General features: G+C 58.6%; 55 protein-coding genes (1 of these 55 running past the window's edge). 30 read left to right on the top strand and 25 right to left on the bottom strand.

The genetic code is table 11. From position 1 onward, the window contains the following. Positions 1 to 429 carry the 5' portion of an energy-dependent translational throttle protein EttA gene (gene ettA / locus AS89_RS0106845; RefSeq protein ID WP_010131735.1) on the bottom strand. It extends 1236 nt beyond the left edge of the window, so the window shows 429 of its 1665 coding nt (coding positions 1-429); it begins with the start codon at positions 427 to 429; its stop codon lies beyond the left edge, outside the window. Between the two features lie 537 nt (positions 430 to 966). On the opposite strand from ettA, the gene AS89_RS0106840 reads away from it, so the two are divergent. The 4 genes from AS89_RS0106840 to fnr all read left to right on the top strand — a co-directional run bounded on the left by AS89_RS0106840 (position 967) and on the right by fnr (position 5443). Then, positions 967 to 2070, top strand: a complete 1104-nt coding sequence (locus AS89_RS0106840; RefSeq protein ID WP_010131734.1) for an enoyl-CoA hydratase/isomerase family protein — start codon at positions 967 to 969, stop codon at positions 2068 to 2070. Positions 2071 to 2198: 128 nt separating this feature from the next. Continuing rightward, positions 2199 to 3098: a 3-hydroxyisobutyrate dehydrogenase gene (mmsB, locus tag AS89_RS0106835; protein WP_033230127.1), complete on the top strand. Its 900-nt coding sequence runs from the start codon at positions 2199 to 2201 to the stop codon at positions 3096 to 3098. Between the two features lie 105 nt (positions 3099 to 3203). Beyond that, entirely contained in the window at positions 3204 to 4649 is a 1446-nt protein-coding gene (hemN, locus tag AS89_RS0106830; RefSeq protein WP_010131732.1) for an oxygen-independent coproporphyrinogen III oxidase, read from the top strand. Positions 4650 to 4717: 68 nt separating this feature from the next. Further along, the gene (gene fnr / locus AS89_RS0106825; RefSeq protein ID WP_029249854.1) at positions 4718 to 5443 is read left to right on the top strand and encodes a fumarate/nitrate reduction transcriptional regulator Fnr; all 726 of its coding nucleotides are present in this window, start codon (positions 4718 to 4720) and stop codon (positions 5441 to 5443) included. A 16-nt stretch (positions 5444 to 5459) separates the two neighbouring features. On the opposite strand, the gene AS89_RS0106820 is transcribed toward fnr, so the two are convergent. The 4 genes from AS89_RS0106820 to AS89_RS0106805 all read right to left on the bottom strand — a co-directional run bounded on the left by AS89_RS0106820 (position 5460) and on the right by AS89_RS0106805 (position 9663). Further along, the gene (locus tag AS89_RS0106820) at positions 5460 to 6029 is read right to left on the bottom strand and encodes a hemerythrin domain-containing protein (protein ID WP_010131729.1); all 570 of its coding nucleotides are present in this window, start codon (positions 6027 to 6029) and stop codon (positions 5460 to 5462) included. A 190-nt stretch (positions 6030 to 6219) separates the two neighbouring features. Next, the gene (locus AS89_RS0106815) at positions 6220 to 6765 is read right to left on the bottom strand and encodes a pyridoxamine 5'-phosphate oxidase family protein (RefSeq protein ID WP_010131728.1); all 546 of its coding nucleotides are present in this window, start codon (positions 6763 to 6765) and stop codon (positions 6220 to 6222) included. Between the two features lie 22 nt (positions 6766 to 6787). Further along, the gene (gene hutX, locus AS89_RS0106810; RefSeq protein WP_033230126.1) at positions 6788 to 7288 is read right to left on the bottom strand and encodes a heme utilization cystosolic carrier protein HutX; all 501 of its coding nucleotides are present in this window, start codon (positions 7286 to 7288) and stop codon (positions 6788 to 6790) included. A 281-nt stretch (positions 7289 to 7569) separates the two neighbouring features. Then, on the bottom strand, positions 7570 to 9663 hold the full coding sequence (locus AS89_RS0106805) for a TonB-dependent hemoglobin/transferrin/lactoferrin family receptor (RefSeq protein ID WP_033230125.1): 2094 nt from the start codon (positions 9661 to 9663) through the stop codon (positions 7570 to 7572). Between the two features lie 252 nt (positions 9664 to 9915). On the opposite strand from AS89_RS0106805, the gene AS89_RS19045 reads away from it, so the two are divergent. From AS89_RS19045 to rsgA, 21 genes are all read left to right on the top strand, one after another. Then, entirely contained in the window at positions 9916 to 10638 is a 723-nt protein-coding gene (locus tag AS89_RS19045) for an energy transducer TonB (protein WP_010131724.1), read from the top strand. A gap of 104 nt (positions 10639 to 10742) precedes the next feature. After that, the gene (locus AS89_RS0106795; protein ID WP_010131723.1) at positions 10743 to 11432 is read left to right on the top strand and encodes a MotA/TolQ/ExbB proton channel family protein; all 690 of its coding nucleotides are present in this window, start codon (positions 10743 to 10745) and stop codon (positions 11430 to 11432) included. Beyond that, positions 11429 to 11869, top strand: coding sequence for an ExbD/TolR family protein (locus tag AS89_RS0106790; RefSeq protein WP_010131722.1), 441 nt, complete (start codon positions 11429 to 11431; stop codon positions 11867 to 11869). The genes AS89_RS0106795 and AS89_RS0106790 overlap by 4 nt, the downstream gene beginning before the upstream one ends. A 131-nt stretch (positions 11870 to 12000) precedes the next feature. Beyond that, a complete protein-coding gene (locus AS89_RS0106785) occupies positions 12001 to 12804 on the top strand; it encodes a heme/hemin ABC transporter substrate-binding protein (protein WP_010131721.1) in 804 nt (267 codons plus the stop codon). A 115-nt stretch (positions 12805 to 12919) separates the two neighbouring features. Next, entirely contained in the window at positions 12920 to 14005 is a 1086-nt protein-coding gene (locus AS89_RS0106780; protein WP_010131720.1) for a FecCD family ABC transporter permease, read from the top strand. A 14-nt stretch (positions 14006 to 14019) separates the two neighbouring features. Then, positions 14020 to 14802, top strand: a complete 783-nt coding sequence (locus AS89_RS0106775) for a heme ABC transporter ATP-binding protein (RefSeq protein WP_010131719.1) — start codon at positions 14020 to 14022, stop codon at positions 14800 to 14802. An 89-nt stretch (positions 14803 to 14891) separates the two neighbouring features. After that, positions 14892 to 15386, top strand: coding sequence for an outer membrane beta-barrel protein (locus AS89_RS17110; RefSeq protein ID WP_010131717.1), 495 nt, complete (start codon positions 14892 to 14894; stop codon positions 15384 to 15386). Positions 15387 to 15729: 343 nt separating this feature from the next. Beyond that, positions 15730 to 16995 carry a serine hydroxymethyltransferase gene (gene glyA / locus AS89_RS0106765; protein WP_010131716.1) on the top strand — a complete coding sequence of 422 codons (1266 nt, stop codon included), beginning with the start codon at positions 15730 to 15732 and terminating at the stop codon, positions 16993 to 16995. A 339-nt stretch (positions 16996 to 17334) separates the two neighbouring features. Beyond that, positions 17335 to 18432 carry an extracellular solute-binding protein gene (locus AS89_RS0106760; RefSeq protein WP_010131715.1) on the top strand — a complete coding sequence of 366 codons (1098 nt, stop codon included), beginning with the start codon at positions 17335 to 17337 and terminating at the stop codon, positions 18430 to 18432. A 112-nt stretch (positions 18433 to 18544) separates the two neighbouring features. Then, positions 18545 to 19003, top strand: coding sequence for a Fur family transcriptional regulator (locus AS89_RS0106755; RefSeq protein WP_010131714.1), 459 nt, complete (start codon positions 18545 to 18547; stop codon positions 19001 to 19003). Positions 19004 to 19159: 156 nt separating this feature from the next. After that, positions 19160 to 19639 carry a transcriptional regulator NrdR gene (gene nrdR / locus AS89_RS0106750; protein WP_010131713.1) on the top strand — a complete coding sequence of 160 codons (480 nt, stop codon included), beginning with the start codon at positions 19160 to 19162 and terminating at the stop codon, positions 19637 to 19639. After that, the gene (gene ribD / locus AS89_RS0106745) at positions 19639 to 20772 is read left to right on the top strand and encodes a bifunctional diaminohydroxyphosphoribosylaminopyrimidine deaminase/5-amino-6-(5-phosphoribosylamino)uracil reductase RibD (RefSeq protein WP_010131712.1); all 1134 of its coding nucleotides are present in this window, start codon (positions 19639 to 19641) and stop codon (positions 20770 to 20772) included. Before nrdR ends, ribD begins: the two co-directional genes overlap by 1 nt. Before the next feature lie 43 nt (positions 20773 to 20815). Next, a complete protein-coding gene (locus AS89_RS0106740) occupies positions 20816 to 21478 on the top strand; it encodes a riboflavin synthase (protein WP_010131711.1) in 663 nt (220 codons plus the stop codon). Positions 21479 to 21536: 58 nt separating this feature from the next. Further along, positions 21537 to 22652, top strand: coding sequence for a bifunctional 3,4-dihydroxy-2-butanone-4-phosphate synthase/GTP cyclohydrolase II (gene ribBA / locus AS89_RS0106735; RefSeq protein WP_010131709.1), 1116 nt, complete (start codon positions 21537 to 21539; stop codon positions 22650 to 22652). Between the two features lie 215 nt (positions 22653 to 22867). After that, the gene (ribH, locus tag AS89_RS0106730) at positions 22868 to 23338 is read left to right on the top strand and encodes a 6,7-dimethyl-8-ribityllumazine synthase (protein ID WP_010131707.1); all 471 of its coding nucleotides are present in this window, start codon (positions 22868 to 22870) and stop codon (positions 23336 to 23338) included. Between the two features lie 16 nt (positions 23339 to 23354). Then, entirely contained in the window at positions 23355 to 23795 is a 441-nt protein-coding gene (gene nusB / locus AS89_RS0106725) for a transcription antitermination factor NusB (RefSeq protein WP_010131706.1), read from the top strand. A gap of 7 nt (positions 23796 to 23802) precedes the next feature. Then, complete coding sequence (gene thiL / locus AS89_RS0106720; protein WP_010131705.1) at positions 23803 to 24783, top strand: thiamine-phosphate kinase; 981 nt, start codon at positions 23803 to 23805, stop codon at positions 24781 to 24783. Positions 24784 to 24804: 21 nt separating this feature from the next. After that, a complete protein-coding gene (locus AS89_RS0106715) occupies positions 24805 to 25329 on the top strand; it encodes a phosphatidylglycerophosphatase A family protein (protein WP_010131704.1) in 525 nt (174 codons plus the stop codon). 6 nt (positions 25330 to 25335) lie between these two features. Next, positions 25336 to 25983: a retropepsin-like aspartic protease family protein gene (locus AS89_RS0106710; RefSeq protein WP_237709644.1), complete on the top strand. Its 648-nt coding sequence runs from the start codon at positions 25336 to 25338 to the stop codon at positions 25981 to 25983. 31 nt (positions 25984 to 26014) lie between these two features. Further along, positions 26015 to 26623 (top strand): GTP cyclohydrolase II, encoded by a 609-nt coding sequence (gene ribA / locus AS89_RS0106705; RefSeq protein WP_010131702.1) that lies wholly within the window; start codon positions 26015 to 26017, stop codon positions 26621 to 26623. Positions 26624 to 27251: 628 nt separating this feature from the next. Then, complete coding sequence (gene rsgA / locus AS89_RS0106695) at positions 27252 to 28379, top strand: ribosome small subunit-dependent GTPase A (RefSeq protein WP_010131699.1); 1128 nt, start codon at positions 27252 to 27254, stop codon at positions 28377 to 28379. Positions 28380 to 28449: 70 nt separating this feature from the next. Here the strand turns inward: rsgA and AS89_RS17105 are convergent, their stop codons facing one another. From AS89_RS17105 to xseB, 14 genes are all read right to left on the bottom strand, one after another. Then, on the bottom strand, positions 28450 to 30240 hold the full coding sequence (locus tag AS89_RS17105; protein ID WP_010131698.1) for a DUF885 domain-containing protein: 1791 nt from the start codon (positions 30238 to 30240) through the stop codon (positions 28450 to 28452). Positions 30241 to 30567: 327 nt separating this feature from the next. Then, positions 30568 to 32499, bottom strand: a complete 1932-nt coding sequence (gene dxs / locus AS89_RS0106685; protein WP_010131697.1) for a 1-deoxy-D-xylulose-5-phosphate synthase — start codon at positions 32497 to 32499, stop codon at positions 30568 to 30570. 198 nt (positions 32500 to 32697) lie between these two features. After that, positions 32698 to 34401: a Na(+)/H(+) antiporter subunit D gene (locus AS89_RS0106680; protein WP_010131696.1), complete on the bottom strand. Its 1704-nt coding sequence runs from the start codon at positions 34399 to 34401 to the stop codon at positions 32698 to 32700. Beyond that, positions 34394 to 34732 (bottom strand): hypothetical protein, encoded by a 339-nt coding sequence (locus tag AS89_RS0106675; protein ID WP_010131695.1) that lies wholly within the window; start codon positions 34730 to 34732, stop codon positions 34394 to 34396. The genes AS89_RS0106680 and AS89_RS0106675 overlap by 8 nt, the downstream gene beginning before the upstream one ends. A gap of 1 nt (position 34733) precedes the next feature. Continuing rightward, on the bottom strand, positions 34734 to 36218 hold the full coding sequence (locus AS89_RS0106670) for a proton-conducting transporter transmembrane domain-containing protein (protein WP_010131694.1): 1485 nt from the start codon (positions 36216 to 36218) through the stop codon (positions 34734 to 34736). Then, positions 36215 to 37702, bottom strand: coding sequence for a monovalent cation/H+ antiporter subunit D family protein (locus tag AS89_RS0106665; RefSeq protein ID WP_010131693.1), 1488 nt, complete (start codon positions 37700 to 37702; stop codon positions 36215 to 36217). The genes AS89_RS0106670 and AS89_RS0106665 overlap by 4 nt, the downstream gene beginning before the upstream one ends. A gap of 3 nt (positions 37703 to 37705) precedes the next feature. Next, on the bottom strand, positions 37706 to 38116 hold the full coding sequence (locus AS89_RS0106660; RefSeq protein ID WP_010131692.1) for a cation:proton antiporter subunit C: 411 nt from the start codon (positions 38114 to 38116) through the stop codon (positions 37706 to 37708). A 1-nt stretch (position 38117) separates the two neighbouring features. Next, complete coding sequence (locus tag AS89_RS0106655) at positions 38118 to 39209, bottom strand: DUF4040 domain-containing protein (protein WP_010131691.1); 1092 nt, start codon at positions 39207 to 39209, stop codon at positions 38118 to 38120. A 43-nt stretch (positions 39210 to 39252) separates the two neighbouring features. After that, entirely contained in the window at positions 39253 to 39645 is a 393-nt protein-coding gene (gene mnhG / locus AS89_RS18160; protein WP_010131689.1) for a monovalent cation/H(+) antiporter subunit G, read from the bottom strand. Further along, complete coding sequence (locus AS89_RS0106645; protein ID WP_010131688.1) at positions 39638 to 39934, bottom strand: monovalent cation/H+ antiporter complex subunit F; 297 nt, start codon at positions 39932 to 39934, stop codon at positions 39638 to 39640. The genes mnhG and AS89_RS0106645 overlap by 8 nt, the downstream gene beginning before the upstream one ends. Further along, positions 39928 to 40452, bottom strand: a complete 525-nt coding sequence (locus tag AS89_RS0106640; protein WP_010131687.1) for a Na+/H+ antiporter subunit E — start codon at positions 40450 to 40452, stop codon at positions 39928 to 39930. The genes AS89_RS0106645 and AS89_RS0106640 overlap by 7 nt, the downstream gene beginning before the upstream one ends. Before the next feature lie 75 nt (positions 40453 to 40527). Continuing rightward, positions 40528 to 40980, bottom strand: coding sequence for a Rap1a/Tai family immunity protein (locus AS89_RS0106635; protein ID WP_010131686.1), 453 nt, complete (start codon positions 40978 to 40980; stop codon positions 40528 to 40530). Positions 40981 to 41597: 617 nt separating this feature from the next. Beyond that, positions 41598 to 42500, bottom strand: coding sequence for a polyprenyl synthetase family protein (locus AS89_RS0106630; RefSeq protein ID WP_010131685.1), 903 nt, complete (start codon positions 42498 to 42500; stop codon positions 41598 to 41600). 48 nt (positions 42501 to 42548) lie between these two features. Continuing rightward, the gene (gene xseB, locus AS89_RS0106625) at positions 42549 to 42806 is read right to left on the bottom strand and encodes an exodeoxyribonuclease VII small subunit (protein ID WP_010131684.1); all 258 of its coding nucleotides are present in this window, start codon (positions 42804 to 42806) and stop codon (positions 42549 to 42551) included. Between the two features lie 270 nt (positions 42807 to 43076). On the opposite strand from xseB, the gene AS89_RS0106620 reads away from it, so the two are divergent. The 4 genes from AS89_RS0106620 (at position 43077) to AS89_RS0106605 (ending at position 48663) form a co-directional block, all read left to right on the top strand. Further along, positions 43077 to 45110, top strand: a complete 2034-nt coding sequence (locus AS89_RS0106620) for a TonB-dependent receptor (RefSeq protein WP_158217347.1) — start codon at positions 43077 to 43079, stop codon at positions 45108 to 45110. An 84-nt stretch (positions 45111 to 45194) separates the two neighbouring features. After that, entirely contained in the window at positions 45195 to 46733 is a 1539-nt protein-coding gene (locus AS89_RS0106615; protein WP_010131682.1) for a PepSY-associated TM helix domain-containing protein, read from the top strand. A gap of 29 nt (positions 46734 to 46762) precedes the next feature. Next, positions 46763 to 48112 carry a sensor histidine kinase gene (locus tag AS89_RS0106610; protein ID WP_138976370.1) on the top strand — a complete coding sequence of 450 codons (1350 nt, stop codon included), beginning with the start codon at positions 46763 to 46765 and terminating at the stop codon, positions 48110 to 48112. Beyond that, the gene (locus AS89_RS0106605) at positions 48109 to 48663 is read left to right on the top strand and encodes a response regulator transcription factor (protein ID WP_010131678.1); all 555 of its coding nucleotides are present in this window, start codon (positions 48109 to 48111) and stop codon (positions 48661 to 48663) included. Before AS89_RS0106610 ends, AS89_RS0106605 begins: the two co-directional genes overlap by 4 nt. A gap of 19 nt (positions 48664 to 48682) precedes the next feature. Here the strand turns inward: AS89_RS0106605 and AS89_RS17095 are convergent, their stop codons facing one another. After that, positions 48683 to 50182, bottom strand: a complete 1500-nt coding sequence (locus tag AS89_RS17095; RefSeq protein WP_237709642.1) for a PQQ-dependent sugar dehydrogenase — start codon at positions 50180 to 50182, stop codon at positions 48683 to 48685. Between the two features lie 722 nt (positions 50183 to 50904). Here AS89_RS17095 and AS89_RS0106595 point away from each other — a divergent pair. Beyond that, the gene (locus AS89_RS0106595) at positions 50905 to 51492 is read left to right on the top strand and encodes an HNH endonuclease (protein ID WP_010131676.1); all 588 of its coding nucleotides are present in this window, start codon (positions 50905 to 50907) and stop codon (positions 51490 to 51492) included. Positions 51493 to 51513: 21 nt separating this feature from the next. On the opposite strand, the gene AS89_RS0106590 is transcribed toward AS89_RS0106595, so the two are convergent. From AS89_RS0106590 to AS89_RS17090, 5 genes are all read right to left on the bottom strand, one after another. After that, positions 51514 to 52530 (bottom strand): D-alanine--D-alanine ligase, encoded by a 1017-nt coding sequence (locus AS89_RS0106590; protein WP_010131675.1) that lies wholly within the window; start codon positions 52528 to 52530, stop codon positions 51514 to 51516. A gap of 28 nt (positions 52531 to 52558) precedes the next feature. Beyond that, positions 52559 to 53350 (bottom strand): penicillin-insensitive murein endopeptidase, encoded by a 792-nt coding sequence (gene mepA / locus AS89_RS0106585; RefSeq protein ID WP_237709641.1) that lies wholly within the window; start codon positions 53348 to 53350, stop codon positions 52559 to 52561. A 250-nt stretch (positions 53351 to 53600) separates the two neighbouring features. Continuing rightward, positions 53601 to 54689 (bottom strand): histidinol-phosphate transaminase, encoded by a 1089-nt coding sequence (hisC, locus tag AS89_RS0106580; RefSeq protein WP_010131673.1) that lies wholly within the window; start codon positions 54687 to 54689, stop codon positions 53601 to 53603. Positions 54690 to 54804: 115 nt separating this feature from the next. Then, positions 54805 to 55842 (bottom strand): FHA domain-containing protein, encoded by a 1038-nt coding sequence (locus tag AS89_RS0106575; protein WP_010131672.1) that lies wholly within the window; start codon positions 55840 to 55842, stop codon positions 54805 to 54807. Beyond that, positions 55833 to 57260, bottom strand: coding sequence for a S1C family serine protease (locus AS89_RS17090; protein WP_010131670.1), 1428 nt, complete (start codon positions 57258 to 57260; stop codon positions 55833 to 55835). The genes AS89_RS0106575 and AS89_RS17090 overlap by 10 nt, the downstream gene beginning before the upstream one ends. Positions 57261 to 57671 lie beyond the last annotated feature (411 nt).

Here is a 57671-nt window from a genome sequence, read left to right as displayed (position 1 = left end):
ACGGTGCTCCAGGTTGTGTGCGTCCCAAGCCTGGATTACGTCTTCAAATTGCTGCTGCTTCTTGGCCAGCGCGTCGAAGTCGGCGTCCGGCTCGGCGTAGTCGGCGTAGACCTGCTCGAGGCCGGCGAGGGCGTCGATGGCTTCACGCACACCGTCTTCGACGTTGCCGCGTACGTTCTTCTCCGGGTCCAGCTGCGGCTCCTGCGGCAGGTAACCCACCTTGATGCCGGGCATGGCGCGGGCTTCACCGTTATAGTCCTGATCGACACCCGCCATGATGCGCAGCAGGGTGGACTTACCGGCGCCGTTCAGACCCAGTACGCCGATTTTGGCGCCGGGGAAGAAGGACAGGGAAATATCTTTCAGAATCTCGCGCTTGGGCGGAACAACCTTGCCCACGCGGTTCATTGTGTATACGTATTCAGCCATTAGCGCTCTAATCCAGTCGGTCAGAATTTGCGCGCAAGTTATCAGTTTGTTGGAAAACTTCAACCTGCTCGTTGTCTGTGTGGGGCTTTGGAAGCCCTGCGGTGTTTGTCTGATGGCGCTGTGGCGGCCCTGCTAACGGTAAACCCCTCGCAAGACGCGCCGTGAACCCATCCATGGGGGCTCGGACGCGGCCGTCCTGGCCGCGTACGGTCTTGCGAGGGGTTTCCCGATATCAGCGCCTTCGCATCGAGAGTCGCAGTTTCGATGCACCCCGGAATTGTCAGGCTACGTAGTGTCGTATTTGATATGAAGGCGTAGTGGCGGGTAGGGGTTCTCAAAAGCGTCGGCGACAGGGACGTCGCCGACGCAGCTTACATGGATGTACTTGCAGCGATTTTGAAAACCCCTACCCGGTGCTTCGCCGCCTCCAGCCTTGCAATAGAACGTACCACCAATCTCCGACACAAGAAGGAGGTAATGCCACCAACACCTCTTCTATGTTTAACTTTGCCCCAAATAACACAACCGGGAACCAGTATGACCCAGGAATCACCCGTAATCGTTGAGCGTCAGGGCGCGCTCGGCAAATTGACGCTGAATCTGCCCAAAGCACTCAATGCTCTGAACCTCGACATGATCGATATTCTGGCCGCCCAGCTCGATGCATGGGAACAGGACGACACCCTGGCCTGCATCTGGATCGAGGGAGCAGGGGATAAGGCGCTTTGCGCCGGCGGGGATGTGGTGGCACTGCATCGAGAGTCGGGCAGTTACGGGGAGCAAAGCGCGGGCCAGTTCGTACAGGACTTCTTCACCCGTGAATACCGCCTGGACTACCGCATCCACACCTATCCCAAACCTATTGTTGTGTGGGGCAGCGGCATCGTGATGGGCGGCGGTATCGGCATTATGAGTGGCGCCAGTCATCGAATCGTCACCGAAACCACGCGCATGGCGATGCCGGAAATCACCATTGGTTTGTTCCCGGACGTGGGTGGCAGCTGGTTTCTCAATCGCATGCCGGGGCGCACCGGCCTGTTCCTCGGCCTGACCGGAGCCCAGTTTAATGGCGCTGATGCGATCTACTGTGGCATGGCCGATCGCCTGTTGCCCAGCGAAAGCAAAGACGCATTACTGAATGGCCTCGCGGCACTAGAGTTTTCCGGGGATATCGACCAGAACCATGTACTGGTGAACAAGCAGGTGCAGTCCCTGGAAATGGCGAGTGCCGAGCAGCCGGGTTCCAACCTGCGTACCCACTACGATGCGATTCAGGTACTGACCGACGGCGCGACCCTGCCGGAAGTCTATGCGGACATTGCCGCCTATAGTGGCGATGACAAATGGCTGCAGCGTGCCTCGGCCACCATGCAGGCAGGCTGCCCGCTCACCGCTTGGATTGTGTGGGAGCAGCTGCGCCGCGGCCGGCATATGTCGCTGGCGGAAGTACTGCGCATGGAGCTGGCACTGGCAGTGAACATGTGCCGTAACGGCCAGGTGAAGGAAGGGGTGCGGGCACTGCTGATCGACAAGGATCGCCAGCCGCAATGGCAACCGGCGACACTCGCAGAGGTTACCCGCGAGGATATCGAGCGCTGCTTTGCGGCGCCCTGGAAGCAAAGCCCGCTGGCAGATCTATAGCGTTTGTGTACGGGAAATTAACCGCCTTTTTTCCGTACGGAGATCCTGTATTCAGGTAGGGAATAAGGCGGCGACGGATAAAGCAAAAATAATCAAAAAGGATGTGTGTGGATGAAGGGTGTATGCAAATGAACAAGGTAGCGTTTATTGGTCTCGGCAACATGGGCGGCCCCATGGCGGCGAACCTGGTCAAGGCAGGTTATCGAGTAACCGCGTTCGATCTGTCAAAAACGATGTTGGAGAGCGCTGTCGCCAATGGCTGCGCCAAAGCAGACAGCGCGCTTGCGGCCGTTGAAGATGCCGATGTGGTGGTCTCCATGCTGCCCAGCGGTGAAGCCGTGCGTTCGTTGTATCTCGGCGTACACGGTTTGATCCAGGCCATGCATCCGGAGGTGCTGCTCATCGACTGCTCCACGATTTCCGCCAACGACGCGCGTCAGGTGATCGCCGCAGCGGGTGAGCGGGGAATTGCTGCGGTGGATGCGCCAGTCTCTGGCGGTACTGCCGCAGCCGCGGCCGGCACATTGTCGTTTATGTGTGGTGGCGAGGACGGCGCGGTGGCGTCTGCCCGGCCGGTACTCGAGGCAATGGGGGCAAATATTTTCCATGCCGGCCCGGCCGGTGCCGGGCAGGTGGCAAAAATTTGCAACAACATGCTGCTGGCAATCCATATGATCGGGACCGCCGAAGCGCTGCAGCTGGGAGTGGACAATGGCCTCGACCCCGCGGTGCTCTCCGAGATCATGGGCGCGAGTTCCGGTGGCAACTGGTCGCTGGAGAAGTACAACCCTTACCCCGGGGTGATGGCGGGTGTGCCGGCGAGCCGCGATTACAACGGCGGTTTTTCGGTGGCGCTGATGCTGAAAGACCTGGGGCTGGCCATGGATACTGCCGCGGGGAGCGCCTCGTCTACCCCGCTCGGCGCACTGGCAAAAAACCTCTACCAGCTGCACGGCGGAGACGCCGTCAACCGTGCGCTGGATTTCTCTTCTATTCAAAACCTGTTCCGGCGCCCAGTCGGCGACTGAGGCCAAAGCCTGCGGCGCTTGATCTAGGTCAATTGTCGCAGGCAGACCGGCGGGTACGCTGCCTGACTTTCCACCGCGTAAGTCAGGATCAGAGGTGCCCCTCAGATGGTCAACCACATCGACGCCACTGTTAGCGAAGGCAGTATTCCCCGCGCCTGTGAGCAACTACTGTCGGCCGAGCTGCTATCGCGCTACGCGGGCCCCTGCCCACGCTATACCTCCTATCCCACCGCTGACCGCTTTGTCTCCCTGGAAAGTGGTGAGCAAGGCGGTGATAGGGATAGTGGCGAGATTCAGCCGTGGCAAGCACTGAAAAATGTCGAAACACTATCGCTGTACGTACATATCCCATTCTGTCGCTCTCTCTGTTACTTCTGCGCCTGCAACAAGGTAATTACCCAGCAATACGGGCTGGCCTCGCATTACCTGGAGAATGTCTTGAAAGAGGCGCAGTGGTACCGCGATCGGGTAGCGCGGGCGCCAGTGGTACAGCTGCATCTGGGCGGGGGCACGCCCACTTTCCTTAATGATGGCGATCTGCGTCGCTTAATGGCGGGACTCGGCGAGATCTTCGACCTGCGCATTGATGATGATGTGGAATACAGCATCGAGGCGGACCCGCGCACGCTGGAAATCGAAACGCTGGATACCCTGCGCGAACTCGGGTTCAATCGCCTGAGCCTGGGTATTCAGGACTTCAACCCGGACGTACAGCGCGCGATTAACCGAGTATGCAGTGTGGAGCAGGTGCGCGAGCTGACCGAGGGTGCGCGTGCCAAGGGTTTTGGATCCATCTCCTATGACCTTATTTACGGCCTGCCTGGTCAGGATGTGGCGAGCCTGGAGAAGACCGTGGATGCGGTGCTCGACCTGGCGCCTGACCGCATCGCGCTTTACCACTACGCGCACCTGCCGGAGCGCTTCAAGTCCCAGCGCCTGATCAATTCCGACCTGATGCCTGCGCCGTCCGAGAAAATTGCCATGCAGCTGGCGGCCACGCGCCGGCTGACGGAAGCTGGCTACGTATTCCTCGGCATGGACCACTTTGCGCGCCCGCAGGATGCGCTGTCACAGGCGGCGGCAGAGGGTCGACTCGCGCGGAATTTCCAGGGTTATACACTGATGCCTGCGGATGCGCTGGTGGGACTGGGAGCCTCTGCGATCAGCTATAGCAAGGATGGCTACTGGCAAAACCAGCACAGTCTAAAACAGTATGCGACGGCGATCAGCGAGCGGGGTGAGGCGATTTCCCGCGGCTGGCAGCTCTCTGAAGACGACCGCCTGCGCCAGTGGCTAATCATGGAATTGATGTGCCACCTGAGTATCGACAAGCGCGAGATTGAGCGGCGCACCGGGTTACCGTTCGCAGCCGGTTTTGCGGCGGAGCTTGCGCGCCTGCAGCCGATGTTTGACGATGGCTTGCTGGGCCAGACCACTGGTGACCTTTTCGTCACCGAGCGTGGGCGCTGGTTCCTGCGCAATGCGGCCGCCGCTTTTGATTCTTATTTACATGGTGTCGAAAAGGCTGCGCGCTATTCGCGGGTGCTTTAGCGGCGGTGAATGGATACAATCCAGACAACGAGTTGGGTTAAACGCACGCTTGGTGAACCGATAGTCCGATGAAGAAAACTTCCCCTGCTGTCAGCTGTAGCAATTGCTCCGTACGCCGGCTATGCCTGCCGGTGGGCTTGAGCGATGGCGATATTGAGCGCCTGGAACTGGTCACTCGCAAGAAGAAAGTCGTGCGTGCGGGTGAAGCTCTGTTCCGTGCCGGCGATCCTTTCGACAGCCTGTATGCGATCCGTTCCGGTAGTTTCAAGTCAGCGGTGATCGGTGCCGATGGTGATACCCAGGTCACGCATTTTGCGCTGCCCGGCGAGTTGCTGGGCTTGGATGCTTACAGTGGTGGTATGCACCCCGGTTATGCCGAGGCGCTGGAAGAGAGCAGCGTGTGTGTATTGCCGTTCACCCAATTGGAAGGGCTGGCCCAGCAGGTGCCCGCTTTGCAGAAACAGATCTACAGTATTTTTTCTGAGGAATTAAAGCAGGAAAATGAAGCGCTGTTACTGTTGGGTAAGCGCTCGGCGGACAGTCGCCTGGCAGCGTTACTGGTGAACATCTCCAGCCGCTATTCACGTCGTGGTTATTCCGCCAGCGAGTTCGTGCTGTCCATGCAGCGGATCGATATCGCCAACTATCTTGGCCTTACGGCCGAGACCGTAAGTCGCCTGCTTTCCCGCTTCCAAAAACAAGAATTGATTCGCGTGCAAGGGCGCTCCGTCACCATCCTGGATCCGATTGCCCTCAGTGAATTAGCGGGCACCCATTGCAGTTACGAAAACTGATTTTTTGCGATCGCGTTCACGCGGTTACTTCCAGCGGCACGGCGTCGGCTACATCTTTGTACGCGGCCTGGTAAAGTCGCTTCACACCGGCGTTAAAGTGCGCACTCTGGCGCTGGTGGATCTTGTCCTGAATACAATCCCAATCTTCCTGTGTCAGCAGGTCAGCCACCAGCGGCAGCAGAATTTCATTTTCCCGCTGCATGTGTTTGCGCTGCAGCACAATGTATTCGTGGGCGGCACTGAATAGCTGCTCCCTTTCTACCGCCGCGTCATTTGCTACCGCATAAAACAGCTGTCCCATCTTGCGGGTCGCTTCGGCGATCTGGTTATGCTCACGCAGGGTCTTGTTGATTACGTCGCGCACATCCACGGACTTACCCAGCAACTGCTCAAATACCAGGTCTTCGATTGGATGGTGCCACTGGTCGGGGTAGACGGAAAAGTAGTCCAGTGCTTCCAGAATAAGCGGCAGGGTGGCGGGATCTCTATCCTGCTTGCCCAATTGCTCCAGTAAGCCCTCAAATGCACCGAGCAGCTGCTGCATCTGTTTGTGGTCGCAGCAGAGCTGCTGGTAGATCTTGTGCATCATGCATCTCCATAGGGCATCCCATAGTTCTAACGGAAAGTTCCAATAGGACTATTGTTGCCCGCTACAGAAAATAGAATTTGATGTGGATCAAGTGGAAGCGTGGTGATGGCGGAGTGCGAGAACATCGGGTGGAGTAGTGCGCCCCGCAAGGCCGGCGCGCACTGCTTTGTGTGTTTTTTCGTCAGCCTCAGGCTGCGTCGCTTTTCTTCTCTTTGTGGCCGTCTTGCAGATGCAGGGCAACCTGTTTTTCCAGGCCTTCCAGCGCGTAGGCCCGGCCAAAGCCTTTTACATAACGGCCAGCGCTCGGCTTCAACTCGAACAGATTAAAGTCCTCCAGGTCTTTCAGGTGGTCCATTACCGGGCCGAATTTTTCCCGCAGCTGCTCGATGCGGTTTCGCCAAGCTTCGCCATCGCGCTTGATCAGGCTGGCGACAACGTTGAAGGTAACGCGCAGGCGAGCAAACGCTTGCTTGGTGTCGGCCTCGTCCGCATTAAAAATCACAGATGCCTTGCTGTTTGCTTTCAGGTTGGCGGCATGCTCTGAAAGGTCAGACACGTACAGGTAGAAGTTGCCATCGGCAGCGAGGAAAGGAGCGGTGCTCGCATGCGGTTGGCCATCTTCTGCCAGACTCGCGAGATTCAGCAGTTTGCGGGTGGCGATAAAGTCGCGGACTTCGGCCACCAGATCAGCGCCTTCGTCAGTTTTGGGTGCTTGGTTACTTTGTTCGCTCATATCCGTATCTCCCCTGAGAAAATTAAGCGCTGACGCTCGCCAGCTGCTTCAATTGTTTGAATCGTTCAACCTGCTGCGGGATCAGTCTGCGCTCCGCGTCGCGGCCCAGAAATACTTTGAACACGCAGTTACCACTGGGCGCCAAAAACACGATTGAGTGGCTTTCCGCCCCGCGGTGCGGTTTGCTGACAAACGCAATTTCCACGATGCCGTCCACCAGCAAGTGGCCATGGAAGGGATTCTTGTGGTGCATAAAGTTGTAGTAGCCGTGGGCAATACTGCCCTTGGGGAACTCGCCCTTGAACTCGAACACCGAACCTTCGTTTTGTACAATCGCAGTCACCATGCCCCAACTGGGCAATTCCTCGATCAGACTCCACACAGTTTCACTGCCAGCCAGTGCTGCCATTTCCTGAGGAAGGTTGGCAATGATCTCCCGCACGCTGGTTTCGAGTTTTTTCGCCATTTGCTCCAATGTGAACCCACCTTCACCTGCAAGTAATTCTTGTACTTTGTCCTGCATAAACAACACCAAAAAATAATCCGTAATTACTGAGCTAGCCGAAGCTGGGGTGGCCACTACGCAAACGATTGCCGCCAGGTTGTTTGCGTAGTGGCCACCGCAGATTCGGCGGGCTACGAAGTCCCGGGCTCCCGGGCTTCTGAGCTTCTGAGCTTCTGAGCTTCGAGGGCCGCGACCTCCACGGGTAATAACTTGTCAAACAACCTGTCGGCAATCGTTTGCCAAGTTATTACCCGCGGAGGTCGCCCGGTCGTGTTGGCCCGTGGCTTGTTAGCCTTTGGTTAGAAGCGGTAGCTTGCAGAAAGCTTAATGTTGCGACCCGGCATATACAGTTCCTGGAAGGCTACCTGGTATTCTTCGTCGGTCATGTTATCCACAGCGAGGCCCAGCTTGAGGCCATTCAGGCTTCCGGTGGCTGGCTCCCAGGTGACGTAGGCGTCGGTCAGGTTGTAGTTGCCAAACTCGCGAGTCTCTTCCTCTGGCAATTGTTCCTGCGCAGAAATGAACGTGCTGCGGAATCCTGCCTTCAGGTCGCGTTGCAGGAAATAGTGGCCTACATCCAATACCACTTTATCCGCCGGGATGTTGCTCAGGTAGCTATCGTCAGACAGGTCCTTGCCTTCGGTTTGACCGTAGTTCATACCCAACTCGAGCTCGTTCACCAGATAGTTCACATCCAGCTCGAAACCTTTCAGTTCGGCCTTATCCACATTCAGGTAGGTCGTGTTCATGGGGAACCCCAGCATGAAGTGCGGGTTGATCACTACCTGCTCGATAAAGTTATCCACCTTGTTGCGGAAAACTGCAGTACTCACAGTCAGTTGGTCTTCGCTGGTGGCGAGGCCGCTGAACACCATATCCGCACGCAATTCGACATTCTTGGCTTCTTCCGCTTCCAGGTCCGGGTTGGGGATAAAGGTGTTGGCGAGGAAGCCCAGGCCCATAAAGCTGAAGTCGCCGTAGGCAAAGTGGGTGCCCTGGGTGTACATCTCTTCAACGCCAGGTGCGCGGAAGGCGGTGGCGTAGCTGGCGCTCAGGGACAACCATTCAGTTGCCTTGATTTCTGCAGCCAGCGACGGGGAGACCGCGCCGTCGTCGCGAGCGGAGTCTTCCAGTTGTTGGCTCTCTGCTTCAAATCGGTCGTAACGAACACCCGGGGTCAGGGTGAAGGTGTCGCCGAAGGTGAAGGCGGCCTGCGCATAAACACCCATTACGTCGGTGTCCGCATTCATGTTTTCCGGGCGGTTGTCACCGTCACGTACGGTGGTCACATCGTCCTGATACCAGTCCAGGCCGTATACCCATTGCGCACCGAAACCTTCGGTAGCATTGTTGATGGCGATACCGGTGGTAGTTACTTCGGTGTTGTCGTTTTGACCCAAGGTACCAAGGGAAGAGTCACCCTGGGTCGGGCGGAACTCTTCAAACTGGGTGTCGTTGCGGTAAACCGTGACTTTTGTTGTGTGGCGGGCGGCGCCGTCGGTGCGCTTGCTGTTTCCTGCCTGTACCCAGTAATTGGCGGTTACGTTCTGATCGGTAATGTCGCGCTCAACCAGCGGGGAGCTGGTGCCAACATTGGCATTCGGATTGGATGGTACTGCTTCATCACGGTTGTTGTGACGGAAGGAGATGTCCACACGTTGGTTGTTGCCGATCTTCAAGCCGCCGCGGGCCAACAGGGCGGTGTTTTCGCCGGCACTGTCTGCCAGCTCTTCACCGCCACCGATCTCCACGTTGTCGTTTTCGGATACGGAAGCATTTATCAGATAGCCAAAGTCACCGGACAGGCCATAGGCGGCAACCGTGGTTTCGTTAGAGTTACCGTTGCTACCGAGCTCTTCTTTCACATAACCACCGAAGGTGTCGTCACCGTTCAGCAGATCTGAAGCGCTCTTGGTGGACATCGCGACAACACCGCCGATCGCGCCGGAGCCCCACAGGCTGGAGGCCGGGCCCTTTTTCACTTCTACCTGCTTCAACAGTTCCGGGTCCAGCTGGTAAGTGCCGCGGTGGCCGGAATTGAAGTTCTGGCGTGCGCCGTCAATGGTCTGCAGAACTCGGGTATCAGATAGGCCGCGAATGTTCGGCGACTGGTTGGAATAGCGCGGACCACCGACCACTTCGATATTGGGCTCGTATTTCAGCGCCTGGGCGATGGACTCGGGTTGCTGTTCTTCTAGCTGGGTGCGCTCAACCACAACGATGCTCTCGTCTTTTTCCTTGGCTGCTGGGTTGCGGTCCGCGGCAACCAGCACTTCACCGAACTGAATTACTGGCTGGTCTGCAGTGTTGTCTTGTGCTGCGGCAGTGCTTGCGGTGAGGGCCAGCACGGCCGCGGCGAGTGGGTGGATGTGCGGTGTTTTGGTGTGATCCATGAACATGCCCTTGTCTGTGACGTTCCTTGGTAGCTGGCACTGGAAGGGTGCCGTTGGTTGCCGTCCCCAAATGGTTTGCTGGGTAACTGCGAATGCGCACCATCGTAGTAGATGCAATGGAGATTGTAAATGCGAACGATTAGTATTTGCGTAATGCGATTTGAGTTGCTACGCTGCGCTGCAGTAATGGCAGGAGGGCACCGTGACGCTCTCCGCGTGGATGCAAGAACCGCCAGGAAGTGGAGATAAAGAGTGAAACAGCGCCTGCTGATTATGGTGTTCTGCTCGCTTGCGCTGCACGCGTGGCTGCTGCGGGCAGCGCCCGCGGTTGATGCGGAGCAGGCTCCTTCTGGTACCACAGCGCTGAAGCTTGGCCAGCTCAAACTCGCTGCTGCCTCGGCTGCACAGCAAGCAGTGGAGGCGCCAGTACCGGTAAAGCCCGAGCCGGCGAAACCGATGGCGCAAAAGCCAGAACCCAGGCTAGAACCCAGGCCAGAACCTAAGTCAAAAGCTGCAAAACCTGAGTCGGTTACCAAACCCGAACCCATGAAAAAGCCTGTGGCGCAAAAGCCCAGTACTAAACCGGTGCCGAAAAAGGCTGAGGCGAGCGTTGCGCAAGCTCAGCTTGCCGCGGAAACGAAAGCACTAGATGAAGCGAGTGCCCCCAAAAGCACGCACCAGAGTGTGAGCCATGAGCCGGTATTGGTTGAGCGCCCGGCCTTCGCTAGCCCTCCTGGCCCCCCGGTTTATCCAGAACTGGCACGTAAACGCCGACAGCAGGGCACGGTGGTAGTGGAGGTTCAGCTGGATCAGGCGGGCGCCCAGGTGGTGCGTCGCCTGGTGAAGTCCTCCGGTGTGGACAGCCTGGACGAAGCGGCCCTGAAAGCCGTTGCCGAATGGAATTTTCTTCCTTATCGAGAGGGCGGCCGCGCGCGTGTTTCCCGGGTGCAGTTACCGATTCGGTTTGCTCTCTAAACGTATGCCGGTTGTGAGAATTACTCGAGAAAGCACTGGTGAAAAAACGCCGGTAAATACATTGCCGGTAAATACTCCGGTCCACGGAAATTTATGAGATCGAAATGTTCGAGCATCTCTCCCTAGCGGATTTTTTTATGCAGCTCGGCCTTATGGGCTGGCCCTTGCTTGTTGTGTCTGCGCTGGCTCTGGCACTTCTTGGAGAGCGCCTGTGGTTTTTGCTGACCACCGGTCACCGAGGGTTTACTGGTTCTTTCCGGCGCTTGCAGTGTTCGGAGGAGGACAATCTCGATCGACTCGCGCGCGAATGCGAAACAGAACGGGCGCTGGCGAGCCAGGCAACGGCGCTATTGCTGCAGCATCGCCAGGCGGAAAAACCGCAGCGGGAAGAAATCGCCACAGTCTGGCTGCAGGATCAGCGCCGTCGGTTGCACAGCGGACTGCGCCTGTTGATGGTGATCGGCATTCTCAGTCCCTTGATGGGGCTGCTCGGTACCGTGCTTGGGCTGATCGGAATGTTTGCCGGCCTTTCCGGCAGCAGTGAACCGGTGACGCCGGCGCTACTGGCCGACGGCCTGGGCATGGCCCTCAGTACAACGGCCGCTGGCCTCATCGTCGCCTTGCCGGCTATTGCCGGCGCCCACCTGCTGGCGATCTGGAGCGACCGGGTGGTGGCGGACCTCGAGCATTTGTTCAACCGCGGCAACCTGTGGCTCGAAGGGCTAGACCCGTGTTGTAAAACCCCGCAAACCTGTGTGCGTGATGTGGTGAATATTGCGGGGCCGGCCCAGTGATTCGCGTCACCCCGGAAAATGCGCGGCAGTTTTCCATGGCCAACCTGGCACCTGACCTGACGCCGCTGCTGGATATTATTTTTATCGTTTTGGTGTTTTTGCTGCTGACCGCAAATATGCGGTTGGCATCGCTGCCAATGGATTTGCCGGCCAGCGAACACGCCGCTGCCGCCATGCCTGCGCACCCGCTGACGATTTCTCTCTCCAATGATGGCCCCGAACTCTGGGGTATTGATGGCGAGGGTTTCCGCACACAAGCGGAATTCGAGCGGTCGTTGATGACGTTACTGGCTACAGAGCCGGATCGCCCGGTTGCCCTGGCTTCGGACCGCAATGTCCCGGTACAGCGGATGCTGGATCTGTTTGCGCTGTTGCAGAAGCAGGGCGTGGAAGTGGCTGAGATTGCCTTGCAGCCTCATACGACAAGCGCGCGATAAACACTGCCCTCGATCAACCGTGAACAAGATTTTTTTGCGACTGGATTTGCACTATGAATTTCCCGAAACCTTGTAATTGGATATGGAAATGGAAACGCTCACTCTCCCGTTTGTTTGGGGCTTCCGCACTAATGCTCGTCAGTAGTGTTGCCCTGGCGGTACCGGAGCGTGTGATCAGCGCGGGACACTCTATTACCGAACTGCTGCTCGCATTGGGTGGCGGCAACAAACTAATTGCGGTGGATTCATCTACGCGCTTGCCTGCAGATTTTCGCCCGTTACCGGTGGTGGGTTACTACCGACAACTGCCGGTCGAGGGCCTGCTGGCCCAGGATCCGCAATTGCTGGTGGGGGGCAGTCATATGGGGCCGGCCAACACACTGACACTGCTGGAGAGTTCCGGTGTGCAAATCGTGCAATTGCCCGAGGCGCAAAGTGGCGAGCAGCTACTGGAAAACATTCAGCGGCTGGGCGAAGTACTGGGTAAGCCCGCAGATGTGGTGCAGCAACGTGTCCGGGAGCAGTTGGCTGCTCTGGAGCGGGCGCGCGCAACGCTGTCGCAACCGTCCCGCATCCTGTTTGTGCGTGCGCAGAATGGCCGTGGCCTGAAGGCAGCTGGGGTTGGTACCAGTCCGGACAGCCTGATTCGGCTGGCCGGCGGTGTGAATGTGGTGACATTTGACGGTTACAAGCAGTTGTCCGATGAAGCTCTGGTCGAGTTGCGCCCGGACTGGATCCTGTTTTCCGATGATCAGGCAGAGCAGTTGCGCGGTGGTGCTGAACTGCTGGCGTGGCAACCGCTGCTCAAGCTGACCCCGGCCGGCAACCGAGCTGCCTTTTTTGCGGTGGATGGCTATGCGTTACTGGGTGGTCTGGGACTGGCGAGCCTGCGCGAAGCCAGGAAATTGAATGAGAAAATCGCGGCAAGCCGATAAACCGATGGACACCGGTTGTGAGGCGGCCTGATAGAAAGGCTGATTGAAGGTATAGTGGCGATGCGCCGGGCAGGGCCCGCGTGCGCGCAATAGATCGAATTGAGGTATCCGTCCCGTGGAGTTACGCCTGAGTGATAAAAGCCTGCTGCCAGTGCTGACCGCACTGCTGTTGCTGGGGTGTGGCCTCTCCCTGGCAGTCGGCGCTATGCATATTGCCTGGCAAGATGTGGTGGCGGGGTTACTGCACTGGACCTGGCCGGGTGCGCTGGATCTGGATGTACCGGAGCAGTACGCCCTGGTGTTGGGTGAAATCCGCCTGCCGAGATTGCTGCTCGGCCTGATTGTGGGCGGCACTCTGGGCATGTGCGGTGCGGTGTTGCAGGGCATGTTCCGCAACCCGCTGGCGGAGCCCGGCATTATCGGGGTTTCCTCGGGCGCCGCGGTGGGCGCGGGCACCGTACTGGTATTTGGCAGTGTGCTCGCCGGTTCTCTCGGTGCTCTCAGTTTTCTCGGCTCTTGGGCGGGCACTTTGTTTGAACAGGTGCAGTGGTTCCTGTTGCCCGCTTTTGCCAGCGCCGGGGCAATCCTGGCCACCTGGTTGGTGTATGTCCTCGGTGACCGGGGGCGCTCGGTGGTGATGATGTTGCTCGCGGGTATTGCGGTGTCGGCCCTGGCCGGAGCCGTGCTCGGCATGTTTGCCTACGTGGCGACCGATACTGCCCTGCGTGATATGACGATGTGGCAGCTCGGCTCGCTGGCGGGAGCTACCTGGACCTCGGTGCTGGTCACCGGGTGTATCTTTATGGCCAGTAGCGTTCTGCTTTGGCGTCGTGCTGGGGACCTCAATGCCCTGTTGCTGGGGGAGTCTGAAGCTCGTCATCTGGGAGTGGATGTGCTCGGCCTGAAGCGCCAGATCATTGTGCTGAACGGCATCGCCGTGGGTGCGGTGGTGTCGGTATCCGGGATTATTGGGTTCATCGGTTTGGTGGTCCCGCATATCGTGCGCCTGCTGCGCGGGCCGGACCATCGCTTTCTCATTCCGTACAGCGCATTGCTCGGTGGCCTGCTACTGACCGTGGCTGATACCATTGCGCGCAGTGTGTTTGCCCCCGCCGAATTGCCGGTGGGTATCCTCACCGCCATTATCGGTGCGCCGTTCTTCCTGTTCCTGCTGTGGCAGCAGCGCCGCCAGATTGCCTGAGGGGAGGAATCACCGTGTTGTTAAAAATCTCTGACCTTTCGATCCGGTACCCGCGCGCGGAATCGCCGCTGCTGGAACATATCTCCCTGGATTTTCACTGTGGTCAAGTGACGGCGCTGCTTGGCCCCAACGGTTGTGGCAAGACGTCACTGTTGCGCGCAATCAGTGGGGAGCTGAGTTACGCGGGCCATATCCAGCTGCTGGGCCGCCCCCAGGCGGACTGGTACCGCTCGCAAAAGGCGCGGCGGGCCCTGGCTCGCCGCTACGGTCTGCTGGCGCAGCACTCCAATCTAAATTTTGCTTTTACGTGCCGCGAAGTCGTGCTGCTCGGCCTGGGGCCTGGCAGCCTGTCACGGGCACAGCAAGACACGCGTATCCAGCACTTTATGCAGCGCGCCGACGTATGGCACCTGCGCGACCGCCTGTTTCCGAGCCTGTCCGGTGGCGAGAAGCAGCGGGTGCAGCTGGCCCGGGTGCTGTCGCAGCTCAGCCTCGCCGACCCCAGCGATGAAAAGATCCTGCTGCTGGACGAACCCACCTCCGCCCTGGACCTCAAGCACCAGCACGAAGTGCTGGCACTGGCCCGGGAAGTGGCCGATGAGAAAACCGCGGTGATCGCGGTGCTCCACGACCTCAACCTGGCCGCCCGCTATGCCGATCGGATGGTGATGCTGGCGCGTGGCCGCATCCAGGCCGACGGCCCGCCCGCCGACCTGTTGCAGCCGGCCCTGATCGAGCAGGTTTACGGCTATCGCGGCCAGCTGGTGGATGTGGCCGGCTACAGCGCGTTGCTGTAATGGCGTGTAATTGTGCCGGGTTGTTGGCATCTAAATTCTTGCAATAGAATGCGCCCACCAAAAAAGTAATAAACATTTAGGGGTAAATGATGAAGCAAGTTTTGGCTGCGCTCGTTCTGCTTGGTTGCGCAATGGGTGCGCAGGCTAGTGAGGGGAGCTATTTCGGTACTGTTGTTGGCTTGATGGCTACTGACATTAGAGGGGATAGCCCGTTTAATGCCGGAGCGCGCGTGGGTCGCACCTGGTCTTCTGGTTGGGGCGTTGAGGGTGAGGCTACTACTTCTCTCTCCAAAGGCTCATACGACTTCGATACTTTCTATGGGTCACGAACCGTAGACTATTCGATTACCACTGTGGCTCTATACGGTACCTACCGCAGTCAGGGTGATATTTATTTTAAGGGCCGCCTCGGTGTTTTGAATGAAAGTGTGGATTTTGGAGGTAGTTCTGCTTCTGAAGCTGGTCTGTCATTGGGCCTGGGCGCTGGCTTCAATGTTTCGGAAAGCATGAACTTCGAAGCCGAGTACACTTTGGTGGAAGAAGATGTGAACCTCTGGTCTGGAACTCTGGTGTTCCGCTTTTAAGTCGGAAGTTATCGATTTCAAGGCAAGAGGCGGCGAGCTGGACGTAATACGGCGTGTAGCCTTTGTAAAACGCGGTCTTCGGGCCGCGTTTTGCGTCTCTTGCCGCAGTAGCGCTGTTTGGCCCTCAAATATCTGCGTCTCATTGGGGGGGAAGTGGAACCCCCTCCGTTAGCAGATTTTTAGCCCAAAATGAAATGGTTTCATGTGCACCCTTTGCGCCGCAGCGCCTCCCTTGGTGTACAATGCGCCGCTTTCTGGGGGCGGGCCGGTCATAACGGGTCGGTATTTGCCCTTGTCGAGATTATGCTTGCGCGATTCGCGCCTTATCATCCGAGGGAATACCATGTTTGATAAATCCGTCACCCTTTCTTCATACGACCCGGATGTGTGGTCTGCCATCCAGGACGAAGACCGCCGCCAGGAAGAGCACATCGAGCTGATCGCCTCGGAGAACTACACCAGCCCGCAGGTGATGGAAGCTCAGGGCACCAAGCTGACCAACAAGTACGCCGAAGGCTACCCGGGCAAGCGCTACTACGGTGGCTGTGAGTACGTCGACAAGGTAGAAGCCCTGGCCATCCAGCGCGCCAAAGAGCTGTTCGGCGCCGACTACGCCAACGTCCAGCCGCACTCTGGCTCCCAGGCCAATGCCGCGGTATACCAGGCACTGTGCGCCCCGGGCGACACCGTTCTGGGTATGAGCCTGGCGCACGGTGGCCACCTGACCCACGGTGCCAAGGTGAACTTCTCCGGCAAGATCTACAACGCGGTGCAGTACGGCCTGAACGCCGAAACTGGTGAAGTTGACTACGACGAAGTAGAGCGCCTGGCGCTTGAGCACAAGCCGAAGATGATCGTTGCCGGCTTCTCCGCCTACAGCCGCATTATGGACTGGGCGCGTTTCCGCGAAATCGCCGACAAGGTAGGTGCCTACCTGATGGTCGACATGGCCCACGTTGCTGGTCTGGTTGCCGCGGGCGTCTACCCATCCCCGGTTCCCCACGCAGACGTGGTGACCTCCACCACCCACAAAACCCTGCGCGGCCCCCGTGGCGGCATCATCATTGCCAAGGCCAACGAAGAGATCGAGAAGAAGCTGAACAGCGCGGTATTCCCGGGCGGCCAGGGCGGCCCGTTGATGCACGTGATCGCGGCCAAAGCGGTTTCCTTCAAGGAAGCCATGAGCCCCGAATACAAAGATTACCAGCAGAGAGTTGTTGAGAACGCGCGTGCGATGGCAGAGACCTTCCTCGACCGCGGTATCAACATCGTGTCCGGTGGTACCGATGACCACCTGATGCTGGTGGACCTGATCGGCAAGGAATACACCGGTAAGGATGCAGACGAAGCCCTGGGCAACGCCAACATCACCGTAAACAAGAACGCGGTACCGAACGACCCGCGCTCCCCGTTTATCACCAGCGGCCTGCGTGTCGGCACTCCGGCCATTACCACGCGCGGTTTCGGTGTAGAAGAAACCAAGCAGCTCACCAACTGGATCTGCGATCTGCTGGACGCGCTTGAGAAGGGCGATGCGGACGCAACCATCGCCGACGTAAAAGCGAAAGTGCTCAACATTTGTGCGAAGTTCCCGGTTTATAAAAACTGATAGCGGGCAACAACGTATTAAAAAGGCTCCTTTTTAGGAGCCTTTTTTCTTTCTGAGAAAATTAACCGGAAAAATTGTTCGCCGGACTGTGAAACACGACACGGTTTCTGTTTTAATACGCGGCCTCAAAACCGAAGTGAACTTCGGGTCTGCATTGTTGCGCCCTTCGGCGTAGTATTTGCTTAGGTTTTTGGCGGCATCAGGGAAGTGTTGCTGATTGACGGTCTGCGAAAACGGCCGGTACTTTCGGGTCCAAGCGGTTTCAGGATTCGATGCTTTGTGCGTGAGGCGGGATTGCCGCGGCAAAGCGCTGAACCCACCGCGGAGCGAGAGTAAAGCATGCGTCCAGTATCCCGTTTGTTGGTCGTCCTGACCGCCGTTGTTGCCTTCAGCCTGAGTGCCCAGGCGCGCGAATTGCACGTCGCCAACTGGTCTGAATATATCGCTGAAGACACCCTTGCCGATTTTGAAGCCGCTACCGGCATCAAGGTGCACTATTACGAATTCGATGATATCGAAGAGCTCGAGGAACTCTGGCTGAAGGGAGGTCGCAGCTTCGATGTGATCGTGCCGGGCTCCGATAATATTCCCAAATATATTGCGGCGGGCCAGCTGCAGAAACTCGATCGCGACCGCATCGATAACTGGTCGCAAAACGACCCCAAATTTATGCAGCGCCTGGATCAATTTGACCCGGGCAACCAGTATGCCTTTCCCTACCTGTGGGGTACCGTGGGCATCGGTTACAACGTCCAGGCCGTAGAGAAGGCCTTCGGCGGTACCCTGCCGGAAGATAGCTGGGACCTGCTGTTTGCACCCGAGTACCTCGGTAAACTCCATCACTGCAATGCCACCCTGATGCGCTCCCCCGAGGAGATTTTTGACGTGGCACTCAAGTACCTCGAGAAAGATCCCAACTCCATGAGCATTGCCCACCAGTACATGGTGGCTAACCTGCTGTCCAGGGTGCGCCTGCATATCAACGACTTTGATTCCGGGGAGTACGTAGAAGAGCTGGCCAGTGGTGAACGCTGTATCGCCCACGCCTGGAGCGGCGATGTGCTCGTCGCCCAGCAGATGGCGGAAGAGGCGGGCAAGGACTTTGAAATTCGCTATGTGATGCCGCGAGAGGGTTTTCCGTTGTGGATTGATGTCCTCTCGATACCCAGCAACGCGCGCAATGTGGATGCTGCGTACCAGTTCCTCAACTACCTGATGCAGCCGAGCGTAATTGCCAACATCAGTAACGAAACCCAGTACGCCAACGCGAATGTGGCCGCGCAGAGCCTGGTGGATCCGGCACTGTTGAGCAATCCGGCCGTTTATCCACGCCCACAGGAGCTGGAGCGCACCTGGATTCCCAGTGCCACCAAGTCCCGTGTGCTCGCCCTGCGTCATAAGTTGTGGCAGCGCATTATTGAGCGCGAGAAGATCTAGTCGGCGATATCTCGGTTTGAGAGGCGGCTGTGCACCTTCCGTGTAGCCGCGCCGAGTTTAGCCAACTAACCAGAGCTGCTAGAATCGTTGGCCTTGCAGGTGGGAGCCCCGAATGAATCAGACTCAGGTTAAACAGATTATGCAGCGTGCTACAGAGCGCTGCCGCGAGAATGGCGTGCGTTTCACTGATAAGCGCCAGAGTATCCTGAGTCTGCTCTTGAGGTCGTCCGCACCACTCTCTGCCTATGAAATCGTCGATCAATATCGGGAAGAGACTGGCGAGTCCATTCAGGGCATGTCTGTTTACCGGATGTTGGATTTTCTCGTAGAGAATGGGCTCGCGCACAAGCTGGTTTCTGCCAACAAGTTTGTCGCCTGTTCCCATATTGCTTGTCATCATGACCACGAAATCCCACAGTTTTTAATCTGCGAAGGCTGCGGGACGGTGAAAGAGATCGCGGTGAAAAGCGAAGTGGTCAAGACTCTGCGCAAGGGCGCGGCTGATGTCGGGTGGCAATTGCGCAGCCCGGCGCTGGAATTGCCCGGTCTGTGTGATCGGTGTGCCGCTTAAACGCCTGCAAGAATTGGTCTTTACCCTCTATCCTGAGTTGCCTGTCGAACACTCTAGGCTGCACTCCTTGTGCATGTCCCCCCTTTGGAGCCTCATAGCGGGGAAATAGCACTTATGTGTTAAACTGCGGCCCACTTTTTCGAGGGCCCTCTCCCCATGCACTGTCCCTTCTGCAGCGCAGATGAAACCAAAGTCGTAGATTCCCGCCTGGTTGCCGATGGCGACCAGGTACGCCGCCGTCGTGAGTGCCTGCAGTGCCACGAGCGCTTTACCACCTTTGAGACTGCCGAATTGCTCCTGCCACGGGTGGTGAAGCAAAACGGCCATCGCGAGCCCTTCAATGAAGACAAGCTGCGGGCGGGCATCCAGCGCGCGGTAGAAAAGCGCCCGGTGAGCACCGAACGGGTGGAGGCCGCAGTCGCCCAGATCAAGCACTCCCTGCAGGCAACCGGTGAGCGCGAGCTGCCTGCGCGGCATATCGGCGAGCTGGTCATGGAGCAGCTGCGCGAGCTGGATCAGGTGGCTTTCGTACGCTTTGCTTCGGTTTATCGCCGTTTCGAGGATGTCAGCGATTTCAGTGACGAGATTGAGCGCCTGAACACGCCCCACGAGAAATCACCAGGAGAGGTCAAGTAATGGCCCTCAGCCCCAGAGAACTGATGGGCCGCGCCGTTCAGTTGGCCGAGCGCGGCCTGTACACCACAATGCCCAACCCCCGGGTTGGCTGTGTGATCGCAGATGCCAACGGCAATATTGTCGGCGAGGGCTGGCACAAGCGTGCCGGTGAGCCCCATGCAGAAATCGAAGCGCTGCGGGATGCCGGTGAGCAGGCGCGTGGCAAGACCGCCTACGTCACCCTGGAACCCTGCAGTCACACTGGCAAAACCGGCCCCTGCGCCGATGCTCTGATCGCCGCAGGCGTGGCCAAGGTGGTGTTCGGTATGGAAGACCCCAACCCCAGTGTCAGTGGCAACGGGTTACAAAAACTGCGCGATGCGGGCATTGAAGTAGAAGGCCCATTGCTGGAAGAATCCTGCCGGGCACTGAACCCCGGGTTTATCAAGCGTATGACCCTCGGTTTGCCACTGGTGCGCAGCAAGTCGGCAATGAGCATCGACGGCCGCACCGCTATGGCCAGTGGTGAATCCAAGTGGGTCACCGGCCCCGCGGCACGCGCAGATGTGCAGGCGCTGCGCGCGCGCAGTTGTGCGGTGGTCACCGGCGTGGACACGGTGCGCTACGACAACCCGAATATGAATGTGCGCCCGGACGAGATGGCGCTGCCAGCGGAGCTGGCCGCAGCCGCCGCAGAGAAACAGCCGCTGCGGGTCATCGTTGACAGCCAGCTGCGCACCCCCGCCAAGGCCTTTATTTTGCAGGGGGACGCCCCCACATTGGTGGTCACCACCGATGCCGCGGCCCCCGAGCGCCGCGCACGCCTGGAAAAAGCAGGCGCCGAGGTGCTAGCGCTGCCTGCCGATAAGGAAGGCCGGGTGCATCTGGGGCAATTGTTGCAGGAACTCGCTCGCCGCGAGTGCAACGAGGTGCTGATCGAGAGCGGTGCGACCCTCTCTGGCGCCTTTATCTACCAGGGGCATGTGGATGAAGTCATCGTCTATGTGGCGCCGAAGATTCTTGGCTCCAGCGCCCGACCGCTGTTCGAGCTGCCGATTGAGCGTATGGGCTCCATGCTGCCCATCACCATTACCGACATGCGCGCGGTTGGCCACGACTGGCGCATCACCGCAACCACCGATATCGAGCGTTAACTGCGGGCGAAAGCTAGCAACAGGTAGTGAAAAGGTAACTGATTTGTTTACTGGAATCGTTGAAGCCGTAGGTGAGATCGTCGCCCTTCAGCCGAAGGACGGAGACCTGCGCCTGCGGGTACACACTGGCAAGCTTGACCTGTCTGACGTCAAACTGGGTGACAGTATTGCCACCAATGGCGTGTGCCTGACCGTCGTTGACCTGCCCGGTGACGGCTATTGGGCGGATGTCTCGGCAGAAACCCTCGCCGTCGCCACCCTGCAGGGCTGGAAGCTAGGCGACAAGGTGAACCTGGAAAAGGCGCTGACGCCACAGACCCGCCTCGGTGGGCATATGGTGAGCGGCCATGTGGATGGTATCGGTGAAGTGGTGTGGCGCAAGCCCGCGGCCCGCGCCGAGCAGTTTCGCCTGCGCGCACCGGCAGAGTTGGCCAAATACATTGCCCACAAGGGCTCGATCACCATCGATGGCACCAGCCTCACCGTAAATGCGGTGGATGGCGCGGAATTTGAACTCACCATCGTGCCGCACACCATCGCGGAAACCGTGATCGGCGGTTATCAGGCGGGCACCAAGGTCAACCTGGAGGTGGACCTGATTGCGCGTTACCTGGAGCGGCTACTCTTGGGGGATGCCGCGGCCGAGCCGAAGAGCGACGGACTGACCATGGAATTTCTCGCCCAGCATGGCTTTTACAAGGCCTGAAGCGAAAAGACATAAATGTGCGGGTCCCTAAGGCACCGACGACAATATTGAGAGAGTTATGGAACTGAATAGCGTTGAAGAACTGATCGACGATATCCGTCAGGGCAAAATGGTTATCCTGATGGACGACGAAGATCGCGAGAACGAGGGTGACCTCGTCATCGCCGCCGAACAGGTGCGCCCGGAAGACGTCAACTTTATGGCCACCCATGCCCGCGGCCTGATCTGCCTGACCCTCACCGGCGACCGCTGTGAGCAGCTCGACCTGCCGCTGATGTCTCGCGACAATGGCGCCCAGTTCAGCACCAACTTCACCGTCTCCATCGAAGCCGCCGAAGGCGTTACCACCGGTATCTCCGCCGCCGACCGCGCGCGCACCATCCGCGCGGCCGTTGCCCGCAACGCCAAGCCCTCCGATATTGTGCAGCCCGGCCATATCTTCCCGATCAAGGCCCAGCCCGGTGGTGTACTGAGCCGCGCCGGCCACACCGAAGCCGGCTGTGACCTGGCTCGCCTGGCCGGCTTCGAGCCCGCCGCTGCCATTGTCGAGATCATGAACGAAGACGGCACCATGGCCCGCCGCCCGGACCTGGAAAAGTTCGCCAAGCAGCACAACCTCAAGATCGGCACCATCGCCGACCTGATTAACTACCGTGCCCTCAACGAAAAAACCGTTGAGTGCGTGAACGAGCGTCGTGTACACACCGAGTTCGGTGAGTTCAAACTGCGCACCTACCTCGACAAAGCGCGCCGCGAGCGCCACTTCGCCTTCAGCCTCGGTGACTTCAGTCCGGAAGAACCGACTCTGGTACGCGTACACGTGGCCAGCACCCTGCGCGACGTATTCAGCCTGCGCCGCGGTGACGAAAAGTACGAACCCTGGACCTTCCGCAGTGCGCTGAAAAAGGTCAAGGAAGAGGGCAAGGGTGTCGTGGTGGTGATTTGCCACAACGAAACCACCGATGAAATTGAAGAAAGCATCGACTGGCTGATCAGCGGTAAGCAACAGCGCCCGAGCCAGGATCTGGTGTACAAGCAGGTAGGTACCGGCTCGCAAATTTTGCGCGATCTGAAAGTGCGCAAAATGCGCTTGATGAGTGCGCCGTTCAAGTTCAGCGCAATTTCCGGTTTTGATCTGGAAGTTGAAGAGTACCTGAACGCGGAAGAAATCTAGGAAAACATGGGGTGTAAGCCCCCGTATTTTTGAATCGAAGGCGGAGTGCCGGGTATAAGTTTTCAGGAGCGTCGCAAACAGGAAGTTTGCGCCGCAGCGCCCAGGGATGGGTTCACAGCGGTCCTGAAAACTTATACCCGGTGCTCCGCCGCCACTGCTCTAGGGCCAAAGAGATACCAAGGGCTCAAAGTGGAAAACAGAAACGGAAAGAGACCATGAGCAAGATCAAAGTTATCGAAGGGGATTTCGTAGGCAGCACCGGTAAGTACGCGCTGCTGGTAAGCCGCTGGAACAGCTTCGTTGTAGAAAGCCTGAAAGACGGAGCGCTGGACACCCTGCGTCGCAAAGGCATCAAGGAAGAAGACATCACCATTTACTACGCCCCGGGTGCTTTCGAATTCCCGCTGGCCGCGCAAAAAATTGCCCAGAGCAAAAAGTTCGACGCAGTCATTGCCCTGGGTGCAGTGATCCGCGGCGGTACCCCGCACTTCGAATATGTAGCTGGCGAATGTACCAAAGGCCTAGCCCAGGTATCCATGGACACCGGCATCCCTGTGACCTTCGGTGTCCTCACCGTAGACTCCATTGAGCAGGCCATCGAGCGCTCCGGCACCAAAGCCGGTAACAAAGGCTGTGAAGCCGCGGAAACCGCCCTCGAAATGGTTTCCCTGCTGGGCAAAATCTAAACCGGACTGAATTGAAATGACCGTAACCGCATCTGCCCGCCGCAAGGCTCGCCACTACGCCATGCAAGCCCTGTATCAGTGGCAAATGGCCGGCTCAAACTTGAATGCTATCGAAGCCGAGTTTCGCACCGACAACGATATGAGCAAAACCGACGTGCCGTACTTTCGCGAGTTGCTGCACGGCGTGGCGAAAAACCTCGACGAGATTGAAGGTATCTATAGCGAATACCTGGATCGCGACGTGGAAGAGCTTGACCCGGTATCCCGTGCGCTGCTGCGCATGTCTACCTTCGAGCTGAAAAACCGTATCGACGTGCCCTATAAAGTCGTGATCAACGAAGCCGTTGCCCTGGCAAAAAAGTTTGGCCCCACCGACGCCTTCAAGTTTATTAACGGTATTCTCGACAAGGTTGCAGCCAAAGAGCGCAGTGTCGAAGTAAAGGCCGATAAAGGCTAAATTGCGCATGCCCGGCCCCGGTGAATTTGAACTGATTCGGGAGTACTTTTCCTCCCGTTTTCAAACCGAGGGCCAGCCCCGTTCTGGCAGCCAGGGTAGTGCAGACCAGAGTGTGGTGTTGGGCATTGGCGATGACTGCGCGCTGCTGAGCCCTCCCGCGGGTAAAACCCTCGCCACCAGTGTCGATACCCTTGTGGCGGACGTACACTTTCCCGCAAGCGCCGATCCCTACCGCATCGCCAGCCGTGCTTTGCGCGTCAACCTCTCCGATCTTGCCGCGATGAACGCAGAGCCCCTGTGGTTTACGCTTGCGTTGACGTTGCCCGAGAGCAACCCCGACTGGTTGGAGCCCTTCGCGCGCGGGCTTTCTGAGACGGCTCAGCTATTTGGCATTACGCTGGTCGGCGGTGACACGACAAAGGGACCATTATCGATCACCATTCAAGTCACCGGTGCCTGTGATGCGCCTCTGCGGCGTGACGGCGCGGGTGTTGGTGATCATATATTTGTCTCCAATATACTGGGTGCGGGTGCCGCCGCACTGCCCATTGTGCTGGGCGAGATCGAAGGCAGTGCCGAACAGCAACAGCAAGTCGATGCGGCGTATTATTTTCCCGAACCGCAATTTGCCGTGGCCCGGGCCATTGGTGACTTTGCCAGCGCGGCACTGGATATTTCCGACGGCCTGCTCGGCGATATTGCGCATATCGGCGAGGCCAGTGGCCTCGGCGCTGAGCTGGATCTTGAGCGTTTGCCGATAGCGCCACTGGCGCAGAGTATAAAAGGGGAGCAGGCCCTGGAAACCGCGCTTACGGGCGGGGACGATTACCAGCTTTGTTTTACCGTCCCGGAGCAGCACCTGCGGGCGCTGGGTGCGCTGCAGTTACCGATTACTGCGGTGGGGCGTATGCAGGCGGAGAGCGGCGTACGCTGTCGACTGTATGGCGAGGACTGGCAGCCAGGCGGCACCGGCTTCCGACACTTTTGAGCGCTGGAGAATAACAACAGCATGAGCACCAATTCGACGACAACTCAGGCGCCCGCGCCCAAGCCAACGCCCACCCTGGCAGAGCTTCTGCGCAGCCCGGTGTTGTTACTTGCGTTTGGGTTTGGTTCCGGGCTCGCCAAAAAGGCACCGGGGACTTTTGGTACCCTGGCGGCGGTTCCTCTCTGGTACGGACTGCAGTTTTTGTCGCCGCTGGCCTACCTGGCGGTACTTGCGATTACCTTTGTGGTGGGTTGCTACCTGTGCGGCGCAGCGTCCAAAAAGTTGGGCGTGCACGATCACGGCGGCATCGTATGGGATGAGTTCGTGGGTTACTGGCTCACCATGTTTATGGCTCCGGCGGGCTGGCTGTGGGCTCTGTACGGGTTTGTCCTGTTTAGAATTTTCGATATCGCCAAGCCCCCGCCCATCGGCTGGGCCGACCGCCGTGTGCATGGTGGTCTGGGGATCATGGTGGACGATATACTGGCAGGAATTTACGCCGCGCTGGTGTTGCAGGGCACGGCTTATTTGATTCACACACTCTGAGGCGGGATGCCAATGATGCTGCGCGGTTTACTCCTATTCGCTGTCACCTTGCTGGTGCCAGCCATCAGCAGTGCACAGGAAGTGCGTTTGCAGGCCATCTTCGGCAGCAGCGCGATGTTCCAGGTGGATGGCAAGCAGCGCCTGCTGAAGTCCGGTAAAACCTCACCGGAGGGCGTGACACTGGTGTCGGTAACCAGTGACCATGCCCTGGTACGTATCGATGGGCGTGAGCAGAAGTTGACCCTGGCGGCGCCGGTCGCGGCAAACTATGCCGAGGCCAAGCGCGCTGAAGTGCGCCTGAATGCAGACAGCCGTGGTCATTACAGCACCACCGCATGGATCAATGGGCGCCGGGTGAATGTGATGGTGGACACCGGTGCCACCAGTATCGCGTTTAACTACCCCACGGCAAAAAGCCTGGGGCTGGACCTGTCGCGGGCCAGGCCCATGACGGTCTCTACCGCCAGTGGCGTGGAAAAGGCGTACCGGCTGCAACTGGACAGCGTCACCATCGGTGGCATCACGGTACACAACGTGGACGCTACCGTGCTGGGTAGCGACTTCCCCAGTGTGACACTATTGGGCAATAGTTTTTTGAGTCGCGTGGATATGCAGCAGCAGGATGGACTGTTACTGCTGCGTGCGCGCAATTGATGACGATTTTGATGGATCGCGAGGTATCAGCTTGACCATTCGCTATGTGGAATCTTCCAAACTGCCTACTTCTTGGGGCATGTTTGAGATGCACGGTTTCGAGGAAGTGGAGAACGGCAAAGAGCACGTTGTCCTGAGTATGGGAGACCTCGATACCGATGCGCCGGTTCTGGCTCGTATCCATTCCGAGTGCCTGACCGGCGATGCGCTGTTCTCCCTGCGCTGTGACTGTGGTGCGCAGTTGCAGTATGCGTTGCACCGCATTGCCACCGAGGGACGCGGTGCTGTGTTTTACCTGCGCCAGGAAGGGCGCGGCATTGGTCTGTTGAACAAGATCCGTGCTTACCACCTGCAGGATGCGGGCGCCGATACCGTTGAGGCGAATGAACGCTTGGGCTTCGGTGCGGATATGCGCGATTACTCGATCCTCAAGCCGATGATTGACCACCTGGGTATCCAGTCCATACGCCTGATGACAAACAATCCGCGCAAGGTAAAAGCCCTGCAGGATCTCGGCGTCGAAGTGGCCGAGCGACTTCCCCACCAATCCGGGCGCAACCCGCACAACGTCAATTACCTGTCCACCAAGAAGGGCAAGCTGGGGCACCTGTTCGACGGGGATGAAAACTCTGACAAGTGATCGCTCTCGCTGACCCGGGCAAAGGGAGTTGGTGACTGCGAGTGGTTTTCGTTGTCACAAACCTTTCATAAAAGCGTCATGTAAAGGAAACGGGAAAACGCCAATCTATAGGCGAGCAAGATACTGATTCTGCAACAAGCTCAGGAAGAGCAAGCGAAGTACTTTGGGACTGCGGAATCACCAGTGGTGTCTATACTCGTAGTTATCTGATCGCTGAAGGTCGAGAAAGGTGATGTACCGTCAGCGCTAGGATATAGAAAGCCGGCTTTTGCCGGCTTTCGTTCGTTCTGGGGGCGGGCAAATTATTTTACCGCCGGCCTTGCGATTTTGGCGCGTAACCAGTGCCTGCCGCTTCGCGGCTATTGCGGTTATCCCGCAAGGCTGATAAGTTGTGCGAAATTTCACCAGTGGAGAATGGTTCATGAGTGTTTCCAGTTTCCGCCGGACCAGCTGCGACTGATCTTTTCGTATCCAGTCCTTCTGCCCGGCAAGTTCCTGTTGTCGGGTTTCGTTTCTTCCATCGAAACCCCGCCTGATCGCGCCCAGACATTGTGCTCTGTGGCCAAGTCATTCGTGCCCGCAGCGTTCCTCAAACTGATGCGCTGGGCACCATTGAGGGTTTAGGACATTGAGTAAATCCCTGATTTCACGCCGCCCCACCTTTCGGCGTGGCGCCTCCGCAGTGGGCGTTAAAACACCTGCAAGTAGCGAATCGCCACTCCAGCGGCTTGGCTGGAAGCCCTTTTTTCAGCAGCAACTCAGCCTCGATGAGCTGAACGATTGCGAGCCGGTAAAAGTCATGGCGGTACACCGCAGCCAGATCGACGTATGCGGTGAGCATGGGGAAGAGGCCGTACTGGTCAGCGGTGCCCTGTTTGAAGGTGCCGCAGAGCGCCCCACGGTGGGGGACTGGCTGCTGCTGGCACGCGACAGCCGCAAGCCCGTGCGCCGGCTGGAGCGCAGCAGTCTATTCAAGCGTATGGCGCCGGGTGCCAAACAGGTTCAGCTGATCGCCGCCAATGTGGATAACGTACTGATCGTGTCTTCCTGTAATCACGACTTCAACCTGTCGCGGGTTGAGCGCTATCTGGCGCTGGTGAAGGAAGCGGGTTGTCGCGCCTGCCTGGTGCTGACCAAGGCGGACCTGGAGGCAAACCATGCACCATTCCGCGAGGCACTCAGGGGGCACGGTGACCTGCCTGTGGTGCTGGTAAACGCCCTGGACGCAGAGAGTGTCACGCCGTTGCGGGAATATTGCCGCAGCGGCGAAACCCTGGCCCTGCTCGGTTCCTCCGGGGTGGGCAAGTCCACGTTGCTGAACAGCCTCGCCGGGACCGAAGTGGCCGCCACTGGCGGGATTCGCGAAGATGACAGCAAGGGGCGCCACACCACCCGTCATCGTGCGCTTTATCCAATCGTCGATGGCGGCTTGGTCCTGGACAGCCCGGGTATGCGCGAGTTGGCGCTGGCCGATGTCCACGAGGGGCTGCAGGCGACCTTTGCCGACATCTCGGCGTTGGCGGAGAAGTGCCGTTTTGCGGATTGTGCCCATGAGTCAGAACCCGGCTGTGCCGTGCAGCGGGCAATCGAAGAGGGTGAGCTGGATGCCCGCCGCCTGCACAACTGGCGCAAGCTGGAGAGGGAAGTGGCACGCAACAGCAAAACGCTGGCGGAATCGCGAGCTGCTGACCGCTCGTTGAGTCAGTTGTATCGCTCGGTACAGAACCATGCGCGTGCCAATAAAAACCGCACATGATGTTTGCACTGACTTTGCATCAGCACAAAAAAAGGGCCGCGTTTGCGGCCCTTTTTTTGTGGCAGGTGAATTAGTTAAGTGCTGCCTGCCCTACTGAATCCTCCGCCGCGGGGGCCTGGCTGAGGCTGCCGCCCTGAGATTCGATCCAGCGGTTCATACGCGTCTCAAGTACATTGAGTGGCAAGGCGCCGGCACCCAACAGGGCGTCATGGAATTGGCGAATATCAAAGTTACTGCCAAGAGCCTCTTCCGAGCGCGCGCGGATTTCCAGAATCTTCATCTGCCCTACCTTGTAGGCGAGGGCCTGGCCCGGCCACACCAGGTAGCGATCAATTTCCACCACCACATCGTGCTCTGGCTTGGCACTGTTGTCCATGAAGTAGCGAATGGCTTCGTCGCGACTCCAGCCCAGTTGGTGCATGCCGGTATCGACCACCAGGCGCACGGCACGCCACATGTCGTAGGTCAGGGCTCCAAACTCACTGTACGGGTCTTGGTACAGGCCCAGGTCGTAGCCGAGGCTCTCGGAATAAAGCCCCCAGCCTTCCACGTAACCGGTGTACATCTTGGTGCACCGCAGCGGGTGGATATCCTGCTGTTCCTGCGCGAGCGCAATTTGCAGATGGTGCCCGGGAACGGCTTCGTGCACGGTCAGTGCTTCCATTTCCCAGATGGGGCGGCTTTTCAGGTTGTAGGTGTTGGCGAAGAACACCCCAGCGCGCCCGGTTTCCATTGAGCCTGGCTGGTAGTAGGCAGTGGTCTGGGATTTCTCCGAGTACTCCGGAATCCGCTTGATACCGTAGGGCAGCCTGGGCAGGGTGCGGAACAGCGCGGGAATTTCACCATCGATGCGCTTGGCGATATCCCGGTATTGTTTCAGCAGGTCTTCGCGGGTCTCGTGGTAGAACTGCGGGTCGTTGCGCAGGAAATCGGTGAACGCCTTGAAGTCGCCATCGAAGCCGGTCTTTTCAATGATCGCATCCATCTGCGCGCGGATGCGACGCACTTCGGCGAGGCCGATCTGGTGGATCTCTTCCGGGCTCAGGTCGGTCGTGGTCTGCTCACGCACCTTGTGCGCATACCAGCGGATACCGTCGGCGTTTTTGGTGAATGCGGTTTCGGTGCTGGCCTGCGGGATATATTCCCGTTCCACGAATTCGGCAAGGCGCTGCCAGTTTGGCACCAGTGACTTGCGGTAAATATTGTGTGCCCGCGCGCGCAGCCTGCTCTGGCGCGTTACGGTAATGCTTTTCGGCATGTCATTGAATGCCTTAAGCAGCGGGCTCTGTGCGGGATCCTGCGGTATCAGTGCGCGAATCTGGGTGGGCAGGTCGCGCAGGGTAATTTGCGGTGGTGTGAGCTTCTGTTCGATCCCGAGTTCCAGCAGAATTTTCGTTTGCTCGATCAAGCCCGGCAGTTTGTCGAGGCGCGCGAGAATATCTTCATAGTCCGCGGCGGTGCGTTTGGGCATTGCATTTAAGACTGCCGGTACACTGCGCTGGATGCCGCTCATATGATTGATCGGCAGCAGGTGCTCAGGGAACTGGAAGCCGCGTACCTCTAACAGCAAGTCTTGATACAGCAGCTGATAGTCGAGTTGTTCGCTCTCACTGAGCTTGTCTTCATTGAGCCGGCGACTGATGGCAAGTAGCTTGCGGGTCTGGCCTTTGCGGCGCTCGATACTCTTGAGGGATTGATCGGTCCACTCGCGCTCCACACCAGGGTAACCCCGGTAAGTCGCGTTCTCCGGATAACTTTCCATGATCCAGCGGTAGCGAAGATCTTGCAGGGCGCTTAGCTTTTCACTGGCGCTCGTCTTGGGCAGCGCCTCCACGGCTTTGTCGAAGGCGCGTTGCTCCATTGCCTGCGAGTTTGCGCTGACAAGTAGGAGTAATGCAGATAACCCAAGAGTTTTTGCGTGAAGGGTCTTTTTTATGGTCTCAGTTAGGGACATTTAACTACCAGTCTCTATTTTATTTTGCGTGTATTCGAGGAGTTTTACGTCGATGCTAAGGCAGAGCACAGGGTGGAGCATTTGGAAACCGTCGCAAACAGGGAGGCTTGCGACGGAGCTTACAGGGATGTATTCACAGCGGTTTCCAAATGCTCCGCACTGTGATCTGCCGCCACTTTTGAAAACGAATACCCGGTACTTGACCTTCGATTCGACAATTTAGCGCGTTACTTTTTAAATTGCAGCAGCCTGGCCGTTTGACTGCGCCCGATGCATCTGGTTCTGGCGCTCGCGAATCTGTTCCTCGATACCCTTGGCGTCGAGGCCAATTTCTGCGAGTAGTTTTGGGTGCTTGCCGTGCTCAATTATTTTGTCGGGCAAGCCCAGCTGTAGAAGCGGCACCGGGATAATGCGCTGATTCAGATATTCCGATACGGCACTGCCGGCGCCACCAGCGATGGTGTTCTCTTCCAGCGTGACCAGCAAATCGTGGCTGTCCGCCAGCCGGTCGATTAACGCTTCATCCAGCGGTTTCACCCAGCGCATATCCACCAGGGTCGCGCCGAGTTTTTCTGCCGCTTCACGGGCCGGCGCCAGCAGCGTACCAAAACTCAGGATCGCCACATTACTGCCTTCCTGCACAACGCGCCCTTTGCCCACAGGCAGAGCGGTCATGTTGTTTTCAATCTCGATGCCGGGGCCAGTACCGCGCGGGTAACGCACGGCGGATGGGCCATTGTGCTGATAAGCGGTGTAGAGCAGCTGGCGGCACTCGTTCTCGTCAGACGGCGCAGCAATGACCAGGTTTGGCAGGCAGCGCATAAAGGTAAGATCGAAACTGCCAGCATGGGTCGGGCCGTCCTCGCCAACGAGGCCGGCCCGATCGATGGCGAAGGTCACATCCAGGTCCTGGATCGCCACGTCGTGCACCATCTGGTCGTAACCGCGCTGCAGGAAGGTCGAGTAAATCGCCACCACCGGCTTCTGCGCTTCACAGGCGAGGCCAGCGGCCAGGGTGACGGCGTGTTGCTCGGCGATGGCCACATCGTGGTAGCGCTCCGGGAAACGCTCGGCAAATTCCACCATGCCAGAGCCTTCACACATAGCCGGGGTGATCGCCACCAGCTTGTCGTCCTGCTCGGCCATATCACACAGCCACTGGCCGAAGATATCCTGGTACTTGGGGCCTTTCTTCTTCGCGGTTGCCGCTGCTTCCGGCGACACGGCGACCTGTACCTTGGGCTCCGGCTCCAGCTTGTTCAGCGCGTGGTAACCCACCGGGTCTTCTTCCGCAGGGCCAAAGCCCTTGCCCTTGGTGGTAACCACGTGCAGCAGTTGCGGGCCGGGCTGATTGCGCAGGTTGCGCAGGGTGTGTACCAGGTCCTGCATGTTGTGGCCGTCCAGCGGACCCACATAGTTGAAGCCCAATTCCTCGAACAGCGTGCCGGGGGTAATCATGCCCTTTACGTGCTCTTCGGTGCGGCGTGCCAGCTGCCATGCCTTGGGAATGGCCGACAGGATCTTGCGGCTGCCCTCGCGCATGTTCAGGTAGGTCTTACTGGCGAGAATACGCGCGAAGTAGGTGGCGAGGCCGCCCACGTTCTTGGAGATAGACATGCGGTTGTCATTCAGGACCACCAGCATGTCTTTGCCGGTGTGTGCGGCGTGGTTCAAGGCTTCAAACGCCATACCTGCGGTCATGGCGCCATCGCCGATCACCGCGACAACCTTGCGCTCGTCCGGGGAGCCCAGCGCCATGCCCAGTGCGGCGCTGATGGAGGTACTGGAATGCCCGACACCGAAAGTGTCGTAGGGGCTTTCGCTGCGCTTGGGGAAGCCGGACAGGCCGCCCTGCTGACGCATGCTGAGCATCTGCTCGCGGCGGCCGGTAAGAATCTTGTGTGGATAAGTCTGGTGGCCCACATCCCACACCACACGGTCTTCCGGGGTGTTGTAGATGTAGTGCAGGGCGATGGTAAGCTCGACCACGCCGAGACCGGCGCCAAAGTGGCCGCCCGTCTGGCCTACGCAGTAGAGCAGGTATTCACGTAATTCGGTTGCCAGTTCTGGCAGCTGTTTTTCCGACAGGGCGCGCAGCTGGGCTGGCTCGTCAATCTGGTCGAGCAGCGGAGTCTGCGGGCGCTGGCGGGGGATCTCGTCGAACATCAAGGGTCCTGAATCGGGCAGCCTCAGGCGCCGCATGCTTCCGTGAAGTCGAATCGGCGGCCTAAGGTATCAATTGCAACTGATATAAGAAGGGAATTGTATGCCCCCCGCGGAGAGATTGCATCCTGCGCGGCGCACGGCTCCCCGGTCAGTGCCCAACCCGCTGTCCCGCAGCGCCGGACAGCCCCTTACATCTGGTTAAAGCCACCCCAGTATCAGGTAGAGACCCAGCAGCAGCACCACTCCGGCCACCATGCTGCCGGTGAGCCAGTTGCGCGCCATGATGCCGTCGGCGCGGTGGTGGCTGGCCACCCCTTCCACCAGGCGCGCCACGCCGCCAACGGCGACATTGCGCAGGCGGTTGTCGAGCGCGAACAGGCGGCTGAACAGGCCGCGCATGGCATCGGGCACCAGGCGGCGGTAAATCCACTCCACGTCCAGGTTCACTGACGGCAGTTCCGGTGGATACAGGTGGCGCAGGTTCAGCCAAACGAACGCCAGCGCGGAGAAGAACAGCAGCTGCAGCTGGGTCAGCACGTGGGTCACGTCGTAAGGGGTATACGAAATCTCGTAAGGCAGCAGGCTATACAGCGCCTGTGGATAAATACCGATGATCAGACACAGCGCGGCCGCGATAGACATGGCAATCAACATATTCACCGGCGGCTCGCGCGCCGGCAGCTTGGCGTCGTGCGCAAAGAAAGCGAAGTAGGGGATCTTGATGCCCGCGTGGTGGAATACACCGGCGGATGCGAAGAGCAGGATCAGCCATACCCAGTCGTAGCCGTTTTTGATCGCTGCGCTCATCACCATGGACTTGCTGACGAAGCCGCTGAACAGCGGGAAGGCCGAGATGGACGCGGCACCGATGATGCACAGCACCGTGGTCTTGGGCATCTTCTTGTACAGCCCGCCCAGTTCAGAGCCATTGATCTTGCCGGTGACATGCAGCACCGCGCCCATGGACATAAACAGCAGTCCCTTGAAGATCACGTCATTAAACGCGTGGGCCACGGCGCCATTGATGGCGAGTGAGGTGCCGATACCGATGCCCACCACCATAAAGCCCAACTGGTTGATCAGGCTGTAGGCCAGCACCCGACGCAGGTCGTTTTCGATCACCGCATAGAAAATCGGGAAGCAGGCCATGGTGGCGCCGATGTAAACCAGCAGCTCGGTGCCGGGGTAGGCCCGCGCCAGTGCATACACTGCCACCTTGGTGGTGAAGGCACTCAGGAATACGGTACCGGTAGGCGTGGACTCCGGGTAGGCGTCGGTAAGCCAATTGTGGAAAAACGGGAAGGCGCACTTGATGCCAAACGCGAGGAAGATCATCCAGCTGTAGGCATGGCCGTCGAGCCCGATCTGGCCAAATTCGAGGGTGCCGTGGGTCTGGCCGTAGAAGATGATCCCGCCGAGCAGCAGCAACCCGGAAAGGATGTGCAGGGTGAAGTAGCGCAGGCCGGCGACGTAGGCGCGGCCACTGCGACGTGCCCACACCAGGAATACCGAGGTCAGGACCAGAAGTTCCCAGAAAATAAACAGGGTCAGCAGGTCGCCGGCGAACACGGCGCCCAGGGCACTGCCCGCATACAGCATGCTGGCCACCTGTTGCAGCGTGTCGCGTACATGCAGGGCGTAGATAACCGAGATGAGCGCGGCAATATGGAACAGATAACCAAACAGCAGGCTCAGCCTATCGGCTTTGAACAGCAGTAAATTGAAATCGAGAATGGCGTAGTGGCCAAACTCAATACCGGCACCGCCGGCGCCCAGCAGCCACAAGTTGGCCAGGCCAAGTACCGGCACCGCGATAAACAGCACCGCGCGCAGCCAGCCGCGCAGAAACAGCCCGAGCGCAGCAGCGAGAAAGAACGGAATAAACGGTGCAACTTCAAGCACGCTGTTGCCCTCCGTTCAAAGGGGTGTTGGTGTCCTCATGCGATGACATATTGCCGCCATCGCTGTTGAAGTCGGTCAGCTCCCGCTTGTCGTAATAGTCTTCCGGGCGCATCAGAAAGGTGCGCATCCATTTCGCCGCAAATACCAGAATCACACAGCCGACAAAACCGTAGATGGGGTAGAAGCCGGGCAGGCCCTCGAGACGGAACTCGGTGTGGCGATGCAACACAAAATCCGCCGCAAACAGCAGTGCGCACATAACGTAGAACACCCGCAGCATATTGCGGACGTTGTTTGGATTGTCGAAGAAATCCTGTTTTTCACCACTCATATCAGATTCCGGCTTTGATTAGCTGATAGAACGCATCGGGGAACAGCAGCAAGTAAATACAGCCCGTCGCAGTGATGCCGAGGGCGATCAGGGAGGGCAGAGGAGCCTCCTTGATAACGCTCGTTGCAGTTGCCCCAGGAGCACCAGTGACGTCGGCGTCCTGTTCATTACGGGAGAAAAATGCATGCAGCGGGATCGGCAGCAGATAGGCGATACTGAGCAGCGAGCTGATCATCAGCAGCCCCATCAAGATCCACTGTTGCGCTTCAAAGGTACCTAGCATCAGGTACCACTTGCTCCAGGTACCGCCAGTGGGCGGGATGCCGATAATGCACAGGCTGGCGACCAGGAATGCGGTCATGGTGACCGGCATCTGCCGGCCAAGCCCGCGTAGCTGGTGTACTTCGGTCTTGTGTGCGGCCACCAGAATGGCGCCCGCGCAAAAGAACAGGGTGATCTTGCCGAATGCGTGCATCACGATATGCAGCGCGCTGCCGGTCATGCCCGCGCTGGTGGCGAGCAGGGCGCCGAGGGTGATGTAACCCAACTGACTGACGGTGGAGTAGGCCAGGCGCTTTTTCAGGTTTTGCTGGCGCAGGGCAATGATGGACGCGAGCAGAATGGAAACGCCGGCCAGGTACAGCAACCATTCGGTTGCGGGAATCGCCTGCAGTGTGTCGAGCCCGAAAATCAGCAGGCAAATTTTCAGCAGCACAAACACGCCGGCTTTTACGACTGCGACCGCATGTAACAGCGCGCTCACCGGCGTTGGCGCTACCATGGCGGCGGGCAGCCAGCGATGGAACGGCATGATGGCCGCCTTGCCGACGCCAAAAACAAACAGTCCCAGCAGCACCGACAACAGCGTCAGCGAGGTGCCCGGTGCGAACACACCGCCCTGCTTGAAGGACAAAGTGCCTGCGAGCAGCCAGGTGGCGATAATCGCCAGCAGGAAAAAGCCCACCGAAGTCCCGAGCAGGATACCCAAGTACACACGTCCGCCGGCGCGGGCCTTGTCCGTTCCCGCGTGAGTGACCAGCGGGTAAGTGCACAGGGTCAGTACTTCGTAAAAAATAAACAGGGTGAACAGGTTTTCCGCGAAGGCGATACCCATCACCGCGCCTATGGAAACCGCAAACAGGCTGAAAAACCGTGTCTGGTTTTTTTCCCCATGCCCACGCATATAACCAATGGCGTAGAGGGTGGTGATGATCCACAGGAAGCTCGCAACCAGCGCGAACATCAGGCCGAGTGGCTCTACGCGGAAAGACAGTGCCAGCCCCGGCAGAATATCCAGCCAGTAGGCGGCGATTACCTGGCCATCCAGCATTGGCTGGTATAACTGGGTGACGGTAAAAAACAGCGTGCTTGCTGCAATCAATGAAATCGCTTCGCGTACATTTTCCCAGCGGGCGCTGAGCTGAATACCCACCAGTGCGAGCAGCGGGATCAGCAGGGTCAGTTGTAGCAGGTTAGAGGTATTCATTGTGCACCACCTCCCAGCAGAAATTGCGCAGCGGCGGTACTTACCTCAACGGGCAGGCGGGTGTCGATGCCGAAATAGATATTCGCTGCAATCAACAGCCAGGCAGGAAGCAGAATACCCAGCGGTGCTTCCCGTTTCTCCACCGCACCTTGGTCACCTTGTGGTGCCTGAAAATAGGCTGCTTCCACCAGTTTCCAAATGTAGGCTACGGCCAGTAGCGAGCCGAGGATGACCAGCACGGCGACGCCCCAGAATTGCTGCTCGATGGCTGCCGCAATCAGGTACCACTTGCTGACAAAGCCGACGGTCAATGGCATGCCAATCAGGCTGATACCACCGACCACGATAGCGGCCATGGTCCAGGGCATGGTGCGGCCAAGCCCGCGGAAGTGTTCGATGCGGCAGCCACCAAGCTGATAAACCAGCCCTGCCAGTACAAGGAACAGCCCACCTTTCATCAGTGCATGGTTGAACAGGTGCAACAGCGTGGCCTGCAGGGCGGTAGCGGTACCGATACCGATGCCCACTACCATGTAACCGATTTGCGCCACGCTGGAAAAGGCCAGCATGCGTTTGATGTTGGCCTGGTAGATGGCGACGATGGAGGCGGCAAACACGCCCACCAGACCGAGCCCAATCAGCAGCGTATCCAGCGGCAGTTGCGCGCGGGAAAAATCCACCCCGAACACGGTAAAGGTAAAGCGCAGCAGCAGGTACAGGGCAACCTTGGTGGCGGTAGCCGCGAGAAAGGCGGTAACGATGGACGGTGCACAGCTGTAGGCATTGGGCAGCCACAGGTGCAGCGGGAACAGCGCCAGCTTCAGGCAGATACCCACAAAAATAAACGCAAACGCCGCGAGTACCGTACTGGATTCACTGAGCGGTGGAATACGCTCGGCCAGGTCCGCCATGTTCAGCGTCCCGGTCATCATATACAGGAAACCGATACCGATCAGGATAAAAGTGGCGCCGATGGTGCCCATGATCAGATATTGGAATGCCGCCCACAACGCGCGCCGGTCCTTGCCCAGCGCGATTAGCGCATAGGTGGAGAGTGAGGAAATTTCCAGGAATACGAACACGTTGAAGGCATCGCCGGTGGCCACAATGCCGAGTAGGCCGGCAAAACACAGTAGGTACAGCGCGTAAAACACGGTCTGCTGGCTGGCCCCGAGTTCCTTCTGCACACTGGTGTGGGCCGCACTCAGCACCACGCTGCTCAGCGCGGTGACAATGAACAGCACCCAGGCATTTAACAGGTCAATGCGGTATTCGATTCCCCAAGGGGCCTTCCAGCCGCCCAGCTCATAGGTAATGGGGCCCGCGGCGTAGACCTGCTGCAACAGCAACACACTCACCACCAGCGCGGCAATACTCACCGCCAGGGTAAACAGCCACACCAGGGTGGTCCTGCGAATCAGCAGGCAAGAGGGGGCCGCCATCAGCGGCAGAATGACCTGCAAAATAGGAAGATGTGCCAGCATGGTTTACTTCTCCTTACCGGCTGGAGCTTGAGGCTGCGGGTGGATTTCCGGTACGGCCTGTTCCTGCCGCGCCTCCGCGGCCTGGATATCCCGCTCCTCGATGGAACCGTACGCCCGCTTGATGCGAATGGTGAGCGCCAACGCCAATGCGGTGGTGGCGATACCCACAACAATGGCGGTGAGAATCAGTACGTGGGGCAACGGGTTGGAGTAGAGGCTTTCCCCCTCGCTCAAGATCGGTGCGCCACCACCATCTACCTTGCCCACGCTGATATAAAAAATAAAAACCGAGGTCTGGAAAATATTCAGCCCGATAATTTTCTTCACCAGGTTGCCCTGGGCGATGACCATGTACAGGCCGATCATCATCAATGCGATAACGATCCAGTAGTTGTAATGCGATGCCAGTAACACCTTATCCGGCCCCCTGTTCATGAGTTTGCAATGCGGACAGCGCAAGCTTGGCTTCCGCTTCCGGCGCATTGCCCGCGGCTGGCTGCGTATCCGTTGCCGAAGCTTCCAGTTCGCGGTCGCGCAGTTGTGCGGTAAACAAATAGGAAATCATGATCATTACCGCGGCCACGGTGATGCCCACACCCAGTTCGATGGCGATAATGCCGATGTGCTGCCCGGTAACGGCATCGCCGGCCAGCGCGCTGTAATCCAGAAAGTTTTTACCGCTGGCAAAACTTAATAAACCGGTGCAACCAAACACCAGCACACCGACCGCAGACAATAGTTGCACCAGTCCATGGCTTGCGACCTTGCGTACCGCATCCAGGCCAAACACCAGGCCGTAGAGGATAAAACCGACCGCGAAGATCACCCCCGCCTGGAAGCCACCGCCAGGGCCGTATTCACCGTGAAACTGCACATAAAGTGCATACAGCATGATTGGGGCGATCAGGACCTTGGCCACCACGCGCAGCACAATATCCCGCGACTGTTGTTGCACCAGAGATTGTTCGAGCGCGCGCTGTGGCGTGGGTGCACTGGATATTAGCAGCGACAGTACCCCGAGCCCGGCGGTAAAGATCACCACCACTTCACCAAAGGTATCGAAGCCGCGGTAGCTGGCCAGCACCGAGGTGACGATGTTGGGGATACCAATTTCTGCGCGGGAGTCTTGGATATAGTGCGGGGCCACGTGTGCCTGGGCCGGCGCATTCGCATCGCCAAACGATGGCATGTCGACCGTGGCGGTGATCAGCAGGGCGCCTACGGTGACGACAAGTGCGATGGCCAGGCGGGCGCGGTCGCGATCAGCGCGCTGATAGCGGCCGCACAGGGCCAGGGTCAGCAGGATCAGCAGTGGTGAAATCCCCGCACCCACCGCGGCCTCGGTAAAGGCGACGTCGACAGCCCCCATGGTCATGAAAAAACCCGCCGATAGCAGTCCGTAGATGCCGGCAAGCATGGCCGCGGCAAACAGGTCCTTGATCCAGGCGATAGAAACAGCGGTGACCAGTAGCAGCGCTAGCAGTGCGATATCCAGCAACAGGTCCATCAAGATTCCCCCCCGGTTGCTTTATGTATTTTTGTCATTGATTTTATGAGCCCTCGGCGGCCTCCATCCTGGAAGCCGGCGTGCTGGTCTCGGCCGTCGGGCGGGAGACATCTGCGGGGCCGTTATCCACGGGTGCGTGCGTCAGGCGCAGGGCGCAGAGCTGAGCCGAGCGCGCCAGTGCGTGGCTGGCCGTGGGGCTGGTGAAGAAAATAAACAGCATGATCAGGGCCAGCTTGAACAGTGCCAGGCTCCACCCGGCCATCAGCATCAGGCCACTGAGAATCAGCACGGTTGCGAGGGTGTCGGTAACGCCTGCCGCATGCATGCGGGAATAAAAGTCGGGAAAACGCAGCAGGCCGATTGCGCCCGTCAGCATAAAAAAGCAGCCAAGAAAAAGTAACAGGCCGCTGGTATAACTCAGCAGTACATCAATCACTTGCTACCTCCCCTGTACCGTTCTGGGTACCATCCTGATGCCTGCTGCGAAACTCAAAATAACGTAGGACCCCTATCACACTGACAAAGTTGATGAGCGCGTAGACGAGGGCAATATCCAGAAACTCGGGCTTGCCGAAGGTGAAGCAGATGACTGCAATCAGTAGTACGGTTTTGGTTCCGAACATGTTCACCGCGAGAATGCGGTCGTGAATAGAGGGCCCCTTGATTGCACGCGCTAATGCCAGAGACATCACCACGAGCAAGGCAATCAGTGTTGCATTCAACATTCGTTTTTCTGCCCTGTAGTGCCTGCAACGGCGTGTTGTTCTGTTAGTGCCAGGATCTGCTTTTCCATGTCCCCCTGCTTGAGTTCATTCAGCCCACTCCGGGTCAATGCATGGACCAGTACCGAGTCTTTATCCACATCGATGGCCACGGTACCGGGAGTCAGGGTAATTGAATTGGCATACAGCACCTTGCCGAGATCCGACTTCAATCTGGTGGGGATTCGCTCGCTGCACGGGGAAATAGTCTCCCTGCGTGAAAACAAACCGCCCCACACGCAAGCGGCGACTTCCAGGTTGCTGGCGATGATCTTTCGCCATAGCCACAGGTAATAGCCGGGGAGGGTCGCCCACAATTCAAGCGGCAGGGATTCGCCGTCCACCACTTTCATGCGCCGGGCAATCAAGATGACGAAAACAACGGAGATCAGTCCGAAGCAAAGCAGCAGTGGCGTGTACAGGCCGGAATTGGTGAGCCAGATAAACGCGAGGACAGCAAAAAGACAAAAGGTGTAACGCATGAATAAGTGACTACAAAATCTTGATAAAAACCTTGGCGGAGGCGTCCGGCGGTCAGGCGCGGTCGCGAAACCGGTTCAGGGGTTAAGTACATCTTTGCAGCGATAGTTATTTTCCAGAACTGCCAGCATTGCGGATTCTGCCGTTGCCCCCTCGGCAAACGGTTGCGAAATTTCTGCCACTTCGGCAATCAGGGTATCGACGGTTGCACTGGCTGGCAGGCAGTAACGGCTGCTGAGGCGTTGCTCCGCTTCATCGGAAAGTCGACTGGCACGGGTTTTAATGGCCCGGGCCACAAATTCGGATGGGCGCTCTTCTGCGGCGACAATATCTTTGCTCGCGGACAGATAGCCGTGAATAAACGCGCGGCAGCTGGTCGCGTGCGCGCTTTGCTGGTCGGCCTTGTAGGCCTTGCACGCCTCGATCAGCTTCGTTGCCGTAAGAGGTCCAGCAAGTACATCGGTTGTCAGGCCAATTGTCAATGCGACAACGGCCATCGGGACAATTACTGTGCGCTGTTTACGCTGCATACTCGTCGCCTTTTATTCTTATGTATGTGCTCGGGGCTGGGCAGGTGAGGGCTCGGGTGCTTCTTGTAGTGTTACTGGTAGTGTTACTGGTTCAACCAAAGAGCGCTCGACTTCCCCTGCAGCCGCACCTAAATCTTGCAGAGTTTTCGACTCTCGTCAAATGTGCGCTTCTGCCAAAAGTGTTGATTTTTTTGGCTGAAGTCATTGGTTTTGGTCGTTTTGGGGGTAGGCCTGTTGCGTGGAATGCGGTGAGTACGCAATGTTTCATAAGTTTTTCGAGAAAATCATTAGCGCGCATTACCGCTCCGTACATCGATGAAGCGCCGCAGCTTTGACAGCGAAAAAGGGTAGGGGTGGGAAGGTACGGGAAGAGACGAGAAGGAGCGGGAATGGGAGAAAGCGTGCTGCGCACTGGGTGCAGACAGAGAACCGGTTTTGGAATCTGGTCACGGCCCCGCCTGCGGGAATTGGCGCTTTTAAGCTCTTTTGGTCAGGCCGGTCATGCACATGCCGCGGTTAACGCAAAGCACCTAACTCAAAGTACCTAACTCAAAGCATCTAGCGAGACACGCCTGATAATGGTCCCGGATTAATGGTCCGGGATTAATAGCCCCGGATTAATAGTCCCGATTGACGATGTAATCCGCCAGTTGCTGAAGAACACGGAAGTTGCGCTTGTCCGCCGGGGTAGAGATTTCCTGCAGGGCCTGGTGGGCTTCCCGATGCAATTCTTTTGCCTTGGCCTGTGCGCCATCCAGCCCCAGCAGCGATACATAGGTGGGCTTGTTGCGCGCCGCATCAGCGCCCTGGGTTTTCCCCAGGGTTTCGGTGTTCGCGGTTACATCCAGAATGTCATCCTGCACCTGAAATGCCAGACCGATGGCTTCGGCATAGCGGGTGATCGCCGCCAGCTGTACTTCGTTGGCGCCGCCGATCAAGGCTCCAATACGGGCACTGGCGGAGATCAGGGCACCGGTTTTCAGGCGGTGCATATGCTTGAGTTGCTCCAGTGTCAGCGACTGGTCCACCGCGGCGAGGTCGATGGCCTGGCCCGCCACCATGCCACGGGCACCGGAAGCCCTGGCCAGCTCGGCGATGAGGCGCACTTTCAGGTCCGCCGCCAGCGGGGCGCCAGCGAGCAACTCGAATGCCTGGCACTGCAGGGCATCGCCGGCGAGGATCGCGGTGGCCTCGTCGAACTGGATATGGCAGGTCGGGCGGCCGCGGCGCAGTGCGTCGTCGTCCATCGCTGGCAGGTCGTCGTGGACCAGGGAGTAAGCATGTACACACTCCAGCGCTGCCGCGGCGGCATGGCAGTTTTCTGCGCAGGCTTCGCCCCCGAGGGCGAGTGCCGAGGCATAGACCAGCGCGGGGCGCAGGCGTTTACCTGGGCCCAGGGCCGCGTATTGCATGGCTGCGAACAGCGTTTCGGCCTGGCTCTCGTCGCTCAGGGCCGCCGTCAGGGTCCGTTCGACCTGAAGGCTTGAGGACTGCAGGAAGGCTTTCAGCGTGGCGGGCATGGGAGCCGGAGAGGAAATAGGGGCAGGGCTACTCACTTACTTGCTCACTTACTCCGGTTCTCCGGGGCGCTGGTCAGCGGCGTCAAACGGCAGCTCCTGTACCTGCCCGTTTTCTTCCATCAGAATTTTGACCTTCTGTTCGGCGCTGGCCAGCTTTTGCTGGCACTCGCGGGTGAGCTTCACCCCGCGCTCAAAGTCCGCCAGGGCCTCGTCCAGTGGCAAATCACCGCTTTCCAGGCGCTCCACCAGCTGTTCCAGTTCTTCCAGTGCACTCTCGAACGTAGCGGCTTTCTTTTTTGCGGCCATGGCGAATTCTCTGATAGGTCTTGCAAGTGCGGGCAACCTTAGCGGCTCGTGATAACGCGGTCAACGCCACACCCCCTGCGACAATATGGCGCAGTTGCGCGCCGGGGATTTCCGATAGCATTCCCGTTATCGATGATACCGCTCTATAAGGAAATCGCTGTGCGCGCCCCTGTTGCTTTTTTGACCTGCCCTCTCGCCCTGGCTGTAAACCTCTCGCTGCTATCTGCCCCATCTGCACACGCGGCAGAGTCGGCTCTGGCAGGGACTCTCTTGGTAGACAGCGCTCTGGAACAGGTAGTTGTCACCGCGACACGCGAGGCCAAGGCGCGCTCGGAACTGGCGGAATCGGTGGGGGTGATCACGGAAGAACAGCTGGAACAGCTCACCCCGGCGCACCCCGCCGATGCCCTGAACCGGGTAGCCGGGGTGCATGTGAATAACCTGGGCGGGGAGGGGCATATGACCTCGATTCGCCAGCCCATCTCCACTGCCGGGGTCTACCTGTTTCTGGAAGACGGTATCCCCACCCGTCCTACCGGCTTTTTCAACCACAACGGCCTGTATGAGATTAACGTGCCGCAAAGTGCGCAGCTGGAAGTTACCAAGGGGCCGGCTTCGGCACTCTACGGCAGTGATGCCATCGGCGGGGTGATCAATGCGGTGACCAAGGCGGCACCGGAACAGGCGGAGCTCTCACTGAATGGCGAGCTGGGAGCCGATGGTTGGCAGCGTGCGTTGATTTCCGGTGGCAATAAAATTGGTGAGCGCAGTGCACTGCGCGTGGATTTGAACAGCACCGCCAGCGATGGCTTCCGCGAGGAAGCGGACTACACCCGTACCTCAATGAGTGGTCGCCTCGACAGCCAGTTTGCCGAGGGCTGGGACAGCAAGACGGTACTGTCCTATTCCACCATCGACCAGAGCGGTACCTCCAGCCTGGAAGAAGACGACTACCGCAATAATGTGGAGAAGAACCGCTACCACGGTGACATCGGCTACCGCGAGGTGGAAGCCCTGCGCCTGTCTTCCGAACTGGCCTATACCCCGGATGAGTACAGCCTGGTGACGGTAACCCCCTTCTACCGTCACAACAGCACCGCCATGATGCCCAGCTGGATGGTGACTTACGATCCTAATATCCGCGACACCGAGTTCAGCTCCTACGGCCTGCTGCTGAAGTACCGCCGTGATTTCGATCGCGGTGAGGTTATTGTGGGGCTGGATGCCGATTACACGCCGTCGGAATATCGTGAAGAGCGTATTACGGTCAGCCGTGAGGGCGATATCTACACCGACTATGCGCGTACCGGCGAGTTCACCTACAACTTTGATGCAGAGCAGACCTCCGTCTCTCCCTATGTACATGTGGAATACGCACCCACTGCGCAGTTGCGCTTGTCCGCGGGACTGCGCTACGACGTATTTGACGTGGAGTATGCGGATCGGCTGGATACTCCCAATGACGATCCTGCGCACTTCCGCCCGGCTTCACAGAGTCGCGACTACGACAACCTGAGCCCGAAACTGGGCGCCGTATACAAGCTGAGCGACAACCATCAGCTCTATGCCAGCTATCGCCACGCCTTCCGCGCACCTACCGTGGGCACCCTGTTCCGCCCCGGCTCCTCCACCGGTACCACCGAGCTTGAGCCGGTGACCAGTGTCAGCCAGGAAATCGGCTTGCGCGGTGTTGTTGCCGAAGCCGTGAACTACGAGCTGGCGGTGTACGACATGGCCACCGAAAATGACATTGTCAGTTATATCGAGGGTGACACCCGCAAAACCACCAATGCGGGGGAAACCAGCCACCAGGGCGTGGAGCTGAGTGTGCAGGCACCTCTGGGAGAGGAGTGGCAGTTGGCCCTGTCTTATGCCGCCATGCAGCAGGAATACAAGGATTACTCCTATGTATTCAGCCAGTTCAATTTCGCCTGCTTCTGCATGGTCAGTGAAAACCTGAACTTTGCCGGCAACGATATCGGCAAGGCACCGCGTACTGTGGGCAATCTTGCGCTGGCCTATACCCCGCTGTGGCTGAGTGGCCTGCGGGTAGAGCTGGAGTGGTCCCACACCGGCGGCTATTACACCGATGAAACCAACACTCAGGAGTATGCCGGTCACGACCTGCTGAACCTTCGCGCCACCCACGATTTCAGTGATGACCTTTCCGTGTACGCGCGCCTGTCTAATGTCACCGATGAGCGCTACTCCACCTACACCTCGAATCAGGTCGGTGATCCGGACCTCAGCTATCGCCCGGGACTGCCACGCTCCATGTTTGCGGGCGTGCGCTATCGCTTCTGATTGTCGTGGCAAGACGTGGCCAGAAATGGAAAGAAGTGAACGAATAGAAAACGTGATTAAAAGAATATCTGCACAAGAAACGTTATGAACCTGAAAAAACAGTGGCTTGCCTGGCACAACAAACTCGGTTGGTACGCCCTCGCCGGCATTCTGGTATGGGCGCTCTCGGGCATTAGTCACCCGATGATGGCCTGGTTTGGCCCCAAGGCCGCCAAGTTTTTCCCGCCCTCGGTGAGCCTGCAGGCGGAAGATCTGGGCAATTTGCCGCAACTGCTCGCCGATGAATCCCGGGTGCAGGGTGCGCGGGTGGTAAAAGTGGTGCCCTCGCAAGCGGGCCCACTACTACAGGTTACCGCGAGTGAGACGGCACCGCGCAACTACTATGCCCTGAGTGACGGTCGCGAAATCGTGGAGGGTGACCTGGCTCAGGCGCGCTGGCTCGCCGGCTACTACAGTGGCCGCAGCGACACGCAGATCGCCGACGTGCAGCTCCAGACCGAGTTCGACAACGCCTATCCCTCGGTAAACCGCTTACTGCCGGTGTACCGGGTCGAGTACGCCGGTGACGATGGCCTCACCCTGTTTGTGCACACCGAAACCGCAGCGCTGGCCTCGATCACCAATAACAGCAAATCGTTTATGCAGGGCGTTTTTCGCCAGCTGCATACCTTTGCGTGGCTGGATGGGCTGGAATACGGGCGGCTGGTACTGATCGGCCTGCTGATGCTGACCCTGTTTGCGTTCGCGGCCACGGGTATTGCCCTGGTATTCGCGTTGCGCCCGCCCAAGGGCAAGAAGCGCAAGATTAAAGATGGCAAGCGCCGTTACCATCGCTGGCTGGGTTATGCCCTGTGGCTGCCGCTGTTGGGTTGGTCTGCCAGTGGTTTCTACCACCTGCTACAGCAGTCCCTGGTAGAGCCGGTGCAGGGACTGCGCCTTGGCGAAGTGGGTGAATTCCGCAACCTGAGTACAGATTTCGGCTGGGTCAGCCAGTTGGATGGCCGTGCCATCAACAGTTTGTCGCTGATTAGCGGCGCTGATAACGCACCCCTGTATCGCGTGGGCTTTGCCCCGGAAAGATCGTCCGCACCGGGTAGCCGCAACCAGCGCTTCGATGGCAGGCCGAGCGAGGCGGGCGCGCTGTTTGTGAATGCGCGCACCGGCGCGCCGCTGCACACCTTTGCCGACCGCGAGCAGGCGCAACTGCTGGCCGGGCGCATTGGCAATATTGCACCACAGGATATCGCCGACATGCAGCTGGTGACCCGCTACGGCCCTGGTTACGACTTCCGCAACAAACGCCTGCCGGTGTGGCAGGTTACGGTGGCCGATGCCGACAAAACCACGCTGTTTGTGGACCCGGCCACCGGCGTGCTGGTGGACCAGTCCCGCGGGATTGATCGCGCCGAGCGCCTGTCATTCTCGCTGTTGCACAAATGGAGCCACCTGACCCCGCTCACCGGGCGTCAGGGTCGCGATCTGCTGATTGTATTTACCTTGCTGCTATTGCTGGTGAGTAGCGCCATCGGCGGGGTGATGCTGGCAAAACGCAACAAGCGCGGTGCAAAAGCGCCGCCGCAGCCGGCTGCCGCTGGCTCTATCGGCGCGGTGGCGACACAATAGGTATGTACGCCTAACCGAGCCTGTTGACCGTGTCATCTGTAGCACCTGTAGCATCCGCAGTACCCCAGCCACTGGGTGGGGATAAAACCATTATCGTCAACCTGCGGCGCCTGACCGCGCTGCGGGCCATCGCCCTGAGCGCCTATATCGGTGTCAGCCTGTGGTTGGCGGATGCCCTGAGCGCCGGTGCTTTGGTATTTGTTCTGCTGGGGGTGGTGACCACCCTGATCAGCGGCTGGCGCGCCCGCGGCAGTGTCGCGGTAGGGCGTCTGGAATTTTTCGGTCACTTGCTGATGGACTGGCTGTGGCTGCCGCCCCTGCTTGCCCTGAGCGGCGGGGCCTCCAATCCGTTCGTGATTTATCTGCTGGTGCCCCTCACCATCGCCGCGGCAACCCAACCGCGGTTTTTCGCCTGGCTGATGGCGGCGATCAGTATTGCCACCTACACCGCGCTGATGGCGTTCTTCCCCGGTATCGACGGCGGCCACAGTGCGCATATTGGGCATGGAGCGGGGCACGGTGCAGGACATGGAGCCGGGCACGGCATGGCCGCCAGCCAGAGCGGCGATTTTTATCGTCACCTGATCGGCATGTGGGCCACCTTTACCTTTTCTGCGTTACTGATTGCGGGCTTTGTAAACAGCATGGCCGAAGGCCTGCGCAGCCGCGATCGCCACCTGCACCGGCTGCGGCAGGAACAGGCGCGGCGCGATCAGGTGCTGTCCCTCGGCACCCTGGCTGCCGGTACCGCCCATGAACTCGCCTCCCCGCTACAGACCATTGGCTTACTGGTCGAAGAGCTGCAGGCCCAGCAGGACCTGCCGGAGTGTGTCGCAGAGGACCTGGTGCTGCTGCAGCAACAGGTGAACCTGTGCAAGCAGGCCCTGGAGCAGCTCAAAAGTCGCGCGCGCGATCCGGCGGGTAACGAGGAATACCAATCGGTGGCGGGCTTTATCGACCGCAGCCTGGAGCGCTGGCAGTTACTGCGCCCGGAAGCGCGTTTCCAGCTGCAGCAGAGTGGCCCGCAACAAATGCGCGCACGCTTGCCGCTGACCCTCGAGCAGACACTGATTAACGTACTGAACAATGCACTGGATGCTTCTCAGGCGAACGGCTCGTCGGCGCCGGTCGCGCTCAACGTAGCCTGGGAAGCGGAGCGTTTGCGTATTGAAGTAGCGGATAACGGTCAGGGTTTTGACGCTGGTGCCGCAGCGGACAGCGCACCGCAAGCGGACGGTTTTGGCATCGGGTTGATCCTGAGTAAAAGCACACTGGCCCAGCTCGGGGGCAGCCTGACACTTGCAGCCCGGCACGAGTGCCCGGGGACCGTGGCCACCATTGAACTGCCCCTTGAAAGTGACCTGACGGAGGTATCGTGAGTAGTGCCCCGTTACGCCTGCTAATCGTCGACGATGAAACCGGCACCCGCAATATGCTGGAGCGGGCCATGTCCCGGCGCGGCTTTGACACCCGCGTGGCCGAGTCCGTTGATGAGGCGCTGGGGCTTATTGCCCGTGAGCGATTTGATTGCGCACTGCTGGATTTAAAAATTCATCACGACAGCGGATTGGAATTGATTGCGCCGCTGCGCGCAGAGAACCCGCGCGCGCGCATTATTCTACTTACCGGTTACTCGAGCATTCCCACCGCGGTCGCGGCGATCAAACTGGGTGCCGACGACTACCTCTGCAAGCCCGCCGGCGGCGACCAGCTGGTAGCGGCGCTCACCGACGACCAGGCCGGTGCCGGCGACGCTACCGAATTACCGGAAATCTCCAGCGCGCCGCCATCGGTCAACCGCCTGGCTTGGGAACATATTCAGCGCGTATTGGCAGAGAATGATGGCAATATTTCGGCCACGGCGCGGGCATTGGGCATGCACCGGCGCACGCTGCAGAGAAAGCTGCAGAAGCGGCCCAAGGGCCAGTGACGCCGTGCGCGGCTAAACATCAGGGCAGCAACTTCTCCAGCGGCCGACCACCCTGAATTTCCCGCTCCATTAAATAATGCGCGAGCGCGCGTTTCTGGCTGTTGCTGAAACCGTAATTGGGCATCGGCGGCGTTGGCGTGTCGAAATAATCCGCCAGCTGCTTCAGTGTGTAGCGGCGGCTCAGGCCTTTCAGGGGCAGCTGCTGGTGGCAGCGCATACAGTCGCGGCGCACAAAGATCTGCTCCCCCTGGCGCGCGGCACTGCCATCGATGGCGAGGGGCTTTTTCGGTGCGCTGATCGTCGGCCGTTTGCTGGTCGCTGTGCTGGCAGCACCTTGATCGGCGGCACCCGCCTGTACTCGGTACACCGCGCCCGCGTAATCGTCGGAGACATAAATAGTCCCGCGTGCATCCTCGGCAATATCCACCGGGCGGCCGTAAACCGTCTCACGGTCTTCAGCAAGAAAACCCCACAGGAAGTCCTCACTGCGAATACGGCCGTTGGCATCCCAGTGCAGTGCCACCACCTTGTAGCCGTCTTTCACATCCCGGTTCCACGACCCGTGCAGCGCAACCAGTGCCGCTTCTCGATACGCCGGCGACTGCTCGCGGCTGGTTAAAAAGCGCATACCGAGGGGCGCGTTGTGTGCGGGAAAATCGAATACCGGCGGTATGGAGTCGCGGATAATTTGCTGCAGCGCGGCGTCGCCATTTACGCCAAAGTCGGGGTCGGGAACTCGGTCGCCATTCGCAAACGGCCAGCCATAGAAGCCGTCTTGCTGTATGCGATTTAACTCGCAGGGCGGGAAGTCGTTACCGAGCCAATCGCGCCCGTTGTCGGTGGCATACATTGCGCCGTCTTTTGGTGACCAGTCGAAGCCGACGCTGTTGCGCAGGCCGGTGGCGTAGACATGGAAATTGCTGCCGTTGGGGCGGAAACGCATGATCGTTGCGCGCTGCGGGTCTTCTTCTATGCACACATTGCAGGTTGAGCCGCTGGAGAGGTACATCCACTCATCCGGCCCCATGCCGATCGTCTTGGTCCAGTGGTTACCGGTATCGGCGAGCCCCGCAACCACGCGCTGGTAGCTGCCGGCAATGCGTCCGTCGGAGTGATCAAACGGCACCCGTCCCACGGCGTCGCTTTCGGCGATATATAACCAGTCTTCAAACAGCGCCAGCCCGTGCGGGCGCTTTAGCTGGTCGATGAGCACACGCTGGCCATCGGACTCGCCGTCGCCATCGCGGTCTGCGAGCAGCAAGCTCACCTGGCCAAGCTTCGGCTGTGACACCAGCAGATCGCCATTGCGGGTCACCGCCATAAAGCGCGCATGGGGCACATCACCATTAAATAGCGTCACGTGAAAACCATCGGCCACTTTGATTTGGTGCTGCACGGTTTTTTCATCGGTGCTGACACCAAACATCTGCCCCCAGGGTACATTCACTCCGGGTAGTCGTCCGAGTGCCAGCGCGACGATCAACGCTAAAATCGAAATTACGCCAGTTGCTGTGAACAAGTAAAAAACTAGCGCCTTTTTCGACATGTGTCCCCCAACGTCCTTGATCTCGTAACAAAAGTAACTATAGTAAGCCGCTAAATCTCGCACAGCCGTACCAGTTGCGATACGCGCCACGCTTTTCCCCACAGCCTGTTCAGGTTAAATGTGACGACGGTCACGTGTGTGTAAGACATCTCTTACAACAAGTTCAGCACTTTCCCACTACCGTATCTTTCCCAAACGACCATAATGTAATTGCAAGGACGGAGAACGGATTGCAACGGCGGCAAGGATAGATCCCCAAGGAATGGAGATCGCGCTGCCAGCCCGAAAGGATTTGGGCACCATCCTGTGAGACGCACCGCTTGGGCCGGATTGCTCAAGCGGTGTTTTACGTTCTGGCCCCGCAAAAAACTTTTCTGCATCAGTTTATTTCCTTTGTCTGGAAATCGTAACAAACCTCCGCTTTAATCAGGTCAAGCCGGTCAACTTTTTCTGACCGTGGAGGATGATGCATTCCGTAATCTAGTGCTTTACCCGTTTGTAACACAACCACCCTTTCACCACTGGTGGTCCAGCCTCCATCGACTCCAAATTTCGCCCCTTTCCTCTAATTCGCCCGGTCTACTCCGCGCACTCTCAGCAAGAGTCGTCAAATTCCTTATCCATTTGCAAAGCCCCGTTGGTCTGCCCGCGGGGCTTTGTTGCTTTTCAGGCGCGCATAAACGGGAGGTGAACTCGTGCAAGCACAAATCCTGAGGTTGAATCTCGCGGGACAACCGCTGGAATGGCTGAGCTGGGAAGAAGCCGCCTGCCTGTATGTGCGGGAGTTGGTCACCTGGACCTTGGGCGGTGTGGTGCAGACGGTGCATGGTGGTATTAACCGCCAGGGTGAGCGCTCCACTCTGGATCTGGCGGCGATTATTGCCTGTGGAGGGGATCGCATGGCGCGACCGCGCAACCGGCCACCGCTGAATAATCGCGCGCTGTTCGCTCGCGACCAGCACACCTGCCTGTACTGCGGTAGCTGGTTCCCGATTCGTGACCTCACGCGCGACCACGTGCATCCGGTATCCAAGGGTGGCCGCGACACCTGGGAAAATGTGGTCACCGCCTGCCGCCGCTGTAATCAGCACAAGGGTAGTCGGTTACTGGAACATATCGATATGGAGTTACTGGCGTTGCCATTTGTGCCCAACGCCGCGGAGTATCTGGCGCTGACCAATAGCGCGCGGATTCGCGGCGACCAGATGGAGTTTCTGCGCGGGCAGTTTTCGCGCAAGCGGCAGGATGGGTGGCTGTCTGACGTGCTGCAGCAGGTCAGCTGAGCGCGCGGGTTACACCCGCGCTTATTCGCTCAGCGCACCCCGTATCAGTGCGTTCAGATACTCGGAAAAATCATGCCCCTGATTCTTCAGCATTTTCGGGAACATGGAGATCGGGGTCATACCGGGGAAGGTATTTACTTCGTTCAGGTAGATCTCACCGTTGTCGGTAAGAAAGAAGTCGATGCGGGAAAGGTCTTTTAGTTGCAGGCCGACAAACGCGCGCTTGGATGCCTCGCGAATCCAGTTCAGTTGCCCCTCGGACAATCCCTCAGCTTCCACAAAGGTTTCCGCGCGGCTGTCTTCTGCATACTTTTCATCGTAGCTGTAAAAAGTGTCTGACGGCGCGCGCACTTCGCCCGGTGGGGTCACCACCAGTTCGCCCTGGTATTTGTAGGCCGCAACTTCCAGCTCACGCACAGTCAGGCATTTTTCCACCAGCACGTAGGGGGAGAGTTTGAATGCATCTTTTAATGCTTCATTGAGAGCTTCCGGGGTGCTCACCTGGTAGCAGCCCACCGATGAACCCTGGTTGGAGGCTTTCACAAACACCGAGCCCCACTGCCGCAACGCATCCTGGGCCTTGGCAAATTCCTCCGGGGTTTCCGCGCACAGGAACTGGTAGGGCGTATTGTCGATACCCAGAGCCGTCAGCCACAGTTTGGTGGTGACCTTGTTGAAGCAGTTCTTGCTCGCCTCCGGGCCGCAGCCGTAATAGGGCAGGCCGAGAATTTCCAGTTGCGACTGCAGGTCGCCGGTTTCACCGGGGTAGCCGTGGATAGCCGGGATTACATAGTCCACCGGTTGCGCACTGCCGCTTGTGCTGTACAGCAGTTTGTCCGAGCGCAGCTCGCGCAGCTGACCGTCCGTATCGATAAAGCGGCCATCCACATCCATAGTCACCCGCGTCAGCTGCAGCGCTGGTGACTTGGCCAGCGCCTGCTGAATAAAGTCTGCGGTGCGCAGGGAGACATCGTGCTCGCTGCTGCCGCCGCCGCAAATCAGCAGGACGTTGATGGGATTGGCAGACTCGTTTGTCATCGGACTCTCATTGGTTTGTTGTTGTACGTTAGCGCTTACTTTCGCCGGCGGGCGCACTCAATACCTGGGCACACTGGGCGGGCATGGGCGGCTTTTCTACCGGCTTTTCCGGCTCTTTGGACGGTGGGCGGTTAAGGATGGCGTAAAACTCATCGCTAAACCACCAATCCAGGCCGCCGCCACAGGGTGCATCCTTTACCTTCCCCTGCGGTTTGCAGCTGTTGTCCCCGGGCGGGCAATTCAGGCGGACATGAAAGTGATAGTTATGCCCCCACCAGGGGCGCACCTTGCGCAGCCATTCGTTATCGCTCCCTGCAATATCGCACATTTTCCGCTTGACGGTGGGATGTACGAAGATGCGCGCGACACGCGGATCTTCGGAAGCCAGGCGCAGGATACCCGGGATGCGTTCATCCCAGTTTTCCTCCAGTAAAACATGCTTTTTGGTATCGGCCATGGGAATGGCGGGGATGTTGTCACGCTCCCAGGGCGATAGCGGTCGCTCGGCAGCGCGGCGGTCCTGGGAAAACCAGATGTCGGCATCCAGCCCCATCTGGTGGCTGGTGTGGCCACTGCTGAAGGGGCCGCCGCGGGCCATGGACATATCCCCAATCTGCAGGCGCCCGAGATTGTTGTTTTCCACGTTGCGGGAAAAGTCCTTGAGGAATTTCACCAGATACGGGTTGCCGTAGTGGCGGTCGCGCCCGGTGCGCACCAGTTGAAAGCCGTCGCCGCGCAGCGGCATCTGTTCGGCGCCACTCAGGCAGCCGTTGGTGTAGGCGCCGATGCTTTCCGGAGACTGCTTGGAAGGGGTTTGCACGTCCTCCCATGGGTTTTGTGCGGAGTTTTGCGCGGAAAGATCTGTTGCAGCAAGCAACAGAAACAGGAGCGACGTGGTATGGGAAAATCGGGCGAAAATCGAGTTGGTCAACGGCATAACAGCGGCGGATGCGTCCGGTTGAGGCTCAGAGTGGGGCCTGTTCAGGCATTAGTGCTCGGGGAATTATAGAGGTTCCCCGAGCCACTTCTGTGGACGCTTCCGCTATTGAGAAAAATGGCGACGCGGGTGTTTACTGCAGGATTTCCTGGCACGCGCTCACCAGTGCCTGCATCTCTTCATCGGTGCCGATGCTGATACGCAAGTACTCACTAATCCGCGGCTTGTTGAAATAGCGCACGATGATGTTGCGCTCGCGCAGGGCGAGAAACAGCGCTTCGGCCGAAGTCTTCGTCGGCTTGGCGAAAATAAAGTTCGCGGTAGACGGCACTATGTCGAAGCCAAGTTTGGACAGTTGCTCACAGGTCCATTCGCGGGTGGCGATTACCTTGGCGCAGTTGTCCGCCAGCCATTCTCTGTCGGCGATTGCCGCGGTGGCCACCTTCTGCGCAATCCCGTCGATGGGATAGGAGTTGAACGAATTCTTCGCCCGGTTCAGCCCCTCGATCAGGTGTGCCTGGCCCATGGCATAGCCCAGGCGCAAACCGGCCAGTGCGTGGGATTTCGACAGGGTGTGGATAACCAGCAGGTTCGGGTAGCGCTCAATCAGGCTTACCGCGCTCTCGCCACCGAAATCGATATAGGCCTCGTCGATGACGACCACGCGCTCCGGGTGCAGCTGCAGCAGCTTTTCGATCTCCGCCAGCGGCAGGTAGCGGCCGGTGGGCGCATTGGGGTTGGGGATAATCACGCCGCCGGCGTTCTCTACCGCGTAATCCTCGACGCCGATGGAGAAGTCTTCGCGCAAGGGCAGGGTGCGGGATTCAATGCCGTAGAACTGGCAGTACACCGGGTAAAAGCTGTAGGTGATGTCTGGGAACAGCAGCGGTTCCGGGCGCTGGAAGAAACTGTAGAAGGCGTGTGCCAGCACTTCGTCGGAACCATTGCCCACGAATACCTGCTCGGGCGCGAGGTTGAACTCCGCGGCGATGGTCGTACGCAGTTGGGTAGATTCTGGGTCCGGGTACAGGCGCAGGTGCGCGGCGAGGCCGTCTTCCTGCAGTACCACCTGTGCCTTGGGCGAGGGCGGGTAGGGGCTCTCGTTGGTGTTGAGCTTGATCAGGCGTTCGGTGCTTTTCGGCTGTTCGCCGGGCACGTATGGCTGCAGCTGGGCAACCGCCGGGCTCCAGAAAACGCTTTGCTCATTGGTGGACTCGGTCATGGCATCTACTCCTGGTTCGCACCGCTACAGCGTCGGTGCGGGGAGATTTTATGCGTTCGCGACACAGACTTCGACCGTGAGATGGAAATTAGGCTGTGGCTAATAACTTGTCTGCTTATTCACCTTCGGTGCTGGCCGGTGTTTGCGGCTCTGTGCTCTCCTCGGCCTTGTCATCGTCCTTATCCTTCTCGATGGGGATATCGAACAGGGCCGGGGTGGCGGCGAGGAACTCGTCCATGGGCACTGGCTTGCGCCACAGCAGCGTCTTGGATTTCAGTTCCTTGGAGACTTCCGGAGAACCACTGAACTCGTCCATGCGGCCAATTTCCACCGCCGCCAGAAAACCGAGGAAACACCAGGGCAGCACAATGGAGGCGACCAGCCGCCAGTGCGGCGCAATGTTCAGCGCCAGGTAGGCCGCGCACCACAGCATCACCGGCAGGATCACCGCCAGCGCCAGGATGTTGAGCAGTGGTATCGCGTGGTGTATGGAATAGTTGAAATTGAGTAGCGAGCCGAACCACTGCCAGGCGGCGTACACCAGCGCCGCGGTGGCGGCGATGGAAAAGTGGGCAAGGAAGTGCGCCTCGTGCTTTACCACCTTGCCGATAAATGCCCAGGCCGCGGCGTAGATCAGCAGGCCGAAGATGACATCGGTCAGCACTTCCACAATACGGGTCCAGGGGAATTCGCTGGTGCTGCCGAGGAAGGCCAGCCACAGGCTGATGCCGGCCACCAGCAGGCACAGCAGTGTGGCGACCAGTGGGGTCGCCAGCCGATCGAACACATTCTCGGCCGAATGCAGCGGGATAGCCGGGGACACGCTCATGGCCGAATCGATAAAGCGTACGCGGCTCTTGCCCAGCTGTACCTCATCGCCGCACTGGATCTGGTAGGCATCCACATTCATCGGCTTGACCGACTTGTCGCGGAAGTTGCGCATCAGGCGCATGCCGTTGAGGCTTTTCAGGTCGTTTAAGACGTAACAGCCGTCTTCGTCGCGCAATACTTCGGCGTGCACCGGGTCCACATGCGGGTCTTCCAGCATCACCTCATTGCTGTAGCAGCGGCCGATGGTCGCGCGGTCGCCCTCCATACGGAAGCGGTTACACACCCGGTGAGCGCGATCGATGGTCTCGATAATCAATGCCATTGGATTTCGCTCACAAACTTCTGAGTAAAGGCCGTGGCCGATTCCTGGGTAAACCCGGACAGGGTGAAGTGGCTCACCAGTGCGCGGTTCTCATGGTCCACGGTGAGGCTCACAAAGAACACATCGAACAGGTTCGGAAAGTTCTTGTAGCGGCGCACGCAGTAGGTGGTGCGCGCAATCACCGGCTCGCGGCTGCCGTTGGCTTTGGGCGGTTGCTGTGCGTCGCCGTCGGTGGATGCTTGTTCCCCGGCGCCTGCGGTGTCCGGCTTCGTGCCATCGCCATCGCCATCGCCATCGCCATTTGCCTTGGCGGCATTACCGTTGCCGTTGCGCGGCTGGGTGGTGAACTGCTGCTTACAGTTAAAGTCGGTGACATCGTCTTCACTGGCGCTGTTGCCGGGGAAGAAGCCGCTCATGTTTTCTTCGTAGGCCGCGTAAAAACGCGACGACAAGAAGTCGTCCTCGGATTCCAGCCAGAAAAATTCGTACTCCACCCGCCCGGTGTCGAAGTCTTCCGACAGGTACACCACATCCTGCCCGGTGCAGCCCTTGGCTACCTGTTTGATCATTTCGTCTTCATCGTCGCTGGTATTTCCCCAGCACTGGATCGACGGCACGATTTCGCCCACCACCATGGCGTCGCCCAGTGGGCGCAGTTTCCAGTCGGCGCCGAGTATCTCGTCGATAATGCGCTGCTGGTTTTTGTGCAGCTGGCGGTCGATGATTGGTTGCAGCTCCGGGGTGCCGTTGCCATTTTCCAGATCGTTCTTGAAGTCTTCCAGCAGGCTGGAAAGCTTGTCTACCGGCACCAGAAAGCTGATCTGGTTACCGGCAGTGGCTACATTGATGCCCACCACTTCGCCGTTGCGGTTGATCACCGGGCCGCCGCTCATACCGGGGTTAATGGAGCCGGAGAAGTGGATGCGGTCGTAAAAGCTGCCGCTGGCGATCCCGTTATAGGTGCCCGGGACAATGGTCATGCCCAGGTCCAGCGGGTTGCCCATGGAGACGATGGTTTCACCACGACTCGGGGGCTGCTGTGCCAGTCGCAGGTAATCCGGCCCCGGTTCGCCTTTTTGCCGCAGGATCGCCAGATCATTGATGACATCCACATCCAGCAATTCCAGGTCGCCTTCCTTGCCATCCACCGACAGATACTTGAGTGCGTATTTGTCTTCATCGTGCACCGCCGCGGATACCACGTGGTAGTTGGTAGCAATAAGCCCGTCACTGGAAATCTGAAAGCCGGAGCCGAGGCCGGATTTGGAGTTAGAGGAGAGTTCGATCAGGCGGATCTGATACAGGCTGCCGCGGTAATCGCTGTACAGCTGTTCGTAACTCTGGGCCAAGCTGAAGCTGCTATAGAGAAGCAGCGAGAAGACAGCCAGATAGCTCAGGAGATTCAGGCGCGTAAACATTCTCGGCATCGTGGATAAAACAGCGCTGTGTAATTTATGGGCGAAATGACCGCCGAGTTTACGGGAAGGCCCGATGCCCAACAAGCAAGCAACAGGCGTCAAAGCGTGTGCCCGCGAAGCACGGGCATCGATTTGACAGTGTAGTGAATGGTTTCACATTACGCGGTGCTTCCCTGTGCCGCAGCCGCGCACCGGTTTGCGTACAAGGGCACAAGGTTCCACAGGTGGCGTATTCGCTCAACTCGCCGTTTAAATACACGCCAAATCGGTTCAGTACAGATGTCGTGTAATTTCGTGTAATGACGTGTGATCGACCTGTAATAGGGAAATCCGTAAATTTCACTTCAAGGTTGAAGGGGACGCGATGCCCGGCCCTCACAGGAGTCGCGGCAAGGTGGATTGCAGACACCC

It is taken from the genome of Microbulbifer agarilyticus S89 (genome assembly GCF_000220505.1).
Lineage (GTDB): Bacteria > Pseudomonadota > Gammaproteobacteria > Pseudomonadales > Cellvibrionaceae > Microbulbifer > Microbulbifer agarilyticus_B.
This window is presented reverse-complemented; position numbering and strand designations above follow the sequence as displayed.

Bases quoted from the DNA above. Each gene is read 5' to 3' on its own strand.
- AS89_RS0106760 (WP_010131715.1), top strand. From the start codon at position 17,335: ATGCGTCCAGTATCCCGTTTGTTGGTCGTCCTGACCGCCGTTGTTGCC.
- AS89_RS0106815 (WP_010131728.1), bottom strand. From the start codon at position 6,765: ATGAGCGAACAAAGTAACCAAGCACCCAAAACTGACGAAGGCGCTGAT.
- AS89_RS0106590 (WP_010131675.1), bottom strand. From the start codon at position 52,530: ATGACAAACGAGTCTGCCAATCCCATCAACGTCCTGCTGATTTGCGGC.
- AS89_RS17105 (WP_010131698.1), bottom strand. From the start codon at position 30,240: ATGGAGCAACGCGCCTTCGACAAAGCCGTGGAGGCGCTGCCCAAGACG.
- AS89_RS0106665 (WP_010131693.1), bottom strand. From the start codon at position 37,702: ATGCTGGCACATCTTCCTATTTTGCAGGTCATTCTGCCGCTGATGGCG.
- AS89_RS0106640 (WP_010131687.1), bottom strand. From the start codon at position 40,452: ATGCGTTACACCTTTTGTCTTTTTGCTGTCCTCGCGTTTATCTGGCTC.
- AS89_RS0106805 (WP_033230125.1), bottom strand. From the start codon at position 9,663: ATGGATCACACCAAAACACCGCACATCCACCCACTCGCCGCGGCCGTG.
- AS89_RS0106715 (WP_010131704.1), top strand. From the start codon at position 24,805: ATGAGCACCAATTCGACGACAACTCAGGCGCCCGCGCCCAAGCCAACG.
- ribBA (WP_010131709.1), top strand. From the start codon at position 21,537: ATGGAACTGAATAGCGTTGAAGAACTGATCGACGATATCCGTCAGGGC.
- nusB (WP_010131706.1), top strand. From the start codon at position 23,355: ATGACCGTAACCGCATCTGCCCGCCGCAAGGCTCGCCACTACGCCATG.
- AS89_RS0106840 (WP_010131734.1), top strand. From the start codon at position 967: ATGACCCAGGAATCACCCGTAATCGTTGAGCGTCAGGGCGCGCTCGGC.
- fnr (WP_029249854.1), top strand. From the start codon at position 4,718: ATGAAGAAAACTTCCCCTGCTGTCAGCTGTAGCAATTGCTCCGTACGC.
- AS89_RS0106635 (WP_010131686.1), bottom strand. From the start codon at position 40,980: ATGCAGCGTAAACAGCGCACAGTAATTGTCCCGATGGCCGTTGTCGCA.
- AS89_RS0106615 (WP_010131682.1), top strand. From the start codon at position 45,195: ATGAACCTGAAAAAACAGTGGCTTGCCTGGCACAACAAACTCGGTTGG.
- dxs (WP_010131697.1), bottom strand. From the start codon at position 32,499: ATGTTCGACGAGATCCCCCGCCAGCGCCCGCAGACTCCGCTGCTCGAC.
- ribH (WP_010131707.1), top strand. From the start codon at position 22,868: ATGAGCAAGATCAAAGTTATCGAAGGGGATTTCGTAGGCAGCACCGGT.
- AS89_RS17110 (WP_010131717.1), top strand. From the start codon at position 14,892: ATGAAGCAAGTTTTGGCTGCGCTCGTTCTGCTTGGTTGCGCAATGGGT.
- glyA (WP_010131716.1), top strand. From the start codon at position 15,730: ATGTTTGATAAATCCGTCACCCTTTCTTCATACGACCCGGATGTGTGG.
- ribD (WP_010131712.1), top strand. From the start codon at position 19,639: ATGGCCCTCAGCCCCAGAGAACTGATGGGCCGCGCCGTTCAGTTGGCC.
- AS89_RS0106655 (WP_010131691.1), bottom strand. From the start codon at position 39,209: ATGGACCTGTTGCTGGATATCGCACTGCTAGCGCTGCTACTGGTCACC.
- AS89_RS0106795 (WP_010131723.1), top strand. From the start codon at position 10,743: ATGTTCGAGCATCTCTCCCTAGCGGATTTTTTTATGCAGCTCGGCCTT.
- hemN (WP_010131732.1), top strand. From the start codon at position 3,204: ATGGTCAACCACATCGACGCCACTGTTAGCGAAGGCAGTATTCCCCGC.
- AS89_RS0106710 (WP_237709644.1), top strand. From the start codon at position 25,336: ATGCCAATGATGCTGCGCGGTTTACTCCTATTCGCTGTCACCTTGCTG.
- xseB (WP_010131684.1), bottom strand. From the start codon at position 42,806: ATGGCCGCAAAAAAGAAAGCCGCTACGTTCGAGAGTGCACTGGAAGAA.
- AS89_RS0106785 (WP_010131721.1), top strand. From the start codon at position 12,001: ATGCTCGTCAGTAGTGTTGCCCTGGCGGTACCGGAGCGTGTGATCAGC.
- AS89_RS0106575 (WP_010131672.1), bottom strand. From the start codon at position 55,842: ATGGCATTGATTATCGAGACCATCGATCGCGCTCACCGGGTGTGTAAC.
- AS89_RS0106820 (WP_010131729.1), bottom strand. From the start codon at position 6,029: ATGCACAAGATCTACCAGCAGCTCTGCTGCGACCACAAACAGATGCAG.
- AS89_RS0106670 (WP_010131694.1), bottom strand. From the start codon at position 36,218: ATGAATACCTCTAACCTGCTACAACTGACCCTGCTGATCCCGCTGCTC.
- thiL (WP_010131705.1), top strand. From the start codon at position 23,803: ATGCCCGGCCCCGGTGAATTTGAACTGATTCGGGAGTACTTTTCCTCC.
- AS89_RS0106645 (WP_010131688.1), bottom strand. From the start codon at position 39,934: ATGTTGAATGCAACACTGATTGCCTTGCTCGTGGTGATGTCTCTGGCA.
- AS89_RS0106630 (WP_010131685.1), bottom strand. From the start codon at position 42,500: ATGCCCGCCACGCTGAAAGCCTTCCTGCAGTCCTCAAGCCTTCAGGTC.
- hutX (WP_033230126.1), bottom strand. From the start codon at position 7,288: ATGCAGGACAAAGTACAAGAATTACTTGCAGGTGAAGGTGGGTTCACA.
- mmsB (WP_033230127.1), top strand. From the start codon at position 2,199: ATGAACAAGGTAGCGTTTATTGGTCTCGGCAACATGGGCGGCCCCATG.
- nrdR (WP_010131713.1), top strand. From the start codon at position 19,160: ATGCACTGTCCCTTCTGCAGCGCAGATGAAACCAAAGTCGTAGATTCC.
- AS89_RS0106675 (WP_010131695.1), bottom strand. From the start codon at position 34,732: ATGAGTGGTGAAAAACAGGATTTCTTCGACAATCCAAACAACGTCCGC.
- AS89_RS17090 (WP_010131670.1), bottom strand. From the start codon at position 57,260: ATGTTTACGCGCCTGAATCTCCTGAGCTATCTGGCTGTCTTCTCGCTG.
- hisC (WP_010131673.1), bottom strand. From the start codon at position 54,689: ATGACCGAGTCCACCAATGAGCAAAGCGTTTTCTGGAGCCCGGCGGTT.
- AS89_RS0106755 (WP_010131714.1), top strand. From the start codon at position 18,545: ATGAATCAGACTCAGGTTAAACAGATTATGCAGCGTGCTACAGAGCGC.